Source organism: Vreelandella aquamarina, assembly GCF_900110265.1.
GTDB classification, from domain to species: domain Bacteria; phylum Pseudomonadota; class Gammaproteobacteria; order Pseudomonadales; family Halomonadaceae; genus Vreelandella; species Vreelandella aquamarina.
The window spans coordinates 1-49,663 of sequence record NZ_FODB01000026.1 but is presented as its reverse complement, the minus strand read 5'-3'; the positions used below and the strand labels follow the sequence as shown (position 1 = coordinate 49,663).

51 protein-coding genes are annotated in these 49,663 nt (G+C 55.1%); 20 read left to right on the top strand and 31 right to left on the bottom strand.

What is annotated here, in order from left to right:
- The 3 genes from BMY49_RS17560 to BMY49_RS09025 all read left to right on the top strand — a co-directional run.
- Positions 1–356: HipA domain-containing protein (locus BMY49_RS17560; protein WP_208596185.1), on the top strand; the 356-nt coding region annotated here is incomplete at its 5' end.
- A gap of 45 nt (positions 357–401) precedes the next feature.
- On the top strand, positions 402–782 hold the full coding sequence (locus BMY49_RS09030; RefSeq protein WP_089675412.1) for a gamma-glutamylcyclotransferase family protein: 381 nt from the start codon (positions 402–404) through the stop codon (positions 780–782).
- Positions 776–1,066, top strand: a complete 291-nt coding sequence (locus BMY49_RS09025) for a hypothetical protein (protein ID WP_062360269.1) — start codon at positions 776–778, stop codon at positions 1,064–1,066. Before BMY49_RS09030 ends, BMY49_RS09025 begins: the two co-directional genes overlap by 7 nt.
- A gap of 25 nt (positions 1,067–1,091) precedes the next feature.
- On the opposite strand, the gene BMY49_RS09020 is transcribed toward BMY49_RS09025, so the two are convergent.
- Genes BMY49_RS09020 through BMY49_RS08995 form a run of 7 tightly spaced genes read right to left on the bottom strand, consistent with a single transcriptional unit; the run spans position 1,092 to position 10,890 of the window.
- Positions 1,092–1,640: a hypothetical protein gene (locus tag BMY49_RS09020; protein WP_054645381.1), complete on the bottom strand. Its 549-nt coding sequence runs from the start codon at positions 1,638–1,640 to the stop codon at positions 1,092–1,094.
- A complete protein-coding gene (locus BMY49_RS09015) occupies positions 1,637–2,635 on the bottom strand; it encodes an AAA family ATPase (protein ID WP_062360264.1) in 999 nt (332 codons plus the stop codon). Before BMY49_RS09015 ends, BMY49_RS09020 begins: the two co-directional genes overlap by 4 nt.
- Before the next feature lie 18 nt (positions 2,636–2,653).
- Positions 2,654–5,482 (bottom strand): restriction endonuclease, encoded by a 2,829-nt coding sequence (locus BMY49_RS09010; protein WP_208596184.1) that lies wholly within the window; start codon positions 5,480–5,482, stop codon positions 2,654–2,656.
- 10 nt (positions 5,483–5,492) lie between these two features.
- Positions 5,493–7,403 carry a site-specific DNA-methyltransferase gene (locus tag BMY49_RS09005; RefSeq protein WP_197746114.1) on the bottom strand — a complete coding sequence of 637 codons (1,911 nt, stop codon included), beginning with the start codon at positions 7,401–7,403 and terminating at the stop codon, positions 5,493–5,495.
- Between the two features lie 54 nt (positions 7,404–7,457).
- The gene (locus BMY49_RS09000) at positions 7,458–10,382 is read right to left on the bottom strand and encodes an SNF2-related protein (protein ID WP_089675411.1); all 2,925 of its coding nucleotides are present in this window, start codon (positions 10,380–10,382) and stop codon (positions 7,458–7,460) included.
- On the bottom strand, positions 10,379–10,540 hold the full coding sequence (locus BMY49_RS17410; RefSeq protein ID WP_161793470.1) for a hypothetical protein: 162 nt from the start codon (positions 10,538–10,540) through the stop codon (positions 10,379–10,381). The genes BMY49_RS09000 and BMY49_RS17410 overlap by 4 nt, the downstream gene beginning before the upstream one ends.
- Complete coding sequence (locus tag BMY49_RS08995; RefSeq protein WP_044630645.1) at positions 10,519–10,890, bottom strand: hypothetical protein; 372 nt, start codon at positions 10,888–10,890, stop codon at positions 10,519–10,521. The genes BMY49_RS17410 and BMY49_RS08995 overlap by 22 nt, the downstream gene beginning before the upstream one ends.
- Before the next feature lie 551 nt (positions 10,891–11,441).
- On the opposite strand from BMY49_RS08995, the gene BMY49_RS08990 reads away from it, so the two are divergent.
- The 5 genes from BMY49_RS08990 (at position 11,442) to BMY49_RS08970 (ending at position 15,120) form a co-directional block, all read left to right on the top strand.
- Entirely contained in the window at positions 11,442–11,960 is a 519-nt protein-coding gene (locus BMY49_RS08990) for a DUF2201 family putative metallopeptidase (protein WP_244154939.1), read from the top strand.
- Positions 11,961–11,999: 39 nt separating this feature from the next.
- Entirely contained in the window at positions 12,000–13,034 is a 1,035-nt protein-coding gene (locus tag BMY49_RS08985) for a helix-turn-helix transcriptional regulator (protein WP_089675410.1), read from the top strand.
- Positions 13,035–13,107: 73 nt separating this feature from the next.
- Positions 13,108–13,611, top strand: a complete 504-nt coding sequence (locus BMY49_RS08980; protein ID WP_062375374.1) for an opioid growth factor receptor-related protein — start codon at positions 13,108–13,110, stop codon at positions 13,609–13,611.
- A gap of 97 nt (positions 13,612–13,708) precedes the next feature.
- Positions 13,709–14,788, top strand: a complete 1,080-nt coding sequence (locus BMY49_RS08975; protein WP_089675409.1) for a PA0069 family radical SAM protein — start codon at positions 13,709–13,711, stop codon at positions 14,786–14,788.
- Positions 14,789–14,826: 38 nt separating this feature from the next.
- A complete protein-coding gene (locus BMY49_RS08970) occupies positions 14,827–15,120 on the top strand; it encodes a winged helix-turn-helix domain-containing protein (protein ID WP_089675408.1) in 294 nt (97 codons plus the stop codon).
- Here BMY49_RS08970 and BMY49_RS08965 read toward each other — a convergent pair.
- From BMY49_RS08965 to coxB, 4 genes are read right to left on the bottom strand one after another with little or no spacing between them, the layout of a single operon-like run.
- Positions 15,041–17,293: a heavy metal translocating P-type ATPase gene (locus BMY49_RS08965; RefSeq protein ID WP_089675414.1), complete on the bottom strand. Its 2,253-nt coding sequence runs from the start codon at positions 17,291–17,293 to the stop codon at positions 15,041–15,043. The two genes, BMY49_RS08970 and BMY49_RS08965, sit on opposite strands and share 80 nt — an antisense overlap.
- Positions 17,294–17,349: 56 nt before the next feature.
- On the bottom strand, positions 17,350–17,694 hold the full coding sequence (locus tag BMY49_RS08960; RefSeq protein ID WP_054641095.1) for a hypothetical protein: 345 nt from the start codon (positions 17,692–17,694) through the stop codon (positions 17,350–17,352).
- A 4-nt stretch (positions 17,695–17,698) separates the two neighbouring features.
- Positions 17,699–20,224, bottom strand: coding sequence for a cytochrome c oxidase subunit I (gene ctaD, locus BMY49_RS08955; RefSeq protein ID WP_089675407.1), 2,526 nt, complete (start codon positions 20,222–20,224; stop codon positions 17,699–17,701).
- Complete coding sequence (coxB, locus tag BMY49_RS08950) at positions 20,221–21,285, bottom strand: cytochrome c oxidase subunit II (protein WP_089675406.1); 1,065 nt, start codon at positions 21,283–21,285, stop codon at positions 20,221–20,223. The genes ctaD and coxB overlap by 4 nt, the downstream gene beginning before the upstream one ends.
- A gap of 68 nt (positions 21,286–21,353) precedes the next feature.
- Here coxB and BMY49_RS08945 point away from each other — a divergent pair, with 68 nt between their 5' ends.
- The gene (locus BMY49_RS08945; RefSeq protein WP_044630639.1) at positions 21,354–21,812 is read left to right on the top strand and encodes a DUF2231 domain-containing protein; all 459 of its coding nucleotides are present in this window, start codon (positions 21,354–21,356) and stop codon (positions 21,810–21,812) included.
- Positions 21,813–21,861: 49 nt separating this feature from the next.
- Here the strand turns inward: BMY49_RS08945 and BMY49_RS08940 are convergent, their stop codons facing one another.
- From BMY49_RS08940 to BMY49_RS08905, 8 genes are all read right to left on the bottom strand, one after another.
- A complete protein-coding gene (locus BMY49_RS08940) occupies positions 21,862–22,287 on the bottom strand; it encodes a CopD family protein (protein ID WP_044630638.1) in 426 nt (141 codons plus the stop codon).
- 92 nt (positions 22,288–22,379) lie between these two features.
- Entirely contained in the window at positions 22,380–23,243 is an 864-nt protein-coding gene (locus BMY49_RS08935; protein WP_371827824.1) for a DUF2797 domain-containing protein, read from the bottom strand.
- Entirely contained in the window at positions 23,227–23,511 is a 285-nt protein-coding gene (locus tag BMY49_RS08930) for a YeaC family protein (protein ID WP_058578321.1), read from the bottom strand. Before BMY49_RS08930 ends, BMY49_RS08935 begins: the two co-directional genes overlap by 17 nt.
- Positions 23,512–23,552: 41 nt before the next feature.
- Positions 23,553–24,404 (bottom strand): rhomboid family intramembrane serine protease, encoded by an 852-nt coding sequence (locus tag BMY49_RS08925; protein ID WP_044630635.1) that lies wholly within the window; start codon positions 24,402–24,404, stop codon positions 23,553–23,555.
- 200 nt (positions 24,405–24,604) lie between these two features.
- The gene (locus BMY49_RS08920) at positions 24,605–25,591 is read right to left on the bottom strand and encodes a metallophosphoesterase (RefSeq protein ID WP_058578319.1); all 987 of its coding nucleotides are present in this window, start codon (positions 25,589–25,591) and stop codon (positions 24,605–24,607) included.
- A gap of 1 nt (position 25,592) precedes the next feature.
- Entirely contained in the window at positions 25,593–26,525 is a 933-nt protein-coding gene (locus tag BMY49_RS08915; RefSeq protein WP_058578318.1) for an NAD(+) kinase, read from the bottom strand.
- Between the two features lie 112 nt (positions 26,526–26,637).
- Positions 26,638–27,507, bottom strand: a complete 870-nt coding sequence (locus tag BMY49_RS08910) for a carboxylate/amino acid/amine transporter (protein ID WP_044629748.1) — start codon at positions 27,505–27,507, stop codon at positions 26,638–26,640.
- 86 nt (positions 27,508–27,593) lie between these two features.
- Positions 27,594–28,118 carry a YqaE/Pmp3 family membrane protein gene (locus tag BMY49_RS08905; protein ID WP_044629749.1) on the bottom strand — a complete coding sequence of 175 codons (525 nt, stop codon included), beginning with the start codon at positions 28,116–28,118 and terminating at the stop codon, positions 27,594–27,596.
- A 145-nt stretch (positions 28,119–28,263) separates the two neighbouring features.
- On the opposite strand from BMY49_RS08905, the gene BMY49_RS08900 reads away from it, so the two are divergent.
- The 6 genes from BMY49_RS08900 to BMY49_RS08875 all read left to right on the top strand — a co-directional run bounded on the left by BMY49_RS08900 (position 28,264) and on the right by BMY49_RS08875 (position 36,320).
- On the top strand, positions 28,264–28,671 hold the full coding sequence (locus BMY49_RS08900; RefSeq protein ID WP_044629750.1) for a CBS domain-containing protein: 408 nt from the start codon (positions 28,264–28,266) through the stop codon (positions 28,669–28,671).
- A 278-nt stretch (positions 28,672–28,949) separates the two neighbouring features.
- Positions 28,950–29,309 carry a hypothetical protein gene (locus BMY49_RS08895; RefSeq protein ID WP_044629751.1) on the top strand — a complete coding sequence of 120 codons (360 nt, stop codon included), beginning with the start codon at positions 28,950–28,952 and terminating at the stop codon, positions 29,307–29,309.
- Between the two features lie 27 nt (positions 29,310–29,336).
- Positions 29,337–30,200, top strand: coding sequence for an AraC family transcriptional regulator (locus tag BMY49_RS08890; protein ID WP_044629752.1), 864 nt, complete (start codon positions 29,337–29,339; stop codon positions 30,198–30,200).
- Positions 30,201–30,459: 259 nt separating this feature from the next.
- Positions 30,460–33,651, top strand: coding sequence for a bifunctional proline dehydrogenase/L-glutamate gamma-semialdehyde dehydrogenase PutA (gene putA / locus BMY49_RS08885; protein ID WP_089675404.1), 3,192 nt, complete (start codon positions 30,460–30,462; stop codon positions 33,649–33,651).
- Positions 33,652–33,950: 299 nt separating this feature from the next.
- Positions 33,951–35,441, top strand: coding sequence for a sodium/proline symporter PutP (putP, locus tag BMY49_RS08880; RefSeq protein ID WP_044629754.1), 1,491 nt, complete (start codon positions 33,951–33,953; stop codon positions 35,439–35,441).
- 252 nt (positions 35,442–35,693) lie between these two features.
- The gene (locus tag BMY49_RS08875) at positions 35,694–36,320 is read left to right on the top strand and encodes an OmpW/AlkL family protein (protein ID WP_062375358.1); all 627 of its coding nucleotides are present in this window, start codon (positions 35,694–35,696) and stop codon (positions 36,318–36,320) included.
- Positions 36,321–36,411: 91 nt separating this feature from the next.
- Here the strand turns inward: BMY49_RS08875 and BMY49_RS08870 are convergent, their stop codons facing one another.
- Positions 36,412–36,744, bottom strand: a complete 333-nt coding sequence (locus tag BMY49_RS08870) for a YqcC family protein (protein WP_044629756.1) — start codon at positions 36,742–36,744, stop codon at positions 36,412–36,414.
- A 285-nt stretch (positions 36,745–37,029) separates the two neighbouring features.
- Here BMY49_RS08870 and BMY49_RS08865 point away from each other — a divergent pair, with 285 nt between their 5' ends.
- From BMY49_RS08865 to BMY49_RS08850, 4 genes are all read left to right on the top strand, one after another.
- Positions 37,030–38,082 carry a DUF3549 family protein gene (locus BMY49_RS08865; RefSeq protein WP_089675403.1) on the top strand — a complete coding sequence of 351 codons (1,053 nt, stop codon included), beginning with the start codon at positions 37,030–37,032 and terminating at the stop codon, positions 38,080–38,082.
- A 52-nt stretch (positions 38,083–38,134) separates the two neighbouring features.
- On the top strand, positions 38,135–38,575 hold the full coding sequence (locus BMY49_RS08860; RefSeq protein ID WP_062362040.1) for an ATP-dependent zinc protease family protein: 441 nt from the start codon (positions 38,135–38,137) through the stop codon (positions 38,573–38,575).
- 40 nt (positions 38,576–38,615) lie between these two features.
- Positions 38,616–39,524 carry a 30S ribosomal protein S6--L-glutamate ligase gene (gene rimK, locus BMY49_RS08855; RefSeq protein ID WP_044629759.1) on the top strand — a complete coding sequence of 303 codons (909 nt, stop codon included), beginning with the start codon at positions 38,616–38,618 and terminating at the stop codon, positions 39,522–39,524.
- 88 nt (positions 39,525–39,612) lie between these two features.
- Positions 39,613–40,059 (top strand): hypothetical protein, encoded by a 447-nt coding sequence (locus tag BMY49_RS08850; RefSeq protein ID WP_044629760.1) that lies wholly within the window; start codon positions 39,613–39,615, stop codon positions 40,057–40,059.
- Between the two features lie 21 nt (positions 40,060–40,080).
- On the opposite strand, the gene BMY49_RS08845 is transcribed toward BMY49_RS08850, so the two are convergent.
- The 10 genes from BMY49_RS08845 to BMY49_RS08800 form a co-directional block, all read right to left on the bottom strand.
- Positions 40,081–40,869 (bottom strand): SanA/YdcF family protein, encoded by a 789-nt coding sequence (locus BMY49_RS08845; protein WP_083602213.1) that lies wholly within the window; start codon positions 40,867–40,869, stop codon positions 40,081–40,083.
- An 18-nt stretch (positions 40,870–40,887) separates the two neighbouring features.
- Complete coding sequence (sufT, locus tag BMY49_RS08840; protein WP_058578313.1) at positions 40,888–41,457, bottom strand: putative Fe-S cluster assembly protein SufT; 570 nt, start codon at positions 41,455–41,457, stop codon at positions 40,888–40,890.
- Between the two features lie 8 nt (positions 41,458–41,465).
- On the bottom strand, positions 41,466–42,731 hold the full coding sequence (locus tag BMY49_RS08835) for a cysteine desulfurase (RefSeq protein ID WP_089675402.1): 1,266 nt from the start codon (positions 42,729–42,731) through the stop codon (positions 41,466–41,468).
- A gap of 14 nt (positions 42,732–42,745) precedes the next feature.
- On the bottom strand, positions 42,746–44,086 hold the full coding sequence (gene sufD / locus BMY49_RS08830; RefSeq protein WP_089675401.1) for a Fe-S cluster assembly protein SufD: 1,341 nt from the start codon (positions 44,084–44,086) through the stop codon (positions 42,746–42,748).
- Positions 44,083–44,832, bottom strand: coding sequence for a Fe-S cluster assembly ATPase SufC (sufC, locus tag BMY49_RS08825; protein ID WP_044629764.1), 750 nt, complete (start codon positions 44,830–44,832; stop codon positions 44,083–44,085). Before sufC ends, sufD begins: the two co-directional genes overlap by 4 nt.
- 70 nt (positions 44,833–44,902) lie before the next feature.
- Positions 44,903–46,345, bottom strand: a complete 1,443-nt coding sequence (gene sufB, locus BMY49_RS08820) for a Fe-S cluster assembly protein SufB (RefSeq protein WP_044629765.1) — start codon at positions 46,343–46,345, stop codon at positions 44,903–44,905.
- A 69-nt stretch (positions 46,346–46,414) separates the two neighbouring features.
- Entirely contained in the window at positions 46,415–46,879 is a 465-nt protein-coding gene (locus tag BMY49_RS08815) for an SUF system Fe-S cluster assembly regulator (protein ID WP_054641091.1), read from the bottom strand.
- A gap of 261 nt (positions 46,880–47,140) precedes the next feature.
- Positions 47,141–47,482 (bottom strand): zinc ribbon domain-containing protein YjdM, encoded by a 342-nt coding sequence (locus BMY49_RS08810; RefSeq protein ID WP_054641090.1) that lies wholly within the window; start codon positions 47,480–47,482, stop codon positions 47,141–47,143.
- Between the two features lie 93 nt (positions 47,483–47,575).
- On the bottom strand, positions 47,576–48,052 hold the full coding sequence (locus tag BMY49_RS08805; protein WP_054641089.1) for a YbhB/YbcL family Raf kinase inhibitor-like protein: 477 nt from the start codon (positions 48,050–48,052) through the stop codon (positions 47,576–47,578).
- A 52-nt stretch (positions 48,053–48,104) separates the two neighbouring features.
- The gene (locus BMY49_RS08800) at positions 48,105–48,677 is read right to left on the bottom strand and encodes a hypothetical protein (protein ID WP_058578309.1); all 573 of its coding nucleotides are present in this window, start codon (positions 48,675–48,677) and stop codon (positions 48,105–48,107) included.
- Positions 48,678–48,836: 159 nt separating this feature from the next.
- Between BMY49_RS08800 and BMY49_RS08795 the strand changes: the two genes are divergently transcribed.
- The gene (locus BMY49_RS08795; protein ID WP_062375349.1) at positions 48,837–49,298 is read left to right on the top strand and encodes a flavodoxin family protein; all 462 of its coding nucleotides are present in this window, start codon (positions 48,837–48,839) and stop codon (positions 49,296–49,298) included.
- Positions 49,299–49,393: 95 nt separating this feature from the next.
- On the opposite strand, the gene BMY49_RS08790 is transcribed toward BMY49_RS08795, so the two are convergent.
- Complete coding sequence (locus BMY49_RS08790; RefSeq protein WP_276325977.1) at positions 49,394–49,657, bottom strand: group II intron maturase-specific domain-containing protein; 264 nt, start codon at positions 49,655–49,657, stop codon at positions 49,394–49,396.
- Positions 49,658–49,663: the final 6 nt, after the last annotated feature.

The following is a 49,663-nucleotide window of genomic DNA, read 5'->3' as shown; positions in this document are numbered from 1 at the left end:
ATCCGTCCTATGTTGGTTGTGATCTGGCGAGATCAATCAACAGGATACGCCACCCTCTCTACTGCCCTCCATACACAAGAACTGAGCTTAACTCGGCATTCTCTATTGGCTACCAAAACAACGCCATGCAGCTTTTATCTCGTGACTGGAAACTGCTAGCTGAGCAGAGCCAGCTTAGCTATCCGTTTATCAAGCGAGAGATTAAACGTCTACGAGAGTTACTGCTTCGATTTGCCGACTCAAAAGAGATGCAGCAAGCACTGAAAGATGCAGGATTACCCGATAACGCTTGGTTACGCTTGCAACAACAGCGCCACCACATTGTAAAGCAGTGCAAGAAAGCGGCGCTTTGGTAACGTCACCCTTTTGCAAGACACTCGATAATCAAGATGAGCAACCCAATGAATCACCTTCACCAAGCCATTCAGCGCTGCCCTCGGGTGGCGGTGTACGGCACGTTAAAGCACGGGCATCGCAATCATCATTGGTTAAACGGCGCAGATATGCTGGGTCAAGACCGTTTAACGGGGATCACACTTTACGACCTTGGCCCCTACCCAGGCGCTAAGCTCACGCCATCCACAGGCGTTACTGTGGAGGTGTATGCCATTAACGCTGAACAGCTAGCGCGGCTCGACCAGTTAGAGGGCTACTTTCACCACGCGCCAAGCCAAGGCCTCTATAACCGCACGACTCTCCCTACCCAATACGGTGACGCTTGGTGCTACATCTACAACCCAGCCGTTGAGCAAGGGTCGCTGATGGACAGTGGCGAGTGGTAGTCATCACTACGTTATGGTGTCGGCAACACCTAAAGCTAACGCTAGCCCCCGAGCCGCTGCGCGAACTGCTGAAAGCCGTTCTACCCGATCGCGACCACCGCCGTTTAGCCACCATTCCCGCCAACCACCTAGCCCAGCGCCGCCTAACCCCCGGCAACGTGCGTACAGCGCTAGACCAACTGGACTTACGAGGGCTGCCCATCCGCTTGAATACGCTACTGGATGCGCTAACGCTGGAAGAGCGCGAACAGCAAGGGCAGCGCCAGCCGATGGGGTTTGTGTAGGGTAATGAACGCCAAGAAAAGCCGCCTACTGCTGGCTGATACGCAGTATAGGGCACTTGGTCATCAGGCGATTCCATTGATCAACGTTGAACGCCTGCACATCAAAGGATTTGCGCCAACCGCTATAACGCGGCCCAGACACCCATTCTGTTCGCCAGAGCCTGTCTCGTAAACCTGCTAACTGAGCAGGCTCTAAGTCACTCAAACCTATTAAGGTAATATAGCGCAGCGGCTTATTGACGACGCCATACTCCAACCCCAAAAAGATAAGGCTGTCACGCAGTTTCGGGAATAAATGCCGCTCGATAAGCGATTGGCTGACGATATCCGCAAGAAAGCGTTGCCTCTGCTTTTCTCGATGCTGTTCAGGAATAGCACCGCTCTCTGGGTCTTTAATTTCCAGCAGCCATAATTGCGTGTCCCACTCCACAACAAAATCAACGCCACCCTTTAATAGATGCGTTAAACCAGCGGCTGCCACTTGGTCGTCTAGCTTAATTACTTGACGAGCTTGAGAAAAATCAAAGTATAAATCAGACTCGCACCACTCCGGCTTTGCCTCCCAGGGTTTCACGAAAAGTCCCCCAGCGAGTGACGAACTTCCAAGTCATAAAGACGCTGAAACTCGTCCGCAATTTTATTAGGCCGAATGTCCCGGTAGCGGCTGAAACTATGTGCAATAACGCCATCCTCCTGCGTCAGCTCAAGGGAGAAGTAGCGTGTAGGCGTCTCCTGACGCGCAAAATCCAATTCCCGCAGAAAGGCGTAATCGTGGGTTGCTACAAATACTTGCACACCACGCTCTGCAAGCATAAGCAGAATTTTAGCCACTTCTGGCATGAGCGCAGGGTTAAGGTTCGCTTCTGGCTCATCCCAAAATAGTGTGTTGTTGGCAAATAGCGAGCCATTATGGATCAACTGCCAAATCAGAGCCAATTTGCGGTGCCCTTCTGCCACCAGCGACATTTCCAACTTCTTACTTCCTGCGCTAAGGTGAAATTCATCCCCCTCTAATGTCACCTTTCCACCTACCGTCTTGCGGATGAGCTCTAATAGTGGCTTTTCATCATTGAGTGGCATTCCCTTGCGGGCAGGCAAGTAAGCTTGTTTGATAATATCGTAATAGACTTCCTCGAACGCGAGCTCATATTTATCATAGAGCGAGATAAAGCCGGGAGCGAAAGAGAGCACCTCTTTAACGGGAATGAATACGGGGGAACGCTCGACAGCCCACTCACCCTGGAGTTCAAACGTGTGATGCCTAGTGGTATCAAAGGTAAGCGATAACGACTGGGCCGCACTGTTGGACAAGCTAATGCGCGCCGTATTGCTGCCTTTTTTGCGGTTAACCAAGCGTGATACTTTATCGCCGCTAGGGCGAAAAACCGCCGCCAGCTTCTTTTTCAGTTCAGCCGCATCGTGACCCTGCATCTGCAAGGCATACATTAATTTCATGATATGCGTTTTACCGGTGCCATTGGCACCGATAAGCACGTTCACGCCCGGCGACCACTCGAAAGAGGTTTCCTTAAAGGCGGTAAAATTCTCCAACGCCAGGGTTTGGAACATACGCTTTCCTTCAGTGGTTTACTGAGAGATCAGTGCACTTAAACTGCTGACTTCCTTGAAAGTAACATCATCAGTCAGCGAGAAGTGCTTATGCCCACATTCAATCTTTAAGCTTTCATTACGGCGCAGGTCTGTCTTGACAGTGCTGGACTTGGTTTCAGCAACGAAGTAAACCCGCTCTTCATTTTCAAACACTACTGCCCAATCAGGGTTGTAGGTGCCCAGCGGGGTGGCAATTTTGAACTTGCCCGGCAGCTTGAAGAAGAACCTGACGCGAGGGTCGAGCGAACACTCATGGGCAAAGGTGTTTTCTACCTCGCTGTCGCTCATTACACAGCTGAAAGCGTCGCCCTTAGGGTCTTGAGTATCGCTCTCTAGCGGTTGGGCTTCCAGCAGAGTTTTGTTCAAGGGGGTGGTTACATCATCGCGGGTTTGCGGGTAGACGCTGCTCAAGTAGGTTTCTACAGGCTCATCAAACAGTGTCATCTCGTAGCGTTTGCCGTTGATTTCATGGTACTCAATGCCTTTCACCAGCAGCGCTTGAAGCTCAGTTTTAATCGCAGTAACCACGGTATCCAGAAACGCCTGGGGGTTGATCAGCAGCTCATCCAGGCGATTGGACTGGTCAAGAATCGCAAATAAGGTGGCGCGCGTCAGATGCACACGGTTTTGAATGTAGGCGTAAACATCCGGTACCGGCACGTTTTGGTAACTGGCGTTGCTTTCATCAATACCGGTTTCCACACCCTGAATACCTTCCTCATTCATGTGCAGCTTGGCTTTGCGAGAGCGCACCTTGGGAGCCTGAACTTTAGGATACTGGTTAGTATCCGTTAAAACTTCCACGCATTTTTCAATCAGCTCAGGCGTATCCAGTGTCACGCTGTAGCGGGTCTGGTAATTGATGCGCTGCCAGATCGCCTTGAAAAGCGCTTCGTCTTCAGCACTCAGCGCCTTGCGCTGTACACGCGCCTTGGCGCGGGCATTTTTCACCCGGCCTTTGAAGCTGACATCGGTTTCGTCTTCAATTTCCTGCTGCAGAGTGCGGGCAAACACCTCGTAGCTTTCATTGGGAATCACCGTGAGCACATTGATGCTTTTGTCGTGTATCCGTTCCCCCTGTTGGTTCACCGCTAGACGCAAGCCACGGCCAATCTCCTGGCGCTTTTTCATCTGGCTCTGGGTTTCGTTCAGGGTGCAGATCTGGAACACATTGGGGTTATCCCAGCCTTCGCGCAGGGCCGAATGGCTAAAAATAAACTGCAGCGGCTCTGCCATATCTAACAACCGCTCTTTGTCCTGCATGATCAAGGTATAAGTATCATCATCCTTTTTAGAACCGCGCTCGGTGCTATCCACCCATATTTTTTTGGCGGCGGCCCCTTTGCCTTTTTTATCGCCTGAGAAGTAGCCGTTATGTACCTCGCTGGCAGAGTAAGGAATCAAATCTTTATAGTGCGCCTTGGCGGCGTACTTTTCGAAAGCCTCTTCAAACCACTGGGCAAACTTGCCGGGTACGGCATTGCCTTCATCATCATAAGCGCGGTAATTGGCGACCTTGTCAATAAAGAACAGGCTGAGCACTTTAATGCCGCTTTCCTTGACTTTTTTCAGCTTGGCAAAGTGCGCGGCCACGGTGCGTTCGATCTGAAAGCGCATCACATCATCACTTAGGCCGCCCCGCTGTTCGTTCAGGCGCAGGACACCGTTTTTATTGAACTCAATTTCGGTATCGCTTAAAAATTCATTAAGAATGAACCCATCCGCATAGACTTCACGGTACTTGGATTTTTTATAGAGGTCATCGCCTACCTTGAGGCTCACGCTTTTTCGCTTAACGCCGGTTTTTTCATTAACGTCTATCACCACCTTGGCAGTTAATGATTTGGCCTTTTGTTCAATGGCAACCAGCTCTATAAACGCCTGATTCTGACTTTGATCCGACTCAACACCATCCACTTCAATCTGCTTGACCAGCCCCAGGTCATAGGCCTGCACCGGGTCTAGTTTATACAGTAGGTTATAGGGGTTTTTATGAGTGGCCGAATAGCGCAAAGTGCATAACGGGTTGAGATTGCGTATGGCTTTACGGCGAATATCCGTTTCAAAGTTCTGCGGCTCATCGACAATCACAATCGGTTTGACCGCTTTGATGTACTCAATCGGCGCGAAGGCTCTTTCGCCTTTCTGGTTGATTTTATTGATGCTTTTTTTCTTGGTGGCGTTGCTATCATCAATATCTTTGGAAAAACTGTCGATATTGATCACCAGCACGCTCAACGCATCGCTTTGAGCAAAATGGCGTAAGTCATTAGGCCGATTACTGTCGTAGAGCATTGGTAGACAGGGCACGTTGGCATAGTCAGCGGCGAAGTGGCTGCGGGTGACTTCCAGGTTTTTCATGGTGCCTTCACGGATTGCTACGCTGGGCACTACCACAACAAACTTCTTGAAGCCGTACACCTTATTCAATTCATACATGGTGCGAATAAAGGTGTAGGTTTTGCCGGTACCGGTTTCCATCTCGATGGTTAAGTGTGGGCAAAACTCGTCGCTTACCTGCCCCTCATCGCTCTTGACGGTCCAGCGGTCGGCCTGCAGCGTGGCAACGGTTTCAATGCCGTTGCTGGCCTGCACCTTGTGCACATTTTCCAGCACCTGCTGTTCGGTGAGCACCAACGAATTGCCAATACTACCATCCCCGGCGTAGTTCACGCTGGCAGTGGAACTGACCAGTTCAAACTCCCCGGTGGCCAGCGGCTGGCCGTCAAACACCTGCACGACCGACTGCACCGCACGCTCCTGGTAGGCCTGATGAGTAAACTGCAGCGTCATCTTGTGTGACATATCAAGCTCCTTAAATTACCAGCAGGCTGATATCCTGCGCGGCCAAATCAAGCTGCAGGTTACTCAGCTGTTCATCACCTTGCGCCCCCACAAAACAGGAATTGAGCATGATGACCTGGGCCGGGCTGGCACTGAGAATCTCATCGCGCAAGGCCTCAACATAGGGTTCAAAGCATAGCCACAGGTAGCGGTCATCTTCTCTTAACACGCGGTGAACGGTAATGCCGCAAGCCAACTTGCGCGGCTTGCTGATTGCATGAACACCCAAGGCCCCCAGGCCATTTTTAAGCAGTAGCTCGGTGAGCATAGCGATCTGTTCATCAGGGGCTTTTTCAGTATTCTGCAAAGCATCGAGCTGTTGGCGAATAGCGCCGGGGTCGCTGATATCGCTGTTCCACACCTTGAAGTTGCTGGGTGCCAGGGTGAAATTCGCACAGGCCAGCCCTTCCGTTTTTTCCGGGTGTTCGGCTTTTAGCTTGGCGATAACTTTTTCGATACGGGCACGGGTAATATCCGCAATTGTGCGGTAACCGGCCTTATAAGCCTCGCTATTTTCTTCGAGCTTTTCGGGGAGTTGGACGCTAATGGATTGGCGGTTACCGCCGTCTTCAGCGTTAAGTTCCATTAGTGCGTGGGCTGTAGAGCCTGACCCTGAGAAGAAATCGAGAACTATATCATTATCTATAACAGCCCCCACTTTTAAAATTCTCTTTAGCAACCTAACTGGTTTAGGCCCATCAAAATAGCCTTTATCGTCAAATAGTTCTTTTAACTCTTGCCTTCCCTCTTGATTATGACCCACTTCGTCATGAAGCCATAAAGTAGTGGCAACCATACCTTGCTGCACGTCTGTTAGAAATCTTTTTAAACGAGGAACATTATCTCCATTAGCTCCGAACCAAATCCTATTATCTTCAATCAGCTCTTGCATTCTTTCTTTACTTGTTGACCAGCATCTGCCATCTGCAGGTTCAACGACTCGCCCACTTGGTGTAGTTATAGGATAGTTATATTTTTCTGAGTAGGTCTTTACTGTCAAATTGTCTGATATCCAAACTCCTCTAGGATCATTATCTAAATTTTTATAACGCTCATTTGCTGCTTCGGTACGTTCAAGTCTGCCTACATTAAAAAATCTTTTTGATTTTGCATATAAAAGCACATAGTCATTGCTATCAGACAAATATTTTGCATCATTTTTTGGCGAAAATGCCCTCTGCCAAACTATTTCTGCAATAAAATTTTCTTCCCCGAAAACCTCATCACAAAGCAACTTCAAATTCGCCGCTTCGTTGTCATCAATACTTATAAAAATAACGCCGTCTTCACGTAGCAGGTTGCGTGCCAAATAAAGGCGGGGATACATCATCGATAGCCAAGCGCTATGGTATTGACCACTTTCTTTGCTGTTTTTCTTCCATAGGCTTTGCTTGTTCAAAAACCCTGCTTCGTTCTTTTCCCCAGTGCGCTTTTGATATTCATCAAGCGTTTCAGAGTAGTCATCCGGGTAAACAAAGCTGTCGTTGCCGGTGTTGTAGGGCGGGTCAATGTAAATCATCTTGACCTTACCGTAATAGCTTTTCTGCAGCACACGCAGCACTTCCAGGTTCTCCCCTTCAATCAGCATGTGCTGGGCGCTTTCTGGGTTGTTGGCATCCGGCCGTAGGGTGTGGCTGGTTTTCTTTTGAATTTCACGCCGTGCGTCTTTTTTACCTGCCCAGCTCAGCTCATAGTGCTCGGCAGGTGCCAGGCGCTCTTCTCCCATCAGCTCTTTGAGGCGCTCCAGGTTTAACTGGTTGTCGCTAATCACTTCAGGAGCGGTTTGGCGTAGCAGGTTTAAAAGCTGCTGCTGTCGCTCTTGCTGGGCATCAGGGCTGTGTCCTAGTTCATTAATCTCAGTCGTATGATGGCTTGTGTCCATTAGATTCTTTCTCCTGATGCGGTGTGGTTCTATCCTGATATTGCTTAAGTGCCGCTACACTACCTGCCAACGTAGGGTGAAGAGCAGTTCTGTTTCAGTGGTTTCCTTCAACCTAACCTGCAAGGAATCAATCAGTTCGTCGCGTTTGTCGATGATCTCATCTTCGGCATTGAAAATTTCGCGGCGTTGCTGGCGCTGCTGGCGTTCGAGAGCGGCGATTTTTTCCTGATAGGCGTTTTGTTCCTGTAGGGTGATGGCCTTACGGGCATCGCGCTTGTGCTGTTTAAGCTGGGCCTTGGTGTTTTTAAGGGCTTCTTCAGCGGCCAGCAGTTTATCGTCAGCCCACTTTTCCAGCTTGTCGCGCTCTTCCATAAATAGCCGCTGGTTATCTTCCAGTAGCTCGGCCGTCACCGCTTGCAACTGGCACTGGCTATTTTCGACCAAGGCCGCTGGGGGCTGGAGCGAAATAGCGCTTGGCACGCCCCGAGCTTCTACCGACATTAGTTTTTCACAGGCTTCTTGGTCCAGCAGTACGCCACTATCGGTCATGCCGCTAAACAGTAGCCGTTCAGTGGTTTCAAAAGCGGTAAAGGCTAAGCGCTGCAGTGTCAGCCAGCCAGACTGCCCAACCAGCGCTTCCACCTGCGAGAGCTTGGTTTCATGGCGTTGGTAATCAAAGGTGACACTTGCCACTGGCGTAGCTGCCTGACGAGCCTGCTGCAAAGCCCACTCCCCCAGCGGATGGCTCAAACGGTAGGCATGGGCCAGCATGTCCGCTTGAGCGGCCCCACGAATTAGTTGATAGTGTCCCGGCGGAGCGTGTTGACTCACATCACTGGGCACATCCTGCAGGGCAAAACTATAGGTTTGTGGCTCAAAACGGGCGCACTTGGCCAGCGCATAGCGGCTAACGCCCCAAAACCAGCGGCCTATTTTATCCAGCCGGGCTTCAGCTTCGTCCAGCCGCAGTTTAAGCCGGTCATGAACGTCTTCATCGAAGTTTTCTAGCAACTTTTCCTGGGTTTCCTGCACGCGGTGGGTAATCACTTCTTCTAGCTCGCTTTGCAACTGATTGAAGGCGGCTTCAATTTCCTCTGGCGTGCGGCAGGTATCATAAATGGTCAGAATACGTTTTTCGAAGTCAATGCCGCTTTCAATGCGTCCCAGCACTTCATCAGAGGCACCAAACACGCCGGAAAACAGATTGAGCTTTTCTGACAGTAGCTCCAGCACGCGTTGATCCGCCTGATTGCGGGTATTAAGGAAGTTGATTACTACCACGTCAAACTGTTGACCATAGCGATGGCAGCGGCCGATACGCTGTTCAACGCGTTGGGGGTTCCAGGGCAGGTCATAATTAATCAACAGTGCACAAAACTGCAGGTTTACCCCTTCGGCGGCGGCTTCGGTAGCAATCATGATATCCGCGCCGTTTTTGTCTCGGAAATGGTCAATCAAGGCAGTGCGCTTATCAATCTGTGCCGAACCAGTCACTCGGTCGGTGCCTCTGTGCTCTTCCAGCCATTGGCGGTAGATCACTTGGCTTTCCGGGTGGTTATTGGTACCGCTAAACAACACCAGCTTGCCCGCGTAGCCGTTAGCTGAGAGAAACTGGTGGAGGTACTCCTGGGTGCGGCGCGATTCGGTAAAGATAATCGCTTTGCGCGGCGCACGATAGGCCTGCATGTTCTCAAAGCCAAGGGTTAAAGCAGAAAGCAAGGCGCTGGCTTTAGTGTGGTCATTCAGGTTACTTGCTTGCTCAATAATGCCCCCTAGTTCAGCCATTTCTTCTTCTAGGGCACGCGTTAAATTGGTGGGGTTATTAGCATCTGCTGCTATTGCTGCCGACGCGCTCTCTTGAGTTTGTTCTTCTAATGCTTCAAGCGTATCGCTTTCCAAGTCTTCTTCATCCGCCAGGGTGTACCACCAGCTGGAGCCATTAGACACTGAGACTAAATTTTCATGCATCTCCTTAAGCTGCTGTTCCAGACGTTGATAAATACTGCTAAGGGTACCCATAATGGCTGGAGTACTAGAGGCAAGTAATTTACGCAGAATCAGACCTGTCAGATGGCGCTGACTTTTCGGCAAAGCAAAAGAGTACTCACGCTGCAAAAAGGCTGAGACAGCATCGTAAACTGCTTGCTCGTCATCAGTTGGCTCAAAGGGTTGAGTAAGGGCTTTGCGCTGAGTGTATTGCACATATTCCAACACATCTTTACGCAATGTGCGGTGGGTAAAGTGTTTTATCCTTTCGCGCAATTCCGGCAGGTTAGCATCATTATTCACAAACTGCTTACGGAAGGCTTTATCGTCGCCAAATAGATGCTCATCAATCAGAGTAGACAACCCATAAAGCTCCATGAGCGAGTTTTGCAGCGGCGTGGCGGTCAACAATAGCTTTTTACGCCCTTCCAGGGCGCGGCGTAATGCTTGTCCAATACGGTTGCTTGGACGATGGGCATTGCGCAGTTTGTGGGCCTCATCCAATACGACTAGATCCCATGGAATACCGCGCAGCTCTTCTTCCAGTCGAGTCGCAAAATGATACGACATAATCACAATGTTGCTACGCGTTATGTATTCGAGCGTCTGCAACACATTTCCGACTGCCTCTTGGCGCAATACAGCCGCATCCACTACTTTGGTGGGGACTGCGAATTTCTCATACAGCTCTTGTGCCCATTGCTTACGCAAGCTGGCGGGTGCAATTATCAAAATACGGCGACGACGCTCCGCCCATAGCTGGCAAACTACCAAGGCGGCCTCAATGGTTTTACCTAACCCTACTTCATCAGCCAGCAGTACACCTTGTTGTAGCGGGTTACGCATAGCAAACAGCGCCGCTTCAATTTGGTGTGGGTTTAAATCCACACTGGCATCAAACAGAGACTGCGATAGGCGATCAACCCCCCTATCAGCATGGCGTTTGGTTAACTCGTAGGCATAATATTTTGCGTGGTAGGCGGTGATGCTCATTTAAAATCCTGTGCAGAAATAAACACTAACACGTTCACCCGCTCCTGAGACGCTCCTAAATACTCCACCTTCGGGTTCGCAGCCCAAACACTGGTATTCATGTCGACCAAGATCACCACTGGTGCTTCCAGCCCTTTTACCGCTGCAACATTAAACATACGCTCGTTGTACTGTGGTTTTTGTTTTTGGAGCGCTGCGCTTGCAACACTTGGCTGTTAGCCACCTTAAAGGGGGTAAGCGGTAAAATATCCTGCGGTTGCAAGCCGTCTTGCTCCAGTTCGGCAATTGCTCTCTGTAACAGCGGCCATTGGTCTTGGGGCCTTTTCCACGTGTAAACAGCCACTGCTTTTTGGCTGCTGGGCAGGTACTCCCCTGGCTCTGCGACAGCGTCGTGACGCTCTTTTAGCCAGCAGGCAATTTCATAGGCATTGCGGTAAATACTCGCCTCAGTACGGGAAGGCAATGCTTCTAACTCAGCGTCGCTTAGACGTGGATAAACCGTGACCATTCTACCTCCCTGTCAGATTGCGGTGGCTACTTTGCCACTCTTGGGCTTAATCAAGCTAAGCTAACTTGCCTAGTATTCTACGCAAAGGTGTGATGTCTGGCATCTGCTTAGGTAATACGCGTCCTCAGATCACCCAATCACGCCATATCTCTACCCCAGCCATCGTGCCGCTTGTTGGCGCCCCTGATGCTTCCACTTGTCAATCTCGATGGTGGTCTTGACTAATCGTGGCATTCCTTATTCACCATTATGCTTTTAGGGTGTATAGCTGCCTTGCCATCTGGTCTATTTTTCTCGCCACGCTAACGTCACTAGCCAGCGCTCCGGCAGCACTTTAGCCCCCATGCGGCACACATAACGCCTAAGTATGCATATTCAAAAATAACGCGACATTAGTTGTCGCATCACCACCATAACGTATGCCTCTAACATCAAAAAGAGTAAAAGTGATGGTGATGATGCCCGATTGTTTACTTACTGATGATTGCGCTCGGCAGGAGCTTGTGAAGTGGCAGGCGGATCGCGACACATGGGCCGAAACGCTGCCTGTTATGAGCTTTTTTAGCCAGTTCTTAATGTTGTCTCCTATTACTGATCAACATTTCGGTAGCGCCAGCACCGATGGTAAGTTTCTCTATTTTTGCCCACGCTATAGCGCCACACTCACAGAGGAATCGCGCCTCTATTTACAGGCGCATCTGATTTGGCACTGTGTGGCAGGCCATCTTACCGCCCCCTTGGTGGCTAGCCGGCATCGTTGGCACCTGGCGTGCGACCATGAAGTGAACACGCTGCTGCTGGCGTTAGGTGTTGCGCTACCGGTTGATGCACCGCTGTTCCCGGTGTGCGTGGGCCGCAATGCAATGGAGGTGTATCGCTGGTTGGAGGGGCACCCTGACACATCGCTCGAAGTGACGGCAGATACTCACCCTGCCGAGCTTTGGTGGCACTTGCCCAATGCGCAACCCGATGTGCGAGTTGCCATGCTCTGGCGCCATCGCGCCCACCTCATCACCAAAGCGACCCATGAGTTACCCGAGAGAGTCGCTAAGTTTTGTGAGGTTCGGTAAACTCTTCATCTTTATCACAGTGGCCAAGGTTGGCTTATTATGTCTGATGCACGCGACACGCTCTTTCGTTATTTAACCATGCTGCAGCTGATTCCCCGCTTTCCTGGGCGTATCGCGACCCCTGTGCTAAAGGAGAAGCTTGCCGAGCGTGGTTTTAAGATCGACACTCGCTCCCTACAGCGTGACCTTAGCCAGAAGCTCTCCACTCAGTTTCCGATTGGCTGCGACGATAGCCAGAAGCCTTACCGCTGGTATTTTGATCGTGATTTTCAGTGCCAGCTACCGGCACTGGATGTACCCAGCGCCTTAACGCTGGTGCTAGCGGAAGAGTATTTAAAAGGGCTCTTGCCTCCGGTGGTGGTCGGGCAGTTATCGCCCCACTTTACCGATGCTCGGCGGTTATTGGATGAAATGAACGCCAACGGGCTTAGCCAATGGGCGCGAAAAGTACGTGCCATTCCCAACGGTAAAGCGCTGATTCCGGCTGAAATAGATGAGTCCACTTGGCAAACTATTTCCGAGGCTCTACTAGAGCAGAAGACGGTTGATGTCGTCTACCTGTCGCGCTCCAGCGAAACAGAAAAGCCGTTCACGCTTCATCCGCAAGGCATCGTCAGCCGCCATAGCGCGACCTATTTACTGGCCCATGTAAACGGATTTGAGGATTTGCGCCAGTTTGCCCTGCATCGCATTAAACAAGCCACACTCAGCCAGCACCCCTGGCAGGCACAGCCTGATTTTGATATTGACCGCTACATTCAGGGCGGCGCGTTTGGTTATCGGCAAGGGCCGAGCGATGTGACGCTGGAAGCGGAGATCGCGAAACCTGTGGCGTGGTTGCTGCAGGAAACACCGCTTTCTGAGACGCAAACCATTGAAGCCCTCCCCGACAGTAACTGGTACCGGTTAACCGCCCAAGTGCCGGATGACCAACAAACCCTCTGGTGGCTGATGGGCATGGGCGCCAATGTGAAAGTCACCGCCCCTGCCACGTGGCGTGAGGCATTAAAAAAGAGTGCTGAGCAGGTACTAGCGCACTACCAGGACACAACGCTCACCTACGAGACACACTGAGGCTTTGTACGAAAACTGCCTGCGCTCGGATTGGCGCTGCATGGCCACGCTGAAACGTTAATGGGGAGACATAATGGATAACGATACCCGCTTACTCGCGTTTTATCGCGGTGAATCCCCCGATCATAAAGGGCGTTTACTTGAAGATATCTGGGCGCTCTCGCCTTTTTGGCTAGAGCATACCCACGATTATATCCAGTGGCTGTTTCCTATCCCAGAAGCGAGTCGTTTTAATAGCTTTGCGCCGCTCTTAACGCCTGCGGTGCAAACAGCTTTTGCGAATGACGAGCACTTACGCCACCACCAGCAACGCTCACTGGATGTAATGTTAAATTTTTTGGGGCTAACACGGGATGGCAACATCATCACCGCTCAGCCAACGCTATCGATACAAACCCATATCTGGTTGAAAGCTGGGGGCCACAACCATCTGCGTATTACGCGCATGATTCGGTCGTTAGCGTTATGCCACCAACCAACTTTGGCCCGCGCGCTCCAGCAAGCGGTTATTGAGATTGGTACGCAGCATGGCGTGGTATCAGAAACGACACTACAGTACTGGCACGAAGCATTTTAGCTCAGCATGAGCTAGCAGCGTCGTGCTTGCACCCTCTTTCATACGCCATATACTGTATGTTTAAACATATACAGCGACATATCTTACGAGGTGGCAGATGGCGGCGTTTGACCCTTCCCGCACTACCGTGCATAAAGGGCGTGGTGCAACCTACGACCCACATAACCGCTTCGCCCCTACCCGCAGCGTGGCGGAGGATGACGGCTGGTGGCAAGAGGAGGCCACCACCTCGCTGGCAACAGAAGTGCGCGAGGAAGCCAGTAAAAGCGCGCTCTCTTGGAACAACTCTCCAGATTTACCCTTTGATCGTTCGCTTAACCCGTATCGCGGCTGTGAGCATGGCTGTATCTACTGCTATGCGCGCCCCTCCCACGCCTATTGGGATTTGTCGCCAGGGTTGGATTTTGAAACCAAACTGATCGCCCGCCGCGGGCTTGTGGAGCATTTAAAAGAGGAGCTTTGCCACCCTCAATACGTTTGTCGCCCCATTAACCTCTCCGGTAATACCGACTGTTACCAGCCGCTAGAGGCCACCTACCAAACCACCCGCCGCTTGCTGGAACTGCTGCTAGCTTGCCGCCACCCGGTGACGCTAGTGACGAAAAGCACGCTGATTTTGCGAGATATAGATCTACTAGCAGAAATGGCGGAGCATCGCTTGGTGCGGGTGTTCGTGAGTTTGACCAGCCTAGACGCTAACCTAAAGCGCACGCTGGAACCCCGTGCGGCATCGCCGCAGGCGCGCCTGAAAGTGATTCGCGAGCTAAATACGGCGGGCATACCGGTGGGCACGCTGGTATCGCCGATTATTCCCGGGCTGACCGACCACGAAATTGAACGCATTCTGGAAGCCGCCAGCCGTGCCGGGGCGCGCACCGCGAACTGGATGCTGCTAAGGCTACCCCACGAGGTCGCGCCGCTGTTTGAAGCGTGGCTAGAAGCCCACTACCCCGAGCGCGCCGCTAAGGTAATGAGTTTGATGCGCCAGTGTCGGGGCGGTAAAACCTACGATGCTGCCTTTGGTAAGCGCTTTCGCGGTGAGGGAGTATTCGCTGACTTAATCGCCCAGCGGTTTCAGCGTGCTAGCCGCCAGTGGAACATGCAGCCACGCACCGAGCAGGGGCTGAATACCCGTGATTTTCGCCCGCCCCGGGCACAGGGGGATTTATTTGATTAGACTGCTGGCATACCCATCACTAAGAAGACGCCCTCTCCATGTCGCTCAGCAAAACAAAATCCAGCTTTTACCGCCGCCTTTACGTGGCCCACTTGATTGAGCAAGGCGTGGCCAGCGTACCCGCGTTGATGGAAGCCACCGGCATGCCGAGGCGCACCGCCCAGGACACCATTACGTCCCTGGGGGAATTGGATATTGAGTGCGTGTTTGAAAAAGGCGAGGGCGAGCGCCACAACATTGGCCACTACACCATTAGGCAGTGGGGCGCGATTGACCCGCACTGGGTGGCATCGAACGCTGAGCGCTTAGGGCAGGTGCTGGGCTATCGCTAGCCTCGTCAGGCTCTGCCCACGCAAGGCGCGCTGTGTTTAACGTCACGCTGAGCGAGCTTGCCGCCATCGCCAGCACGGCGGCCAAGGGCGGTACCGCCATCATGATCACCAGCCCAAGCGCCAGCGTGTTATAGAGTGCCGAAAACACTAGGTTTTGCACCATAACTCGGCGGGTGCGCTTAGACAGTGCCAATAGCCTCACGATACCGCTCACCCCAGGCCAAAGCAGCTGTGCGGCCGCTCCTTCGCGGGCGGCTTCGCTGGCTTGCATGGGGGCGACGCCCACCCCGGCTTCGGCAAGGCTTAAGGTATCGTTCACCCCGTCGCCCACATAGAGCGTGGGCGATGGCAGCGCTTTGAGCAGCGCCGCTTTGGCTTCCGGCGAACGCTGGGCGTAGCAGGCGGTTTTTGCTAACCCTACCTGCTGGCCAAGCCAGCCCACCGGCCCCTGGCGGTCGCCGCTGATCAGCGCCACGATGTACCCTGAGCGCTGTAGTTCGGCAAGGCTTGCTTTCGCATCGCTTACCGGCTGGTCGGCACAGTAGAGCGTGGCGAGCCAACCGCGGCTGTTGGCCACTACCACCTGTGAAGCAAAGGCGTAGTCAGGGTGTTCGGCGTTATCTGGCAAGGGCGCGCCAAGCTGCTGCTCTATCCATGCGGCGCTACCTAACCACCACTGCTCTCCGTTTTGAAACGTTACTTGCTGGCCTTTGCCGGGATAATCTTCAATATGAAGTACGTTATGAAATACTTTATGAAGCGCTTTGGGCGGCGTTGCTGTTTCAGCCTTGTTCGCCCAGTCCAGCAAACCGCTGGCTAGCGGGTGTTCGCTTTGACTAACGGCGCTGTGCAGCATCGTCTGAAAAATCGTGAGATCTTCGCCTTGGCGCAGCGCGGCATGCACTACCTGATGCTGCCCACGGGTGAGCGTACCGGTTTTATCGAAGGCAATACCGCGTACTTTCGCCAGGGTTTCAAAAGCAGCAGGGTCGCGAAGCGCAATGCCCTGCTGTAACGCTTGGCTGCTACCGGCAAGGTTTGCCAGCGGCACCGCCAGCCCCACCGCGCAGGGGCAAGCCACCACCAAAACAGACAGCGCACGCACAGCAGCGTCTTCTAGACCAAGGCCCAATAGCAGCCCGAGTGGGAGTGTCAGCACAGCCAGCAGCAGCGCTACGGGGCTTAGCCATGAGGCAAAGCGGTCGGCCAGCTTGTGCAATTCGCCCTTTTTTGCCTGGGAGCGGCGCATTTGCTCGCACAGATTATCCACCCGCCGCTGGCCGACGGTGGCCGTCACAGTCACCTTCAAAGGCGCTGCGTTTAGCCCCGCCGCATAGCGGCAGCCCGCGTATACACGCTGCCCAGCATGAAGATAACGGGGCACGCTTTCCCCAGTGAGCGTGGCGGTATCCAGCCAGCCGGGCGTTTCCAGCAGGCCATCCAAGGGCACCTGCTCACCGGGGGGCACTTCAATCACGGCTCCCATGGAGACTTCCCCAACGGGCTGCGTGTCGCGCTGCTCGCCTTGGCAAACCACCACATCAGCCTCCGGCAGCCTTAGTGCATCAAAGGCTTTAAGCCCCCGCTGCCTGCACAGGGTTTCGACCAGCCGGCCCACCAGAAGCAGCACAATCAGCATCACCGCAGTATCGAAATAGACCTCTGAAGAGCCGCGCAGCAGCAGCCCTACCGATACCGCCATGGCGCCAAGCACACCCAGGCTTACCAATACATCCATGCCGGGGCGTCGGGCCAATAGCGTACGCCACCCCGCTCGGTAAAACGGCAGGCCGGAATAGAACACGACGGGCAGTGAAAAGGCACCGGACACCCACGCGACGACCAGCTCTATGGTGGCATTGGGCAGCGCGCCCACGTAGATCAGCAGCGACGCCAGCATGGTCCACATACCCAACACTGCACCTACAATCAGGCGCAGCGTGAGGTAGCGGCTCTCTTGGGCTAAGCGCTGCTGGGCATCTTGCATTGGCTCTAACTCGCTCAGCCGATAGCCCAGCCGTTTCACCACGGGGGCTAACGCAGCCAACTGGGTTGCTGAGGGAGAGCCGTTTACCCATACCGTTGCAGTAGGGTAATGAACGCTGGCCTGAGCGACGCCCGGTACGCGAGCTAGCGCGCCCTCTACCGCCAGCGCACAGCTGGTGCACCACATGCCATGAAGCGTATAGAGCGGTGCGTCGTCATTAGCAGGCGAGTCACTGTTCACGGTTACAGACAAGGCGGCACGCCAATGATGGGTAGCCCCGCAAACGCCACGCCAAAGGCAGAAAACAAGTAGAGCCAACCGGATACCACGGCATGAAAGCGCTGACGCCCCTGATGCTGCTTGGCTGTGCGGCAGCACCCCCAGGCCAACAGCACAAGCCCAGCAGCACAGAGAAGGGTAAAACCGCCCAGACCTGCGTTGAGTAGCGTGAGTGATCTTGCCTCCGGCGGCGGTGGATTTACCGCACAGGCCACCGATAGGCCGCTATAAACGGCCACAAACCAAACGCTCCAAAGCGTTAGCCCCACTATCAAATGGATAGGGTGGGTAAAGTTAAGTCGTTCCATCGCCCTACCCTCCTAACACGCGGGGCAGCACCGCTAGCGCCCCTATGAGCAGCCCAAAGGTGACCACGTTATAGCGCCATAGCAGGGCTACTACGCCCGGCTCGAAGGGAGCATGAGCGCCCACATAGCCATAGCCCACACGCAGGCCTTGAAGCACGGTCAAGACGACCGCTAAACCGCCGTGGAACAGAGCGTAGACAAGGCCGACCAGCATCACCGCATCGTGGGAGGTTTGTGTGGGAGCAAGCTCGGCTTGCCACAGCGCCCAGCCCGTTAGCCCCACTTGTAGTGCGCCTAACGCAGCGGCTAAATAGAAGCCTGCACCTAGCCCGGCGTCACGCTGCTGGCGCAGCCCACGTACCAGCTTTTCCATCACACCACAACCGGCTAAAACCGCTACGCCAGCTGCACCCATTAATATGAGCGATAGCGGCGGCGACTCTGGCATCTGCCATTGCGGTGAAACGGTCCAAAGGTAGAACCAGCCAAACAGGTAAGAGAGATAAAACGATCCGTTGGCGATCAGAAAAACACCCATCGCCCAGAGGCCGGGGCCATCCATGGTGCGCGAGTGAAGCGGTGGGTCGCCGGGTTTGACGCCTGCATCCGGTGCCGCCTTGGGGTGGGCACCGTTCTCCCAGGACCAGCGCAGCAGAAAGATACCGGCAATCATCACGAACACGCCTGCCAACGCGTACACCTTGGTCAGCAGGCTCAGGCACACCACCGCCAGCGCGGCAGCGGCAAACAGCGGCCACCAGGAGTTACCGGGCAGGTGGATAATCTCGCGCACCTTGCCTGAAATTGGATCGGTGCCCCACATCTCCCTTCTGCCGTGGGAAGCCACCGCCAACGAGTGCTTACCCTCGGCCATGGTATGAGGCAGATTTGGGTCATCCCACAACGGGTGGCGGGTTTCGACATTGGGAAGGCTGACAAAGTTATAGGCGCTGGGCGGCATGGTGTTGGCCCACTCCAGCGTATCGGCATTCCAGGGGTTATGCTTGGCAGGCTTGCCAAACCGAAAGTGCAGCGCGATATCCAGCAGCACCATGGCAATCCCTGCCGAGAGCACAAAGCTGCTGATCGACGAGAGCAGGTTAAAAATCTCCCAGCCCGACCCTGCTTCATAGGTGTAAATCCGCCGGGGCATACCGAGCAGCCCGGTCCAGTGCATAATCAAGAAGGTGCCGTTAAAGCCCAGGAAAGTAAGCCAAAACCCCCAGCGCCCCAGGTTTTCGGAGGGCATTCGCCCGGAGAAGAGCGGCAACCAATAGTAAAGCCCGGCGATCAGCGGGAAGAACATGCCCCCCACCAGCACGTAGTGCATGTGAGCCACTACAAAGTGGGTGTCGTGCACCTGCCAGTTAAACGGCACCAGCGCCAGCATGACGCCGGTTAACCCACCACACACAAAGATAATTAAAAAGCCCATCACCCACAGCATGGGCAGCTTCATTTTGGGTTTGCCAAGCCAGAGCGTGGCTATCCAGACAAACACCTGAATCGCCGTGGGCACGGCCACTAGCATACTGGCCGCCGAGAAAAACGCCTGGGCCAGCTGCGGAATGCCAATGGTGAACATGTGGTGAACCCATAGCCCAAAGCTGATAAAGCCCATAATGGTGATCGCTGCCACTACCCAGCCGTATCCCACGATGGGCCGCCCGGCAAACACGGGAATCAGCGTCGAAATAATCCCGGCAGCAGGCAGAAAGATGATGTACACCTCTGGGTGGCCAAACAGCCAGAAAAGATGCTGCCATAACACTGGATCGCCGCCGCCCGCAACTTGGAAGAACGGCATGCCGACCGCGCGCTCGAGTTCTAACAACACGCTGCCCAAGATCAGCGGTGGGAAGCCCACCACGATCATTAGCGCCATGGCGAGGATATACCACGCAAACAGCGGCATCTTATGCAGCGCCATGCCCTGAGTGCGGGTGCGTAAGATAGACACCACCAGCTCCACCCCCGCCGAGAGCGCCGATATCTCCACAAAGGTGATGCCCAGCAGCCAAAAATCAGAGCCCAAATCCGGGGCAAACTCTTTACTGCTCAGCGGCGTATACATAAACCAGCCGCTTGAAGGCGCCATCTCAATAATTAGGCTGGAGGTGAGGATAATCCCGCCAAACAGGTAGCAGAAATAACCCAGCGACGTTAGCCGTGGGCACACCAAGTCACGGGCACCAATCATTTTAGGGATCAGGTAAATCGCCAGCCCCTCCAGCATAGGGATGGCGAACAGAAACATCATCACCGTGCCGTGCATGGTGGTGACTTGGTTATAGATCTCCGGCGACATAAAGTCCTGGTCGGGCATCGCCAGTTGGGTGCGCACTAGCATGGCGAGAATGCCGCCAATCAGGAAAAACACCATCCCGGTGATCATAAAACGCAGACCGAGCGTTGTATGGTTCACGATGGTGAGGGCCTTTAGCCCTTTCGGGTTGCCCCAAATGTCATGTAGGTCTTCGTGTAGTTGCTGCGGGTCCTGCTCTACCGCCTCTTGATTCACGCTCTTCATGGGGTCAAGGTCTCCAGCCAAGCACCCAGGGCATCCAAGGTGTCCTTATCAATATCGTCGTGGGCGGGCATTTTATTGCCCGGCTTCAGCGTTTGGTGCTGCTGCAGCCACTGGCTCACCGCGCCCTCTTCCATGGCCATCACACCGGCACCCAGCATCGTGCGGCTACCGATATCCGAGAGGTTCGGCCCTACATCGCCCTGGCTGACGCCAGCCACTCGATGGCAGCTCGCGCAGTGGGTCGCAAAGGCCTCTCTTGCGCTATCGTGGGCTGAATCTTGGGTCGCTAATTCGCTTAGTTCTGCGTCTTGGCGAGCTGCCAGCCATGCATCGAATGCTTCACGAGGCACGGCTTCGACGTACAAATGCATATGGGCATGGCCCACCCCGCACAGCTCGGCACACTGGGCACCAAATACGGCGGGCTCATCGGCTTCCAGGCGGATTTTATTCACCCTTCCTGGCAGCATGTCGATTTTGCCGCCCAGGCGCGGCACCCAAAACGCGTGAATGACATCCGCCCCGCTCACATGAAAATCCACCGGCTCCCCGGCGGGCATGACGAGCTGGTTAGCGGTGACGACTTCGCCGCCTTCGGCGCCTGGGTAGCGTACCTCCCACCACCATTGGTGGCCGATCACTTCAATCACTTCAGGCGGCTCGCCTAGCGGGAGCGGCAGCATGCGCTGCCCGGCGGGCACCCCAAACATCAGCAGTGCAGTCACACTGGTGATCGGCAACACAAGGCCTCCACCAATAATCCAACGCCGGGCAATGCGTCGTTCTTGGGCAGGCGTGCGCTCCACGTTGCGCGGCTTGAAGGCGTACAGCCAAACCACGGTGACACCAATCAGCACGATGGTGGCAAAGCCCAGCATTACCCACCAAATTAACCGAACGTCTCGCGCGGCGGGGCCTGCAGGGTCTAAGATAGATCTGTCGCCAGTACAGCCCGCGACACTGAGCAGCAGGCTAAGCCCTAGCCAGCAGGCGGCTTGACGGGCTCGTCGCGATGTTAAACACGACATGATGGCGGACGTAGCGCTATTGCGTTCCCTCATTAGCGTTTTCCCTGAAGTGCAGTTGATCTGTCCGACTGTTTTGCTTTGTCTAACCACAGGAAGTGACGATGACACCTACTCCCCAACGCTCGATCAAAAGCCGCGCGTCGCTGGCGGGCCATCCACTCCATCCGGTAATGATTCACTTCCCGGTAGCGGCGCTGATGGCACTGGTCGCTTGCGATATCGCCTACTGGTATACCCAAGATACGTTTTGGTTGCGCGGCGGGCTTTGGCTGGCGGGTGTTGGCGCGTTTGGCGGCTGGATTGCGTCGGTGGCAGGCATTATTGACTTGGTCTCGGTAGCACGCATCCGTCGACTGATTACTGGCTGGAGCCACGCCATTGTGGCTGTGGTCATGCTCTCTCTGGCGTCGCTGAACTGGCTGCTGCGTTTCACTGAGCCCAGTGCGGTGCTGCCGTGGGGGTTGACCATCTCGCTGGTAACGGCCGGCTTGATTGCGCTGGCCGGGTGGCTCGGTGGCCAACTGGTGTACGAGCACGCGGTGGGCGTTGAAGTAGAATAGTAACCCGAGCGGCTCAATGGCAGCCCGTAATTGGATATTGGCCATTGAGCTAGCTCCACTCCAGCGGTTTAGAGAGCACAAACCCTAGCACGCCAAAGATGCCCACCAGCGCCAGCAGCAGCGCACACAGGCTGGCTGCCTTCACCCCTTTAAAAATTCCCATTTCCAGGCGCAGGATAAGCCAGCCAAAACAGCCGTGGGCAGCTACCATTAACACCACGGCCCCCAGCTTTAAGATCAACCAGCCGCCTAACAGGCCATGTAACAGAAATAGCAGCGTGCCTGAGGCAATCGCAGCGAGTGCCGCCGGGGTAGCAATGGAGTTATAAAAAAAACGCGGCATGGGCGGCGTGCCCTGAGCGAAGCCCGCATCTTTACGTAGCTGAAGCGCCTGTAATAAAAGTGCAGGCAAATAAAGAAGAGCGCCGCACCAAATGACCAGCGCGGCGATGTGCAGCAGTTTTAGCCATGGCATCGAGGCTTCCTTGCGTTACTAGGGCAGAGTCTATTGTGACCCTGATAACCTTAGTCAACCGATGCCATTCTGGCTAGGCAAAACGCCAAGTTTCACTCCACCGAAATCTCGTAACCTGTGAATTTACGTAGATTTATCACACCCGTATCGAACATGAGATACTGCCCTTTCACGCCCTGAAGGATGCCTTCAACCAGCGGCTGCTTATCAAAATTATGAGAGACTACTTTGCGGGGAAACGCAGCCACAGGATAGTCGAACTGCAAAGGCGCTTCGTCCAACGTGCGGATGGCATCCTCGCCGTGAACACTGCGTAGCTGACCCAAGCCGTCTGCCAGTTTACTCAACAAGCGATCACGCTCAGCGCGCAGGTCGAGTGGTTCTACCTCACCTTTTAACATGGCACGCCAGTTGGTGCGGTCGGCCACCTGCTCTTTGAAGAGCATCTCGACGAACCCGGACTGCTGGCGGGTATTCACTTCGAGAATCGGCAGCGCCTGAATAGCGCCTTGATCCAACCAGCGGGTGGGCATTTGGGTTTTGCGAGTAATGCCCACCTTCAAACCGGAAGAGTTAGCCAGATAAACGATGTGGGGCTGAAAGCAGTGCGCCTCGCCCCACTCCGGCTCGCGGCAGGTGCCTTGGTAGTAGTGGCAGGACTCTGGCTTCATGATGCAGGTATCGCACTGCGCCAATCGCTTAAAGCAAGGGTAGCAGTAGCCTTGTGCAAAGCTTTTTTTGGTTGCCCGACCGCAGTGGGTACAGGCAATAGCACCGCTCCATGCAAGGCGCATGGGGGAGCCAATACGCTCATTCAACGCCACCCGATGCTCACCAGCGCACAGATGGTAAACTACTTGCTCGTCTTGGCGGCTAGGCAGTGCCGCCGCCATTTTTTGCAAACACCCTTTAACGGGAGAGACCTCGGGGATTAACAAATCAGTCACGCGTGGCATCCCGGCCAAGGCCCGCCATTTCTGGGCTAACGCCTGCGCCCGTCGCACCTGCCCCGCAGGTACGCCGCTCCAAATAACCTACGCGGTTCTCTTCCGGTACATTGTTTTCAACTTCATAACGCATGACAGCTTCCAAACACAGCTCGGTTTGCTCCGGCGTTAAGCGGCGGCCGTCAGGCCATTTGCGTAGCGACACCCCTTGCTTAAGGCTTTCATAAATCGCAGGCGTCATCTGGCTGATCATTTTATCGAAGGTCATATCGCTCACGGTTAGCACCTCAAGTATTTGCTGCTTTCAAATTGGCGGCGTTAGGCTTTGCTACGTTTGGAGGAATAATACCAGCCCGTGGCGAGCCCCACGAGCAGCCCGCCCAGGTGGGCTTCATTGGCCACGTTGCCAAAGCCGACGGTACTGGCGATATCGGTCATGGTGAACACCATCCAGCCGAGCATAAACACCACCAGCATTTGCGGCACGAAAAAGCCACTGTTCGGGGCACGGCGGGACATGAGCCACACGTGGCCCAATAGCGCATAGACCACGCCGGACATACCGCCAAACAGCACCGTTCCGGTCACGTATTGCGCCAAGTTGGCACCGATACCGGCGACGAGAAGCAGGAGCAGCATCGTTTTACTGCCTTGGCGCAGCTCGATTTGCCGTCCGAAGTACCACACCCACATCAGGTTGAAAATCAGGTGCATCCAGCCAAAGTGCAGAAATGCAGGCGATAACAGCCGCCATACCTGCCCCCCCATCACGGTGTCTGCCAGCGACCCATATACCAATTGGCCGCCGGAGATACCCACCGGCACAATGGTGAGCGCCACAATTAGCAGATCGCCGAAAATGCCGCTTAGGGCAAATACCAGCAGGCTCACGCCGATCATTAACGCCGTGACCGGCACTTGGCGTAGCGTGGCAGCAAGGCTGTGGGCCGCAGGCGGGCGTTTGGGCCGGGTAGCTTCAAGAATCAGCGGTTCGCCTCGCTCCCAGCGGCTAACCAGGGTACGTAACTCTTCATGTTGGCGGGGGTCGGCCACCCAGAGCAGCTGGCCGTCCGCTTCGTCGGTGATCCGGTGGCCAATACGGTAGTGCCATAACGCTTTGCGCAGTGCCTGTGTGTCTGCGCCCGCGGGTAAGAGCATGACTGGATGCATGGCATCTCCCTTCTATCCAAGTGGTGGTCGCGCTTTAGCGCCGCTTTACCAAAGGATAAACAAAAAAATCCGGCGGAGGGGGCCGCCGGATAAAAGCAAGGGATCATTCAAGGGAACACTTACTCTGATAGCCGGCAGCTAGATTAGTTCAGCAGTTTTGCAAAAATTATGTAACCATTTGTAAATCATCCACAGCACGCTTAATCAAAATCTATTTCCCAGGGTTTGGGCAGCGCACGCTCCTCTTTAGGTACTTGAATCCATACGAAATGATCAGCGTTCAACTGGGTTTCACCGCTCCAACGATAGGCAACCAAACGGCCAAACTTTACGGCGCTGTAATCCAAGCAGGCGATATTTGCGGCAGGCAGGGCGGGAATTCCTTCGCACCAGTAGTGGCCAATAAATAGCGGCGGCTGCTCTGGGCCGTAATAACTTAGCCGCTCTCGCTCACTGTCGGTGAGTGGTCGCGCTTCCAAATCGCCGGGCAGGTTATCTGGCTGAAATACCACATCTCCCCACTGCTGCGGGTTAGCTGCCCAAAAGTGGGCGCGAAAGCTTTGTCGGGTAAAACCGTCCCCCGAGTGAATCGCGACACCTTTTGGTAACCGGATATGGGGGCCACGGGTAAGACGATCAAGTATTCGATACGCCTGGGAGCCTGGGTCGTTGGACTCTACCAGAAACTGATCATCCATTCGGGCAGTCGGTAAGCGCTGCTTGAGCTCGCTGATCAGCGCATCATCCCAACACGCGTGTACCACGCGAATACCGTCTAGCTCTAGAAACAGCGGAATGGTTTTGAACCAGGCCAGCGTGTCTTCCCACTCGTTGGTATGGTGGCGATACTGATCAAGAGTGTCTTGAATAATGCGGTTGTGGCGCGGGGTATGTTCGCGCAGCCAGCGCTTGTGGCTGCCAGAGGGCGCGGGATGGGTATAGGCCAACGCGTTATACTCGTGATTGCCCATCACAATATGCGCTTCGCCCGCCTCTACCATGCGCCGTGCAATCGTGACCGCCAAGCGAATACGTGGCCCGCGATCAATCAGGTCGCCCAAAAAAATTACTTTGCGCCGCGGGTGGCGATAAACACCGCCGCGCTGGTGGTAGCCAAGCTTTTCCAGTAGTGCCGCTAGCGTGGCACCGCAGCCGTGGATATCACCAATTAAGTCGTAACCCTCCATATTAATCCCCTAGCCGGTGGCTCCAGCCGAGTTTACTGCGCAGCACGTCATAGAAGTTGTGCCCAATGGGATGCACTAATTGAACGCGCTCCGGCTTACGGGTGATAACCAAGACATCGTCAGGCTTGGCCACCGCGCGGGTTTGCCCGTCACAGCTAATATGGGGGTAGGTCTGATTGGTTTCGCCAATATGAATGCGTATTTCGCTGGCCGCATCAATCACAATGGGCCGACTGGAGAGCGTGTGCGGGAACATCGGCACCAGCGTCACCACATCCAACTTAGGGTGCATAATCGGCCCACCACCGGAAAGCGCATAGGCGGTAGAGCCGGTTGGAGTGGCGACAATCAGCCCATCGCTGCGCTGGCTGTAGACAAACTGCCCATCGATAAACAGTTCAAACTCAATCATGCGGACCGCTTTACCGGGGTGCACCACAACTTCGTTAAGCGCGTCGCCATTTCCTACGGCGACCCCATTGCGGTAGAGCACGGCATCCAGCAAGAAGCGCTCTTCAACCTCAAACTCCCCCGCCAGCACTTCGCCTACCCGGGTCTCTAACTCATCGGGAGAAATATCGGTTAAGAAGCCCAGCCGCCCGCGATTGACGCCTAGAATCAGCGTACCACTGCGGCACAGGGTGCGTGCAGCGCCTAACAAGCTGCCATCGCCGCCCACCACAATCACTAAATCGCACAGTTCACCCAACATGCGGCGGCTAGCTTCAGGTAAGCCGTGTTGGGGCAGCGCCGTGGCGGTGCGGTCTTCGATGAGTACCTTATAGTCATGCTCCGTTAAGTAACGGACCAAGCGTTGAAGCGAGTCGACAACTTTGTCGCTGCCTAAGCGGCCAATCAAGCCAATCGTCTTGAACGGCTTCACTGGGTGACTAAGGCTACCGGGGTTGGAACCTGACGATGGGGTATTAGACATGGGCGACTCTCGCTAGCATCAGCCCACATTATGGAGAGGAAGACAGTATCGAGCAAATCACCCGGTGCGCCAGAGATAAGCCTTCCGCACCGGGAAAAATCAGCGGTTTAGCTTAGGCAGCCGCCACCTTGCGACGCTGCAGCCACCAGTGGTTTAGCCACAGCGAAGCGCCCATGATCGCCGCCCCCAAAAGCAGTTTGCCCACATCAGCATCGCGGTTCCAAATCACCAGGTTAACGACCAAACCAGCCGGCACCAGCGCATTGTTCATAATCGCCAGGGTGCCCGCATCTACCTTGGTTGCCCCTTGGTTCCAGGCAAAATAGCCAACACCCGATGCCACCAGCCCCAGCCACGCCAATACGCCCCACTGCAGAGTGGTGGATGGCAGCGCGGCGCTATTACCAAACAGCAAGAAGGCAGGCAGCGCTACCAGCATAGCCCCGATAAAGAACCAGCCAAACACGTTATGCCAAGCAAGAGTGGGCGGCAGGTCTGCCGCTAGGCGGCGGTAACCGACTTGGCCGATGGCGAAACATAGGTTAGCGCCCTGCACGACCAAAAAGCCGAGCCAGAAGCCGCTGTCGATGCCGTCATAACGAATCACCCCGGCGCCTAGTACTGCCAAAATAGCTGTTACCAAATAGATCGGCGTAAAGCGTTTGAACATCAGGTCATCCAACAACGCGATATACACCGGCGTAAAGATGGTAAACAGCAGCACCTCAGGCACGGAGAGTAGCAAGAAGGAGTGATAAAAGAAGGTGTACATGATGCCTAACTGGATCGCGCCCAGCGCCATCAATGCCAAGCGCTGCTTACCGCGCAGCAGGCTTGGGCGCAGAAAAGGTAGGAACACCAGCATTGCCAGGGTCACGCGGACCAGCACGGCAAAGTAGCTATCAACCTGACCCGCCAAATACACACCAATTAAAGAGAACGAAAACGCCCAGAGCGCCGTTACGCCAACCAAATAGCCCATCAGTAAACCCCAAGCAAAAAGAAAGTTGACGGGGATTATACGCCTTTAGAATCCCCTGCCAATGGGCCAAAAGCGTAAGGCGGTTTTTACCGTTTATTCAGCCAAACAAGTGCATAGACAACACCGGGCAACCAACCTATTAGTGTCAGCACGACACTGATTAATACACGCTGGGCCCCGCCTTCGGTTAAACCAACGGCTAAGGGCGGTAGCAGCACGGCCAGGGCGCGATAAGCTAGCTGTAAGTTGGCAGGTTCTTTCGCGGGTGTGGCGGGTGGTTCTGGTGAAGTTTTTTCTTCAGGGGCTATAGGCTTCGCTGAGGGGGTAAAGTGCCCAACGGCCGCTTGTGCTTTCTCGGCCTGCTCCTTTTCATGGGCAAGCGCTTTACGGTGCGCCTCTTTATCTATTTTTTGCTCTAGGGTGTCTGCGCCCTCTGCCAAGTCGTCGTGGTAGCGCTCCCAATCTTCCCAGTCGTAGGGTGTCCCCGAGTTGGGCCGATGACTGCCTGCGCCACGGGCACGCTCCCAGGCTTTCTCTTCCAGCGTATTGGGCCTGTCAGGGTCTCGATCTAGGCCAACGCCTTTACGGTTCAGATATTCACGAGCATCCATAACGACTCCTCACAGCATTTGAAGCGGGCTTGAAAAATTGGCAAAGCGTTGAATAGAGACAGTATGGGGTCAGCACAGGGTGAGTTAAATCACCTACAGTAAGAGAATCGGCAGTGGCCTGTCGATCACGTTAAGGAGTGCTCCAATGAATAAAAAAATCCCGGATACCGTACGCGATATTATGTCCCGCGACTGCTACCGCGTCTCTAGAGAAACGTCTATCACTACCCTTGCCCAAGGGCTTGCCCTGCACCGTTTGCCGGGCGCCCCGGTGGTGGATACGGCTGACCGCTTAATCGGCTTTATCTCTGAGCAGGATGTTCTGGGGCACGTGCTCGACAGCATTTACCATGACCACGAAGCGCCGTTGGTCCGAGAGTTAATGCGTCAGGACGTGCTCACTACCTCCCCCAATAAAAGCGTGACCGATTTAGCGCAGGAAATGCTGGGCGCGAAACCGAAAATTTATCCGGTCGTCGAACAGCATCGCTTAGTGGGCATCGTCACGCGTCGGGACATTTTGATGGCCTTACTAATGATTCGCCGCCATTAGACGCTTGAACACCTGCGGCATGATGCTAATAAAGGTACCTACAAAAAAAACCGCTGCTTGAAACAAGCAGCGGAAGCAAGGGATCGAAAACAATAGCCAGAACAACACTATTAGCGACTGCTATCGCGATGTTGTCTGTACATACTCAGACACCCTGCAGAGAAAAAGTTCGCAAAAGGTTAAAATTTTCGTCTCAGCAGGCGCAGGCGTATACTAGGTGGCTATTCTCAACTGGGCGCATAAGCTGGCGTCTATCCTGATGTGGCCAGGAGCTATGCATGGCACTTTACTTACTGGTGTTTGGCGTTTGTTTACTGGTAATGGGGGCTGTGTTGCTGGTGCTGATGAACGCAGGAACGCCTCGCTACCGCACCGAGCCCAAGGATCTGATCGCGCTGTTTGATAAGGCGCTGGAGAGCAAGGTCAGCGAGACCGAGTGGAATGCTCTGATTGGCTACCCTATCCGCCATGATGAGTATTTAGACAACGTTCGCCGCCGTGCCTCACACCTAATGGATACACACGGGCGACGCTGGCAGATTGCTCAGGGCAAGCCGCTCCTCAACCAGGAGGGTTACGCGGAGCTAAAAGCATTACGTGATCATTTAGCGGCACATACAGCGCTTCGTCAGCGCTAACAGAGCAGCAGCGACGAGGAGAACCGTATGCCGAGTACCATTCGTCAAATACCCCTGGAAACGGCGACGAAGCATCACTCCCATGACTTCCATCAGATAGTGATCACGCTATGTGGCTCTTCTGAATTTGAAATCGAGGGGTTGGGCGGCCGTGTAAACGCTTTTTCCGGCTGCATCGTGCCTGCTAACCACGAGCACTACTATTCTGGCAACGGCCATAATCGTCAGTTGATTCTAGATTTACCAGAAGATGCTCCCGCTTTGACGGGTGAGCACCGTGAATTGGTGGCGCTATTTGATGCGCCGCGCTTTTTTGCCTTAGACAGCCCGCTGCGCCACTATCTTACCTTTGTCGAGAGCGAACTGGCCCGGGGATTAGACAACTCTGCCACCTCGTTTCAGCAAGACCGCCTAGCGGCCACGCTGTTAGGCTCGCTAAAAGCCCGCCTAGGTGCCTCAGGGAGCGCTGCCCAGCGACGCATTGACCTTAACCAGATTGACCGGTTTATCCGCCGTCACTTAGCCGATGAGCTGCGGGTGGCCGACCTGGCCAAGCTCGCCTGCCTGAGCGAAGCACATTTTTCTGAGCGTTTTCGCGCCCAAACCGGCCTCTCCCCCTGGCAGTATGTACGACGGCAGCGGCTTCACGCGGCACGCCAGTTGGTCATGCAAAGTCGTTTGCCACTTACCGATATCGCCATACAAACAGGGTTTGCCAACCAGAGCGCGCTGTCCCATGCGTTTCGCCGCAGCTACGGAGCCTCGCCGCGCCAGCTACGCCAAGGCTTTGCCAGCCCCTCCTTAGATACCAACAATCGTTCAACGGCTCATTCAACGGCGTTATCACCCTCAGCCACCCCCGCAGGGGCAAGCGTGCTCTCGTCTCGCTGATATTACGTTGGTGGATGTAGTAAAAAAGTCGCGTTGTTTGCCGCTAGCGAGCCGCACCCAACTCTACTAAAGTCGTAAATAGGCACAGCTTGCCGTGAAATTGACACGTTTTGCCACGAAAACGACATACACCTAACGACGGCTAGCTCTACATTCGAACGTCAGTCTGGGCATCTGCCCTGCCACCACTTTTTGAACGCTAGCTGACACAGCTATTCGTTCAAGCTGTTCGTTTCAGACCTGTCTTACGGGGGCCTCAATGCTCAATGCTAAAAAAATGCGTGACCCTGCCACCTGGCAAACCGACCTTGATACGCTAATGCAGCGTGTCAGCGAACACTATATCGTCGATGAAGATGCCTACGTCAGCGAGCTGATTAAACTGCTCAACGCCGACCAAGACGATTTTTCGCGCATTGAGGCCAACACGGCAGCGCTGGTGCGCGACGTTCGCAACATGGACACCGCCGTCGACACCATCGACGAGCTGCTTCAGCAGTACAGCCTGGATACCCACGAAGGGCTGATGCTGATGTGTCTTGCCGAGGCGATGCTGCGTATTCCCGATAAAGCCACCGCAGATGCGCTGATCGAAGACAAGCTAGGCCCAGCGGATTGGCAGTCCCATGTAGGCAAGAGCGAGTCGTGGATGGTCAACGCCTCGACCTGGGGCCTGCTGATGACCGGCCGCGTGCTGAAGCTGGACCATCCGAAAGAGGGCCAGCCCGCCCACTTTATTAACCGTATGGTTAATCGTATGGGCGAGCCGGTGATTCGCCGGGCGATGATGGAAGCGATGAAAATCATGGGCAAGCAGTTCGTGCTTGGCCGCGATATTAACGAAGCCCTGAAACGCTCTAAGCCGCTATTCAATAAAGGCTATACCTACTCTTACGATATGCTGGGTGAGGCCGCGCGCACTCGCGCCGATGCCAAGCGCTACTTCGACGACTACGCCCGCGCCATCGAGCAGGTAGGTAAAGCGTGCCAGACCCTGGGCGACAAAACCCCGGCACCGTCAGTCTCCATCAAACTCTCTGCCCTGCACCCCCGCTATGAGTTTGGCCGCCGCGAACAGGTACTGGCCGAGCTGGTAGATACCGTCATTCAACTGGTCACCAAAGCGCGCGAGCTGGATGTGGCGGTGACCATTGACGCTGAAGAAGTCGACCGTCTGGAGCTTTCTCTGGAAGTCTTCCGCGCGATTTACCAGAGCGACGCCGTCAAAGGCTGGGGCCACTTTGGCCTAGTGGTTCAGGCATACTCCAAGCGTGCTCTGCCAGTGCTGCACTACATCAACCGCTTGGCGGATGAACAAGGCGATGAAATTCCGCTACGCCTAGTAAAAGGTGCTTATTGGGATAGCGAAATCAAAGAGTCTCAGCAGCTTGGTATCGATGGCTACCCGGTCTATACCCGCAAGGCGTGTACCGATGTGGCCTACTTGGCCTGCGCGCAGTTCCTACTGTCTGACGACACCCGTGGCCGCATCTTCCCTCAGTTTGCGACGCACAACGCCCACACCGTGACCACCATTCTGGAGCTGGCGAACCACGACAGCCGGCCGTTTGAATTCCAGCGCCTGCATGGCATGGGCGAAGCACTTTATGATGCGGCCCTGGAGCGTGCGCCTAAAGGCACCTACTGCCGCATTTACGCGCCGGTCGGTGCGCATAAAGACCTGCTGCCCTACCTAGTGCGCCGCCTGTTGGAAAACGGTGCCAACTCGTCGTTCGTTCACCAGATTGTCGACCCGGACGTGCCGGTGGAGTCGCTGTGCCAGCACCCCATCGAAACACTGCGCCAGCAAAAAACCTTCTACAACAAGCGCATCCCGCTGCCAAAAGACATCTACGGGCCGAAGCGTCGCAACTCCCGTGGGGTCAACTTAAACATCCGTAGCCACTACTACCCGCTGATGGAGAAAATGGCGACGTTCATGGATAAGCAGTACCCCACCAAGCCGCTGCTAGCGTTTGATGTGGCCGACGATAGCGCCAATACCCATAGCGTCACTTCGCCTTTCGACCGCCGCCAAACCGTCGGCAGCGTGCAGTGGACCAGCAAAGAGCAGGCAGCGAAAGCCCTCGACGCTGCCTGGGAAGCCTTCCCGCGCTGGGACGCGACTCCCGTAGCCGAGCGCGCAGCGATTGTGCGTCGGCTGGGCGACCTGATGGAAGAGCACATGGCGGAGCTGATGACACTCTGCTCCCGTGAAGGCGGCAAGCTGCTCACTGACGGCGTCGATGAAATCAAAGAAGCGGTTGATTTCTGCCGTTACTACGCCATGCGCGCTGAAGAGTCGTTTGGCGAACCCATCGAACTGCCTGGCCCGACCGGTGAATCCAACCGCTTGATGATGGGTGGTAAAGGTGTTTTTGCCGCCATCAGCCCTTGGAACTTCCCGGTCGCCATCTTCTGCGGGCAAATCGTTGCCGCTGCGGTCGCAGGCAACACTGTTCTGGCGAAACCCGCTGAACAGACCTCTATTGTCGCCCACCGCGTTATCGAGCTGCTATACGAAGCCGGTATGCCCCGTGATGTGGTGCAGCTGCTGCCGGGTGACGGCCCTACCGTGGGCAGCGTGCTGACTTCTGACCCGCGCATTACCGGCGTAGTGTTTACCGGCGGTACCGACACAGCGCAAATTATTAACCGTGCTCTCGCCGCTCGTGATAACGCGCCGCTACCCACGCTGATCGCTGAAACCGGCGGCATGAACGCGATGATCGTTGACTCCACCGCCCTGCCCGAGCAGGTCGTCGTGGATGTCATTCAGTCTGCCTTCCAGAGTGCTGGCCAGCGCTGCTCTGCCCTGCGGGTGCTTTACCTTCAGGAAGATGTTGCTGACCGCGTTATCGAAATCCTCAAGGGGGCAATGAGCGAACTGCGCATTGGCGACCCTCGTGACCTGGGTACCGATGTCGGCCCGGTCATTGATGAAGACGCCCGTAAAGGCTTAATGGAGCACATCGAGAAGCTCAAAGGCGAGAACCGCTTAGTAGCCGAAACACCGATGGCCGCCGAGCACACCCAGCACGGCACCTTTGTACCGCCGGTCGCCTTTACCATTGACAGTATTGACGCCCTGACGCGCGAGCAGTTTGGCCCGGTGCTGCACATTGTGCGCTTCAAAGCACGTGAGCTTGATAAGGTGATCAACGATATTAATGGCCGGGGTTATGGCCTGACATTTGGGGTGCATAGCCGTAACGAATCCTTTGCCGCTGAAATAGCGCAGAAAATTCGGGTAGGCAATGTGTATATCAACCGTAATATCATCGGTGCTGTTGTTGGCGTTCAGCCGTTCGGTGGCCAAGGGCTGTCAGGTACTGGCCCTAAAGCAGGCGGGCCGCACTATTTGCAGCGCTTTGTGACCGAAAAAACGATTACTAATAACACCGCCGCCCTGGGTGGCAACGCGTCGCTTCTGGCGCTAGGCGATGAGTGAACGGCTCATCAATACTACTAACCTGAACTCCTGAAAAGGAACCGTCTCATGGTTGACAATAATAGAGCGATTGCCTTCACATTCGCGGCCCCTCCAGGCCGTGTGCTGGGCATAGGGAACATTGCACATAAACGTAGCCATAACCTCTCTAATGACATCCCTAGCGGTTACTCGCTAGGGTCAGCGACTTGAGTACGAAAAGGGGTTAACAACAACAAGACTGCGCGGCGGCCAACGTTACTTGGTCGGCGCAGGCACCTGTCGGAGCTAGCTCCGTCCTGATGAATTGGAGATATTTTATGGATATTGGCGTTTGGGTCAGCCTTTTTGCCTACTTTGCGCTCATGATTGCCATCGGCGTTTATGCTATGCGCAAATCGACATCTACGTCTGAGGATTACATGCTGGGTGGCCGTACCCTCAGCCCTAAAGTAGCCGCCCTGTCGGCTGGCGCGTCGGATATGAGCGGCTGGCTGCTACTGGGTTTACCAGGGGCGATGTTCGTCTCTGGCTTGGGTTCGGCCTGGATCGGGATTGGCCTATTTGTGGGCGCACTCTTTAACTGGATTCTGGTCGCGCCGCGCCTTCGTGAACAGACAGTTCACTATGGTAACGCGATTACCATTCCAGCCTTCCTAGCCAACCGCTTCCCCACTCGGGCGCTGTCGCTGAGAACGGTGTCCGCTATCGTCATCGTGATTTTCTTCGCCGTTTACACTGCTTCTGGCTTGGTCGCAGGCGGCAAACTGTTTGAGAGCGCCTTTGCTGGCGTTATCAACATCGGTGGTATGAGCGACTACGCGGTGGGTGTGGTAATCACGCTGGGCGTGGTGCTGGCCTACACCGTGGTTGGCGGCTTTTTGGCCGTGAGCATGACGGACTTTGTGCAAGGCTGCATCATGATGCTGGCTTTGGTCATCATGCCAGCAGTAGTACTGTTTGGCGAAGGCGGTGGTGGCTTTACTCAAGCCTCACAGACCCTCAATGAAGTTGATCCCACGCTGCTGTCGTGGACTGAAGGGTTGACGTTCATTGGGTGGCTCTCTGCCGTTACCTGGGGCCTGGGCTATTTTGGTCAGCCGCATATTATCGTGCGCTTTATGGCTATCCGTACACTGAAAGATGTTCCGATTGCCCGCAACATCGGCATGAGCTGGATGGCTATTTCCCTGATCGGTGCGGTCTCTCTCGGCATCTTTGGTCGCGCCTATGCGGTTCGCAATGGGATGGAAGTCCAAGACCCGGAAACGATCTTTATCATCCTGGCTGAGTTGCTGTTCCATCCGCTGATCACCGGCTTCCTCTACGCGGCCCTGCTTGCTGCTGTGATGAGTACTATTTCTAGCCAGCTGCTGGTGTCATCTTCATCACTGACCGAGGACTTCTATCGCCTGTTCCTGCGTAAAGAAGCTACAGACAAAGAGTGTGTGGCCGTAGGTCGTGTCAGTGTTGTGCTAGTGGGTCTGATCGCAGCCGTGATTGCCTCTGACCCGAACTCGCAAGTGCTGGGGCTGGTGAGTAACGCTTGGGCAGGTTTTGGTGCCGCCTTTGGCCCGCTGATTATTCTGTCGCTGATGTGGTCGCGTACAAACGGCGCAGGTGCTATCGCCGGTATGGTGGTGGGTGCTGCCACGGTTATGATCTGGATTGCGCTGGGCTGGAACGGCTCCTTCATGGGTGGCCCTGGCGTTTACGAGATCATCCCGGGCTTTATCGCTTCCTTCATTGCCATCCTGGCAGTAAGCAGCATAACCGCCGATGCTGGCGAGTATCAGCATATTGAACGCTAAACGAGCGTAACGTCGCTTAATTAGCCTAAGGCTTAACGGGTTGCAGTTAACCCGTTAAGCCTCCTCTTTTTTTAGCCCCTTCTTTAGCCCCTTCTCCCTTCAGATATTTACCTTGCTAGGCGCTGAACCTATCAGTTCACAGCTCTTTGCCCTAGGTCAATAACGCTCCCTCGTTGGCTCGATACACTGGCTATATGGTTTACGACAACTTTAAACCACTCACCCACCATGTTATCGGTCAGGAGCGACGCTATGCGCCATTTATCACCGCCTACCCTACTCGCCACTGGGCTTGCCGCTGCCACCTTAGCAGTTAGCAGCCAAGCCGTTGCCTATGGCGCTGGCGATTTCTTTACCCGCGTTGGCGTTGCCAACATCGCGCCGAAAAGCGACAACGGCTCGCTCGCAGGTGGTGCCTTCGCGGTCGATGCTCAGGATAAAACCGACTTCGCTTTCACCCTGGGCTACCGTTTCCACGACAAAATGGGCGTGGAGCTACTGGCTGCGCTCCCTTTCGAGCATGACATTGAACTCAACGGTGACAACCTAGCATCAACAAAGCTCCTGCCGCCCACTCTAACGCTACAGTATTACCCACTGGGTGGTAGCGACTCTCAAGTACAGCCCTACGTGGGTGCGGGTATTAACTACACGCGCTTCTCCGATGAGAGCCTCGCCATTGGCGAACTTGAGCTAGACGACTCATGGGGCGCGGCCGCTCAAGTTGGTGTTGATCTACTCATTGATGACCACTGGGCACTCAACGCCGCTGCCTGGTACTTAGACATCGACACCGACGCCTCTATTAATGGCGCAGGTGCGGGCACCGTCGAGATTGACCCCATGGTGGTCATGGCAGGCTTGAGCTACCGCTTCTAGCTTCTAGCTTCTAGCTCCCACCTTCGCTAACACGTAAAAAATGCCCAGAGCTTGCCTCTGGGCATTGATTTGGTCTGCCTTACTCGCGTGGTTAATTCTCTGTGACCAGCTTGTCGACACGCTCCACCGCTTTCACTACCAATAGCTGATCGCTTGCTCTTACCTTCTCCTGCATTAAATACGCCGCCACCGCTGGAGCGACTTCACACTTGGCGGGCATGGCAGCCTCGGCTTCAATAAGTGCATTTAAGCGGGCAACAAAGACATAGCGCACCCACTGGGGCAGCGACATGGTATCAATACAAAAAGGCTGCTGACTGGCAAAAGCGGCCGCATCTGGGGTGGGCGTGCGCCACAGATTAGCAGCCTTCATGGCGGCTTCAAGCTCAAGAAGCGCGGTTTGAAGCTGTTGATGGACGCTCATAAGCACCTTATGGGTTGGTCATATTTAGCGTTCATTATCCCAACTCTGTGGGTAAGTTGCCACTCAAAGGCGTGCTCAATGGAGTTATTCACCGATTCACAGAAAACCTGCAAGAGGCTGTGGATAAACTATGGAAAGGTGTCGCCACCGCTAGTCTCACGCGGCTTACGCAAAGTTGCTCATTTTTTAACCACTTAGATGATAAAGCATGGATAAATCAGCGGTTGCGGCTGACAGTGGCAGAACAGCAAGGTAGAGTGCAGGCTTGAAATGCGGAAGGATGTCATGCAGCCAATTAACACCCTTGATGAATTTTTTACACGCAGTGGCGCTGAGGTGTCGCTTTACCATATGGGGCGCAGAGTGACTGCCTGCTCCAGGGAAACCCTGCGCGCGTTTGAAAATGCCGAACAGGCCTGGCCTGAACCGTGGCAAGGGCAAGCACGCCTGGGGATCGTCTTTCGCCTAGGGGCAATGGAAGAGCCTGCTATCTGGTTTTTAGCGCTGCCACTGGATGAGCAAGGCATGCTATCGCCCGCACAGCGCGATGGCTTTATTAACCGCCTATTGGAAACCCTGGGTCGCAATGCCGCTGCTTCTGACCCGACTGTGCTCGACGCTGCAGAATCAGCAGACGTGGACCATTTAATGAAGGATAATCCGCCGGCCTTTACGCCTGATATCACCTTTCAGGCCATGCTCAATGCCCGGGCCACCTATGCCAGCGCCCTACCTGCCAGCCAGCACCTAGAGCCTGTAGAAGCCTATTTAAGTGGCCAACAGACGATTGATTGGCAAGCCCTGGGACTACAAGGCATCGCCGATTATGTCGTACGTTTGGACACACCAACGGCAGATGCCCTAGCGCTACGTATTCCTCAACTGCCGGTGAGCGTTATTCATTCGCTCTGCTACTGCCTTGAGCATCAGCCACTGTCTGAAGCGCTCATTGATGCGTTGCGGACACGAGGCGAGCAGGCGGCCAGCAGCGGCGATTTAGAAACGCTCTGCGCCTGCGTACGTAGCGTGGGTAGCTCAGCGCCGGCTTTTGCAGGCGACTGGTATACCAACCTACTAAACGATAGCGCGGCCTGCGGCCCCGACCTGATGGCCGCCATCGCCGGGCGCGGTTGGCCATTACTGGAAGATGCCGAGCGTTTACCATTATTCTTACAACGTTTAGCAGAGGATGAGCGCAGCCACTTTGCGGCCGTTGTGCGCGATATCGCTTTAATTCCTCGGCTGCGTCTGCCCGTCATGCTGACCTTGCGCGACGCCCCAGCAGGCTCGGCTATCCAATCGCGTTTGTCGGCCATGCAGCCTAACCAAAAAGGCTAGCAGGAATCGTCATCACTATGTCTTGTTTCTCTTATATCGTCAGGAGTGCGCTGTGAAGGAATTACCCTATCAGGCCAAAGCGGTCATCGGCCGCCGTGAAATGGTGACGTTACCTGAACTAGGGCTTCACCTTTGCTGCAAAGCCGATACAGGCGCACGGACATCGGCGTTGCACGCCGAAGACATTGAAAGCCATGAAGATGCTGATGGACAGTTATGGGTAAGCTTTATTACCCATAGCGGTGGGCCAGAGACGCCTGCCCACCGCTATCGCCTGCATTTACACGACCGTCGCCGCGTCACCAGCTCGAACGGCCATAGCGAGTGGCGCTATGTTATCCGTACCCCAATGCAACTGGGCGAACTGAACTTTCCGGTTGAACTTACTTTGACCGACCGTAGCAATATGCGCCACGCGATGCTGCTGGGCAGGCGCGCTATGCGCCGCCTACTGGTGGCCCCCGGCGCTGCATTTTTGCACGGCGAGCCTTAAACACATTTAAACGACGACCCTTTTTGGCCCGGAGCCCTGCATGCATATTGCCCTGCTTTCCCGTAACCGTAACCTTTACTCTACGCGCCGACTGGTGGAAGCCGCCGAACAGCGCGGCCATACCGCCCGAGTGGTCGATACCCTGCGCTGCTACATGAGCATCGCCTCGCACCACCCTTCTATTCACTATAAAGGCGCAGAGATTGAGCCGTTTGATGCGGTGATTCCGCGTATTGGCGCCTCGGTGACTTTCTACGGCTGTGCGGTACTGCGCCAGTTTGAAATGATGGGCACCTACGTGATTAACGATTCGGTCGCGATTACCCGCTCCCGGGATAAGCTGCGCTCGCTGCAGCTGCTGTCGCGTAAGGGATTAGGCCTGCCGATTACCGGCTTCGCCCACTCACCAGATGATATTCCCGACCTAATCACCATGGTGAAAGGCGCGCCCCTGGTGATTAAACTGCTGGAAGGCACCCAGGGTATTGGTGTGGTATTGGCTGAAACCAACCAGGCCGCTGAATCCGTCATTCAGGCCTTTATGGGCATGAAAGCCAACATCATGGTTCAGGAATACATCAAAGAAGCACGCGGTGCGGATATCCGCTGCTTCGTGATTGGCGATAAGGTCGTGGCATCCATGAAACGTCAGGCCGCCGACGGCGAGTTCCGCTCCAATCTTCACCGTGGCGGCACTGCTAGTGTGATCCGCATCACCCCGGAAGAGCGTTCCACCGCGATTCGTGCAGCCAAGGCGATGGGACTGCGCGTCGCGGGCGTGGATTTGCTTCGCTCTAACCACGGCCCGGTGATTATGGAGGTCAACTCTTCACCAGGTTTGCAGGGCATCGAGAGCGCTACCGGTAAAGATATTGCCGGCATGATCATCGAGCATATCGAAAAGAATGCAGTGCCTGCTCGCAAAGCACCACCCAAGCCTAAAGGCTAACGGTCAATTGCAAAAATAATCCCTATTAGGGGTGGCAAATCAACGCCGCCCCCCCCACAATCTGCGTCACCGAAGGAGGTAGACGCTCATGTTTCTCGACAATCGCCAAGTGGCGATGGACAGCGTGCTGGAAGCGCTGGCCGATAGCATTGATTATTTCCAGGATAATATCGAACGCCTGCGCCCCTCGCTGCGCGATGCACTGAAGCCGCACTATACTGAGCGACTCAAGCAGATGCGTAAGCTGCAGGAACTTGCCCGCGCGCACTTAAAAATGCTGCCTCGGGATGCTGACGTTGAGCGTGATGACTTCTTATGGCTCTGGAGCCGTTTAAAGAGCTTCGTTGGCAACGATAGCCAAGTCTTGATCAATGAGCTGTTAGAACAAGAGCGTGTACTGATGCAGGCCCTCTCAACCTTGTTTACCCACCCCCTACCCGACCCGATCGAACCGGTAGTGGATGAGTGCATGCGGGGATGCCGTAAGCTGATTCGCGAGCTATACAACCTGCAAAAACGTAATACTCGCCGCTAACTTTGCGGCGTTAACTCGGCTTTAATGCTCAGGGACTGTATATGCCTGCAGTGACTGCTGAAAAAATAGAGCGGCGTTGATATTGACGGTCGCCTCAGGCGTGTTTTCGCTACTCTCTTCTCTACTTTTATCGCCGCCCTCCTGGCGATGAAGCTCGATAGGCTCTGCGGGGCCGAGAAAGTAGGGCTCCCTCTGCCATAAGTAGAGATCTCCCAGAGTAGCAATTCGCGCTACCCATTCACGCATTTTTAACCGCCACTCATCTGCCGCTGACTGCTCCTCAGCAATACAGCCCGTCACTTCCATTCCCAGCGCACGCCCGATAAAAATAGCCCGAGGCAAGTGCCAACTCTGGGTAACCAGCAGCGCCTCTTTAAGCTGAAACACATCCCGCGCCCGCACCATCGTGTCATAGGTGCTGAAGCCAGCGAAATCCATTGTCAGTTGCTCCGCAGACACCCCTCGGCGATACAGATCGCGCCACATGGCACGCGGCTCATTATAGGCTTGGGTGCGATTATCGCCAGAGATGAGCAGATGCTGAACACGCTGGTCAGCGATAAGGCGTGCAGACGTTCGCATGCGGGCATGAAAATGCGGGTTACGTAGCCCACTACGAGTCCAGTGAGAGGTGCCAAAGACAATCGCCACGTCTGTGGGTTGGCACTGCTCTAAATGACCGTCGATATAGCGTGCGGTACTTGCAAGCACCCATAAATTACCGGCTATAAATAGCAATGTCGCCAGTAGCAGCAAGGCTCCTAGCGACATTAGAAAACGCTTTATCCAACGTAATAACAGGCTGTGCATCCAGCTCCCCAGCAGGGGTTAGAACATGCCGAGCTCAAGCTTGGCTTCATCGCTCATCATGTCACGACTCCAGGGTGGGCTAAAGACAATTTCGGTATGCACCTTGCTGATCTGCGGCGCTCCCAGAATCTTGTTGCGCGCATCGGCAGCGATGACATCGCCCATGCCGCAGCCAGGCGCGGTCAGCGTCATACGGATAGTGACTATCCGCTCGCCACTAATCAAGCGCTCGATCCGACAGCCGTACACCAGCCCTAGATCAACAATATTCACCGGAATTTCCGGGTCAAAGCAGGTGCGCAGCTGATCCCAGACAAACTGCTCAATCTCTTCATCAGTAGCACTTTCTGGCAGTGTCGGACGTGGCAGCGACTCAAGCCCCAGCGCATCAAGGTTACGCCCTTCAATGAGATACAAGCGGCCTTCAAAACCAACACTCACCGAGCTACCTTTGGCTTGCATTACGCTGACAATACTGTCTTCCGCCAGCGTATCCGTTTTGCCGAACGGAATCGCGATAGCCTCTACATCCCGCTGGAGCGGGAGTTTTTGACCGCGCTCAAGACTCGCAATTTGCTCGATATCCATAGATGTCCTTAGCGTACCATTCCAATCACACGGTTGAGCGCTGCCACAAACGTGTCTACTTCATCAAGGGTATTGTACGCAGCAAACGATGCACGACAGGTCGCCTCAACGCCAAAGTGATGCAGCAGCGGCTGGGCGCAGTGGTGCCCGGTACGAATTGCTACACCCAGCTGGTCAATCAGCAGGCCAATATCCTGCGAGTGAGCACCTTCAACAACGAAGGAGAGCACGCCCGCTTTATGCGGCGCAGTACCTAATATCCGTAGGCCCTCAATGCCACTCACCGCCTGGGTTGCATGGTTGAGCAGCACGGCTTCCCACGCACCAATCGCCTCAACGCCAACGCCCTCCATCCACTCAAGCGCACGGCCAAGCGCAATCACTTCGGCAATGGCGGGGGTACCCGCTTCAAATTTATGCGGAATATCCGCAAAGGTGGTACCTGCATCAAAGGAAACGGTTTTGATCATTTCACCGCCACCCTGCCAAGGCGGCATGGCCTCTAGCAACGCCTGCTTGCCATATAGCACGCCAACACCCGTTGGGCCGTACACTTTATGGCCTGAAAACGCATAGAAATCCGCATCGATAGATTGAACGTCCACCTGCTGATGCGGCGTCGCTTGGGCGCCATCCACCAAGATGAGCGCGCCATGCTGATGCGCCAGCGCTGCCATCTCTTTCACGGGGTTGATCGTACCCAGTGCGTTAGAGACGTGATTCACCGCCACCAGTTTCGTGCGCTCACTCAAGAGTTCACGATACGCCTGCATATCGAGCGCCCCGTGCGCGTCCACTGGGATGACCTTGATCGTGAAGCCGCGCTCCGCCGCCAGCAGTTGCCAGGGAACGATGTTGGAGTGGTGCTCCAACATCGAGATCAGCACTTCGTCTCCGGCATTTAGCTGGCTGCGGCCCCAGCTTTGGGCCACTAAATTGATCGCTTCAGTGGTGCCCCGCGTGAAGATGATTTGGCGGGCATCTTCGGCATTGAGAAACGCTTTAACACGATGACGCGTGGCTTCAAAGGCTGCCGTCGCTTCATCGGCGAGCGTATGCAAGCCGCGGTGAATATTGGCGTTGTAGCGCGCGTAGTAATCGCTAAACACGTCAATCACCTGCTGCGGCGTTTGGCTGGTGGCGGCATTATCCAAATACACCAGCGGCTTGCCGTGAACCTCACGATTCAAAATCGGGAAGTCGCGGCGTAGCGCTTCAACGTCATAGGCCGCAACGCTGCGCTCGGTAGGCTTCTCAATCACGCTATGGGGCATTGATGACTCCTTGATTAATCGTTGAGCGCAGCCGCCGCTTCAACCAGTCCGGCGAGATTGAAACGCTCAGGCAGTTTACCGGCTACCGCCAGCTCAACGCGCTCGGCAATAGCATCAAGCGCCACTTGCTCAAGTACTTCACCAGCGAAGGCGAGGGTTAACAGGCCACGTGCCGTGGCTTCGTCGATACCCCGGGTACGCAGTGCGTAGATCGCATCCTCGTCCAACTGACCGGTGGTGGTGCCGTGGGAGCACTTCACGTCGTCGGCGTAGATTTCGAGCTCGGGTTTTGCGTCGATTTGCGCGCGATCTGACAGCAGCAGGTTCTGGTTGCTCTGGAAGCCTTCAATCTTCTGACTATCGCGCTTCACGTACACTTTGCCATTGAAGACACCGTGAGCGCGATCATCCAGAATGCCTTTGTAGTTCTCGTTCGAGAACGTCAGTGGCGCGTTGTGGTTCACCTTAGTGTGGTTATCCACGTGCTGGCGACCCTGGCCAAAGAACAGGCCGTAGAAGTTCGTTTCAGCGCCCTGACCGTTCAAGTCACTGACCAGGTCGTTGCGCACCAGCGCGCCACCCAAATTCAGGTTGTACGAGGTGTAGCGGCTGTCGCGGTTCTGCTCGACGTGAATGCTCGCTACGTGCAGGTCACCAATGGGTGCTTCCTGGAGCTTGTAGTGGTTCAAAATTGCCCCACGGTCCAGCATTAGCTCTGCCACGACGTTGGTAAAGTTGGCGGCATCCGCCTCACCCACGTAGTGCTCAATGAGGGTAGCTTCGCTACGCCCAGCGGCTTCGACCAAAATGCGCGGATGGCTCATCACCGGCGTCCCCGCACGAGACAGGAACTGCAGCAAAATGGGCTTTTCGACGACGGTGCCCGGCGCGATGCGCACCACTGCGCCCTCTTCCATAAAGGCGGTATTTAAAGCGGCGAACGTGGAGAAATCGACCCCGGTTAAACGCCCCAGCGGGCCGCCCACGGCTTCATGGTTCTCGGCCAGTGCCTTAGAGAGCGGCATCACCTGCACGCTGTCGGGAAGCGCATCGAGGTCCGATAGCGCTGCCGAAAACACACCGTCCACGAACGTCAGCCGGTAAGCATCCAGGGGCAGCGTGAGGGCAGCCGCCTGGGCCTGAGAGAACTCGGCGTTCTCTGCCAAGGCAAAGTTGCCCTGGGCGATGGCGCGAACATCGGTGTATTTCCACTCTTCATCGCGGCGGGTCGGGAAGCCCATTGCTTCGAAGCGAGCCGCGCCCGCCTGGCGGCGAGCGGCGATCCAGGTAGGCTCTCCAGCGCGCTGCTGACTGCGCGCCGCTAGCGTGTCCAGAAAGGTTTGGGTATCGCTCATGCCACGGACTCCTCAATGCCTTCGTAACCGTTGGCCTCTAGCTCTTTGGCAAGCTCGGCATCGCCAGTTTTGACAATACGGCCATCGACCAGAACGTGGACCTTGTCCGGCACAATGTAGTCCAGCAGGCGCTGGTAGTGGGTGACCAACAGAATGGCGCGCTCTTCGGCACGCAGGCTGTTCACACCGTCCGCGACGACTTTCATGGCGTCGATATCGAGGCCAGAGTCGATTTCATCCAGCATGGCCAGCTTCGGCTGTAGTACCAACATCTGCAGGATTTCGTTACGCTTTTTCTCGCCGCCGGAGAAGCCTTCGTTCACTGCACGCTGCAGGAAGCTAGCATCCATTTTCATAAAGCCGAGCTTCTCTTTGACCAGCTTCATGAATTCCGGCGCGGGCATTTCGCCTTCACCGCGCGCAGCGCGCTGAGCGTTAAGCGCAGACTTCAGCAGGTAAATGTTTTTTACCCCTGGGATTTCCACCGGATACTGGAAACCTAGCAGCAGGCCCGCTTGGGCGCGCTCTTCGATTTCCATTTCCAGCACGTCCTTGCCTTCAAACGTGATGCTGCCTTGGGTCACTTCGTAGCCATCTTTACCAGCAATAACCGCTGACAACGTGGATTTACCCGCGCCGTTGGGGCCCATGATGGCGTGCACTTCACCGGCATTAATGGTGAGCGTCAGGCCTTTCAGAATCTCTTTGCCTTCGACGGTGACGTGTAAATCGTTAACTTGCAACATAGTGATCGCCTTTTAAATACTTGCGGGTCGCGAGTGCGACGCCCTAAAAATAAGTTGGGTGCCGGAGCGGTTAGCCCACCGCGCCTTCCAGAGTGACATTGAGCAGTGCTTCCGCTTCCACCGCGAACTCCATCGGCAACTCTTGGAAAACATCTTTACAGAAGCCATTCACAATCATGCTGACCGCATCTTCTTCTGAGATACCGCGGCTCTGGCAGTAGAAGAGCTGATCTTCACCGATTTTAGAGGTGGTGGCTTCGTGCTCAATGGTCGCGGTGCTGTTGCCAATTTCCTGATAGGGGAACGTGTGGGCACCACACTTGTCGCCAATCAGCAGCGAATCGCACTGGGTAAAGTTACGCGCGCCCTTGGCACGCGGCCCAATTTTGACCAAGCCACGGTAGGACTGGTCGCTCTTACCCGCTGAAATACCTTTGGCAACGATATAGGAGCGTGTACCTTCACCAATATGAATCATCTTGGTGCCGGTATCCGCTTGCTGGCGACCGTTCGTTACTGCAACAGAGTAGAACTCACCGATGCTGTCTTTACCGCGCAGCACGCAAGAGGGGTATTTCCAGGTAATTGCAGAGCCAGTTTCTACCTGCGTCCAGCTGATGCGGGAACGCTCACCACGGCAGTCTCCGCGCTTGGTCACGAAGTTATAGATGCCGCCCTTACCCTCTTCATCACCGGGGTACCAGTTCTGAACGGTGGAGTACTTGATGTAGGCATCGTCCAATGCAACCAGTTCGACCACGGCAGCGTGCAACTGGTTTTCATCGCGCATGGGTGCGGTGCAGCCTTCCAGGTAGGAGACCTCGGCACGATCCTCGCAGATGATCAGCGTGCGCTCGAACTGGCCCGTATTGGCCGCGTTGATACGGAAGTAGGTAGACAGCTCCATCGGGCACTTCACGCCTTTTGGCACGAACACGAACGAGCCATCAGTGAACACGGCGGAGTTTAGCGCAGCAAAATAGTTATCAGCCACGGGCACTACCGTCCCCAGGTACTGCTTGATCAAATCCGGGTAGTCACGAATCGCTTCGGAAATGGAGCAGAAAATCACGCCCGCTTCCGCCAGCTCTTTTTTGAAGGTCGTCGCAACCGAGACGGAGTCGAAGACCGCATCGACGGCAACCCCTGCCAGGGCGGCACGCTCGTGCAGCGGAATACCCAGTTTCTCGTAGGTTTCCAGCAGTTTAGGGTCTACCTCGTCGAGGCTTTGGGGACGATCTTCTGGGCGCTTGGGCGCACTAAAATAGGAGATCTCTTGGTAATCGATGGGCGGATAGTTCAGGTGTGCCCAGGACGGCTCTTCCATCTTCAACCACTGACGGTAAGCGTCCAGGCGCCACTCCAGCATCCACTCCGGCTCGCCTTTCTTCTTGGAGATGAAGGCGATGGTGTTTTCATCCAGGCCAGGTGGCAGTGTGTCGCTTTCAATATCGGTTACAAAGCCATCTTTGTACTCGCGACGAACCAACTGTTCCATTTCTTCGCTTGCCATGGTGATACCCTCCGGGCAGTTGGGTGGCGAGGTTAGCTCGCCGTGAATAGGGTTAAATTGCCTAACGGTTTAAGCCGATGCCGCCGATAGGCTGATACTTTGAATCGGTAACTGTACGGGTAGCTTGATGGGCGCGGTGTCCGCCAAGTGAGCAAGCGTCACGCTTTCAAGCAGCGTGCGAATAGCCAACGATACCCGCTGCCAGTTATCTGCTACGCCACAAGTGGCGACCAGTTCACAGCCGCCTTCCGCTTGGCTGCACTCGGTCATGGCGACCGGCCCTTCAATCGCACTGATAATGTCGGCGGCAGTAATTTTCGAGGCGGGACGCGCTAAGCGGTAACCGCCTTGGGCACCGCGCTGCGACTCCAAAAGCCCTGCTTTCACCAGCATCTTAAGGGTTTTGCTCACCGTGGGATGGGGCAATTGAACCGCTTCTGCTAAGTCAGCCGCCGCATGCGACGCCTGGGGATGACGGGCAATTTGTGCCATCACCACAGCGGCATAATCTGTCAGCCGAGAAAGCTTGAGCATAGTCACTCCCGTTTTCCATCACGTTAGGGCGAGCCGTTGGCTTACCCGTTAATTGAGTACCATTTTAGTACTGTATAAATTTGATGTGAAGCCCTTCTGCAAAATCCTTATCAAATAGCGCGACTTCTTAGCACGTTCGCGGCTGATAACATCAAAAAAGCCAATCATTATCATTTAGAGAAGCTATGACAGCTCGAAAAATAAAGCCCACGAGATTCATCGCAGGCTTGGAGAGGGAACTAGGATGATCTTAGCTCGATGCTAAGCTTTTTTGACAAAGATGGACTTCAGCTTCATGGGGCCAATCCCATCGACTTTGCAGTCGATATCATGGTCACCGTCTACTAAGCGAATATTCTTCACTTTGGTACCCACTTTCACAACGGAGGAGCTGCCTTTCACTTTGAGATCTTTAATTACAGTGACGGTGTCACCATCAGCCAGCATATTGCCGTTTGCGTCACGGATGCCTGAGCCCGCCTCCACTTCGCTTGATTCGCCGTCCTTAGACCATTCATTACCACACTCTGGGCAAACGTATTGAATGCCATCGTCATAGGTAAACTCAGAGGCGCAAGCAGGACAGTTGGGCATATCACTCATCAAAGGCTCCATCGCAGCAGACAATCACACAAACATTAGCAAGCGACGGAGCCTACACGGCTTCAGCGGAATGCTCCAGCCTGGGGAGGTAAATCAGGCGCGCTCGTAGGTGCCGACGAGACGGTTCATGCCTAACAAGTGAGGCTCAACGGCGCTCAATAGTTCAGGCAACGTAAGTCCTTCCGGCAGCATTGTTTGTTCATCCAGCGCCAGCACCCAGAAATAGTAAAGGTGGCTGCCGTGGCCTTCTGGGGGCATGGGCCCGCCGTAGCCAGGTTTACCAAAATCAGCCATACCCAACGTGCCTAGCGTGGTGTTTTCATCCAGCGAGGTGATATCCCCCGGCAGGTTGTAAAGCACCCAGTGCACAAACCCGTAGCTGCCCTCTTTCACCAGCGGGGCATCAGGGTCGTGGCAGATCACCGCAAACCCTTTGGTGCCTTCCGGAGCCCCTTGCCAAGCGAGCGCAGGGGAAACATCGTCGCCCTCACCCGTGTGCTTGGCAGGAATCGCTTGATGGTTACCAAAGGCCGTGCTGGTGACTTGCATGCTAGATAGTGCAAATGCCATAGAGCTCTCCTAATCAGCGAAATAAGGGGCAAGGGTCAATGTAGCGAATGTGTTAGCGCAACTCCAACTGTGTCGCATAGCGCTCCCACCACTGCTGAGCAATGCGCCGATTTTCCCCATTGGCGCTTGGGTCCAGTACCGTCGGCAGTTGAACGGCTTCGCCGCCGGTTTGGAAGGTCACGAGCGGGTCTTGTGTGGCTAACTGCAATGCGTAGAGCACCAGCATAAGTTCGTACTGGTCCTCGGTATTGAGGCGGGCAAACAGCAGCGGAACGGCAGGCATACCTATTTCGCCCAGACGCTCGGCTGCGATATACCAGGGTCTTGGGTTATCGGGCCCACCATACTGGCTGACAAAACGGCGGTCGGATAACCGGCTCACATAGTAAGCGGCGTCCTCTTCCGGGCTCGCCTGCAGCGGGGGTGCCCAATCTTCCGCCTGTGCCATTCTGACGGGTTGATAGCTCGATGCGGCTGCAGCAGGAACTATCTCTTCACTGCTCGCGGCAGGAGCTGAACGGCTGTCGTTACGGGCTGGGGCACTTGGTTGACCCGCACACCCTGCCAACAACAGCGTTAATGAACAAAGACTGGCGATCCCTATCATTTTGGCCTGCTGACGCATGACGCGATTCCCTTTTTGATCGTTCAACACGGAACACCCTATCCCATACGCGGTTTTAAAGCGTTTGATTGGTTTGCCCTAAGACCTCTAGGCTGTGTCATTAAGTGCTGTCAGTGTGGCACCTCTTGAACACACCGCCAATTGCCTGAAGACATCCTCATGAAACGCTTATTAATCGTCGCTCACTCGCCCTCCGTCAATACCCAGGCATTGTGCCGTGCCGTACACCATGGCGCTGAACACGAGGACATCGAGGCGGTGGAGTGCATTGTCAAAACGCCTTTCGAGGCGGGCCCAGCGGATATTCTCGCCTGCGATGGCATTGTGCTGGGCACCACCGAAAACCTTGGGTACATGAGCGGCGCGCTGAAAGACTTTTTTGACCGCAGCTACTACAGCGTACTAGAAGAGAAGCAGGGCCTGCCCTGCGCGCTCTATATTCGCGCGGGCCATGACGGCACGGGCACCCAACGGGCGGTGGAAAGCATCATCACCGGGCTACGTTGGCGCTGGGTACAGGACCCGCTTATTTTTCGCGGCGAGTGGCAGGAGGCCTTCACCCGCCAAGCCGAAGAGCTGGGCATGATCATGGCCGCTGGACTGGATAACGGGCTATTTTAAAGGTCTGTTTTAAAGTACTTTAAATCGGGTAGGGGCCGGGGTCACCCCCGGCGCCCTCCCACACCACCGGGCATACGGTTCCGTACCACGGCGGTTCATGAAGAACGACTAAGCCATCTTACCGTATCGAGTACCGAGATCAGACCCAGACGGTCGAACCACTTCCGTGGCAGGGCCTGATTCATGTGCGACGCTCCGGCGTTCCACCAAGGGCCTCGACCATTTCCCGCTGACTTCCAGGCACGTTGCTCGTCCAGACCCAGTGCCAGGAGTTTCCGGCGCCGGGTTTGTGGGCGCTTCCATTGCCGCCAGATCACGCAACGTAGTCGGCGTCGCATCCATTGATCCAGCGCTTCCAACGGGCG

Bases quoted from the DNA above. Each gene is read 5' to 3' on its own strand.
- BMY49_RS09030 (WP_089675412.1), top strand. From the start codon at position 402: ATGAATCACCTTCACCAAGCCATTCAGCGCTGCCCTCGGGTGGCGGTG.
- BMY49_RS09015 (WP_062360264.1), bottom strand. From the start codon at position 2,635: ATGTTCCAAACCCTGGCGTTGGAGAATTTTACCGCCTTTAAGGAAACC.
- BMY49_RS09010 (WP_208596184.1), bottom strand. From the start codon at position 5,482: ATGTCACACAAGATGACGCTGCAGTTTACTCATCAGGCCTACCAGGAG.
- BMY49_RS09005 (WP_197746114.1), bottom strand. From the start codon at position 7,403: ATGGACACAAGCCATCATACGACTGAGATTAATGAACTAGGACACAGC.
- BMY49_RS09000 (WP_089675411.1), bottom strand. From the start codon at position 10,382: ATGAGCATCACCGCCTACCACGCAAAATATTATGCCTACGAGTTAACC.
- BMY49_RS17410 (WP_161793470.1), bottom strand. From the start codon at position 10,540: ATGTTTAATGTTGCAGCGGTAAAAGGGCTGGAAGCACCAGTGGTGATC.
- BMY49_RS08995 (WP_044630645.1), bottom strand. From the start codon at position 10,890: ATGGTCACGGTTTATCCACGTCTAAGCGACGCTGAGTTAGAAGCATTG.
- BMY49_RS08990 (WP_244154939.1), top strand. From the start codon at position 11,442: ATGAGCTTTTTTAGCCAGTTCTTAATGTTGTCTCCTATTACTGATCAA.
- BMY49_RS08985 (WP_089675410.1), top strand. From the start codon at position 12,000: ATGTCTGATGCACGCGACACGCTCTTTCGTTATTTAACCATGCTGCAG.
- BMY49_RS08980 (WP_062375374.1), top strand. From the start codon at position 13,108: ATGGATAACGATACCCGCTTACTCGCGTTTTATCGCGGTGAATCCCCC.
- BMY49_RS08975 (WP_089675409.1), top strand. From the start codon at position 13,709: ATGGCGGCGTTTGACCCTTCCCGCACTACCGTGCATAAAGGGCGTGGT.
- BMY49_RS08970 (WP_089675408.1), top strand. From the start codon at position 14,827: ATGTCGCTCAGCAAAACAAAATCCAGCTTTTACCGCCGCCTTTACGTG.
- BMY49_RS08965 (WP_089675414.1), bottom strand. From the start codon at position 17,293: ATGTGGTGCACCAGCTGTGCGCTGGCGGTAGAGGGCGCGCTAGCTCGC.
- BMY49_RS08960 (WP_054641095.1), bottom strand. From the start codon at position 17,694: ATGGAACGACTTAACTTTACCCACCCTATCCATTTGATAGTGGGGCTA.
- ctaD (WP_089675407.1), bottom strand. From the start codon at position 20,224: ATGAAGAGCGTGAATCAAGAGGCGGTAGAGCAGGACCCGCAGCAACTA.
- coxB (WP_089675406.1), bottom strand. From the start codon at position 21,285: ATGAGGGAACGCAATAGCGCTACGTCCGCCATCATGTCGTGTTTAACA.
- BMY49_RS08945 (WP_044630639.1), top strand. From the start codon at position 21,354: ATGACACCTACTCCCCAACGCTCGATCAAAAGCCGCGCGTCGCTGGCG.
- BMY49_RS08940 (WP_044630638.1), bottom strand. From the start codon at position 22,287: ATGCCATGGCTAAAACTGCTGCACATCGCCGCGCTGGTCATTTGGTGC.
- BMY49_RS08935 (WP_371827824.1), bottom strand. From the start codon at position 23,243: ATGCCACGCGTGACTGATTTGTTAATCCCCGAGGTCTCTCCCGTTAAA.
- BMY49_RS08925 (WP_044630635.1), bottom strand. From the start codon at position 24,404: ATGCATCCAGTCATGCTCTTACCCGCGGGCGCAGACACACAGGCACTG.
- BMY49_RS08920 (WP_058578319.1), bottom strand. From the start codon at position 25,591: ATGGAGGGTTACGACTTAATTGGTGATATCCACGGCTGCGGTGCCACG.
- BMY49_RS08915 (WP_058578318.1), bottom strand. From the start codon at position 26,525: ATGTCTAATACCCCATCGTCAGGTTCCAACCCCGGTAGCCTTAGTCAC.
- BMY49_RS08910 (WP_044629748.1), bottom strand. From the start codon at position 27,507: ATGGGCTATTTGGTTGGCGTAACGGCGCTCTGGGCGTTTTCGTTCTCT.
- BMY49_RS08905 (WP_044629749.1), bottom strand. From the start codon at position 28,118: ATGGATGCTCGTGAATATCTGAACCGTAAAGGCGTTGGCCTAGATCGA.
- BMY49_RS08900 (WP_044629750.1), top strand. From the start codon at position 28,264: ATGAATAAAAAAATCCCGGATACCGTACGCGATATTATGTCCCGCGAC.
- BMY49_RS08895 (WP_044629751.1), top strand. From the start codon at position 28,950: ATGGCACTTTACTTACTGGTGTTTGGCGTTTGTTTACTGGTAATGGGG.
- BMY49_RS08890 (WP_044629752.1), top strand. From the start codon at position 29,337: ATGCCGAGTACCATTCGTCAAATACCCCTGGAAACGGCGACGAAGCAT.
- putA (WP_089675404.1), top strand. From the start codon at position 30,460: ATGCTCAATGCTAAAAAAATGCGTGACCCTGCCACCTGGCAAACCGAC.
- putP (WP_044629754.1), top strand. From the start codon at position 33,951: ATGGATATTGGCGTTTGGGTCAGCCTTTTTGCCTACTTTGCGCTCATG.
- BMY49_RS08875 (WP_062375358.1), top strand. From the start codon at position 35,694: ATGCGCCATTTATCACCGCCTACCCTACTCGCCACTGGGCTTGCCGCT.
- BMY49_RS08870 (WP_044629756.1), bottom strand. From the start codon at position 36,744: ATGAGCGTCCATCAACAGCTTCAAACCGCGCTTCTTGAGCTTGAAGCC.
- BMY49_RS08865 (WP_089675403.1), top strand. From the start codon at position 37,030: ATGCAGCCAATTAACACCCTTGATGAATTTTTTACACGCAGTGGCGCT.
- rimK (WP_044629759.1), top strand. From the start codon at position 38,616: ATGCATATTGCCCTGCTTTCCCGTAACCGTAACCTTTACTCTACGCGC.
- BMY49_RS08850 (WP_044629760.1), top strand. From the start codon at position 39,613: ATGTTTCTCGACAATCGCCAAGTGGCGATGGACAGCGTGCTGGAAGCG.
- BMY49_RS08845 (WP_083602213.1), bottom strand. From the start codon at position 40,869: ATGCACAGCCTGTTATTACGTTGGATAAAGCGTTTTCTAATGTCGCTA.
- sufT (WP_058578313.1), bottom strand. From the start codon at position 41,457: ATGGATATCGAGCAAATTGCGAGTCTTGAGCGCGGTCAAAAACTCCCG.
- BMY49_RS08835 (WP_089675402.1), bottom strand. From the start codon at position 42,731: ATGCCCCATAGCGTGATTGAGAAGCCTACCGAGCGCAGCGTTGCGGCC.
- sufD (WP_089675401.1), bottom strand. From the start codon at position 44,086: ATGAGCGATACCCAAACCTTTCTGGACACGCTAGCGGCGCGCAGTCAG.
- sufC (WP_044629764.1), bottom strand. From the start codon at position 44,832: ATGTTGCAAGTTAACGATTTACACGTCACCGTCGAAGGCAAAGAGATT.
- sufB (WP_044629765.1), bottom strand. From the start codon at position 46,345: ATGGCAAGCGAAGAAATGGAACAGTTGGTTCGTCGCGAGTACAAAGAT.
- BMY49_RS08815 (WP_054641091.1), bottom strand. From the start codon at position 46,879: ATGCTCAAGCTTTCTCGGCTGACAGATTATGCCGCTGTGGTGATGGCA.
- BMY49_RS08810 (WP_054641090.1), bottom strand. From the start codon at position 47,482: ATGAGTGATATGCCCAACTGTCCTGCTTGCGCCTCTGAGTTTACCTAT.
- BMY49_RS08805 (WP_054641089.1), bottom strand. From the start codon at position 48,052: ATGGCATTTGCACTATCTAGCATGCAAGTCACCAGCACGGCCTTTGGT.
- BMY49_RS08800 (WP_058578309.1), bottom strand. From the start codon at position 48,677: ATGCGTCAGCAGGCCAAAATGATAGGGATCGCCAGTCTTTGTTCATTA.
- BMY49_RS08795 (WP_062375349.1), top strand. From the start codon at position 48,837: ATGAAACGCTTATTAATCGTCGCTCACTCGCCCTCCGTCAATACCCAG.